Genomic DNA, 57,671 nt, shown 5'->3' with positions numbered 1-57,671 from the left:
GACTTCTAAGTTGTGGAATGAGTATTAGAGGAGGAAAAGAAGCATGAGTAAATATTTAATATGTAATGCAGTATCAGCATATAAAGAAGCACCAGTTTCAAATGATATTTTAAAGAATAGAACTTGTGAAGTTTTAGAATCTATAAATTCAAAAAAAGCAGAAACAAATTATATTATTTTAGATGAAAAAGAAAAAGAACTACAATCAAAATTACAAACAGAAGCTAAAAATTATCCAGGTATGAATTTAAAGATTATTTTAGTTAATAGCAATTTTAGGTTTGTATATAGAAATTCTAGTGCAATCTTAAAAGTTATTGAGGGTGAAAAACCAATACCTTCATCGAAAGAAGAAGACAAGTCAGTATATACTGTAGAAATGTTATTAGATGTGGAAACAAAGAATGTATATATAGATGGAAGAGTAAATAAAAAAGGAAAATATACTTTTAAAAAGAAGAGTTCAGGAAAAGAAATTTTAGAAGTAGCTGAGGTAAAAGGAAACTTTAAAGGAATGTATTTAGGTTATCCTATGGGAATATTTTTAGGAGAATCTGATTTGGAGAAGGAAATTGAACTTACTACAGATTATATTTCGATATTAGATGAGAATGATTGTATTTTAGACAAGTTAAAACACATTGCAGAAATATATACAAAGGAATCTTGTGGAAGATGTGTTTTTGGCTTTGAAGGTGTTACACAAATTAATATGATTCTATCAGATATTTCTCTTAAAAAAGGAAAAGCAAGCGATATTGCTTTATTGCTAGACCTTTGCAATGAAATGAAAGATCAAGTACTTTGTGAAGTTGATGGAACACTTTCTTCTACTATAATAAGTGCAATGAAAAATTTTAAGGTTGAAATAGAAGAGCATATTACTAAAAAATCTTGTAGAGCAGGAATTTGTAGTAAATTTGTAACTTATCATATTCTTGCAGATAAATGTATAGGTTGTACAGATTGTACAGATGAATGTGATGATGATGCAATTCTTGGAAAGAAAAAATTTATTCATGTAATTGATCAAGATGAATGTAGTCAGTGTGGAAAATGTATGGAAGCTTGTGATGAAGGCGCAATTGTTAAGGCAGGAGCAATAAAACCTAGATGTCCTCAAAAGCCTATACCATGCAAAAGATAAGGAAGAAAAGGGTGAATGAAAGTAAATGAATATTCTAGAACGTGTACAAAAAATACCTGGAGGAACCATGGTAATACCAATGGCTATTGCTGCAATTATCAATACCTTTATACCTAATGTTTTGCAGATAGGAAATCCACTAACAGCAACTTTTACAAGTAAGGGAACCATGTGTGTAGTTGGTATGATGCTTGTGTTTACTGGAATTCAAATTAAACCTAAACAAATACTTCTTTGCTTAAAAAGAGGTGGGATATTAAGTGGGTTAAAAGCCTTTATTGGGATTATATCAGGAATATTAATAATGAAAATCTTTGGAATGGATGGAGTAGCTGGTATATCCACACTAGCTTGGGTAGCGTGTCTAACAAGTTGTAATCCAGGGCTTTATATAGCACTTATGAATGACTATGGGGATGAAATAGATAGAGTTAATTATGTATTGCTTAATGTGATAGGTCTTCCATTTTTACCAGTTTGCATTTTAGGGTTTGCTAATGGAAATGGGATAGATTATAAAAGTATTGCAGCTACACTTTTACCTCTATTATTAGGAATGATTTTAGGTTGTTTAGATCCTAAGATAAGAGAGTTTTCAAAAGATGGAATCAAAGTATTAATACCATTTATGGGATTTTGTCTTGGGGTTAATATAAATTTACAATTAGCTATTCAATCAATTGGTAAAGGAATACTTTTATTTTTAGTATATATGATAATTAATTTTATTCCTCTATATCTAGTTGATACAAAGTTACTTAAACAACGTGGGCATTCTGCAACAGCAATAAGTTGTGTCGCTGGTTTAGCTATGACAGTACCTAGTTTAATGGTGGAAAGTGATAGTAGATATTTACAATATGTGAATGATGCAATTGCACAATTAGCATTTGTAGTTGTGATAAGTGCCATTGTAACACCATGGTTAATTAAAAAAGTAGTTATGGGTAGAAGAGCTAATAAAACTGCAATAGAAATAAATTCTTAAAAATTGAAAGGAGAACAATTAATATGGAGAATATGAAATATGTCCCTAATGGGGGACAAACATATATACCTTTTCAAGATAATATTAATGTAAAAACACTAAATTTCAAACCTTTAGATAAGCCTAAATCATTAATGTCTGCTTTAGAATTAAAAGATGAATTTAAAGAAAAAGGATATATTCCAATTAAGGAATGTCAGCATTTTATTCCAGGAGTTACAGCAGAAATGCTAGATTGGTTCTGGGTAAATATGGAGAAGTGCTATTATCTATGGGCACCAGGTGCACATAAGAGATTTAGTTGGGTAAAATCTCCTGCAGAATATGGTTTTTTAAATTCAGCACATATGATTTCAGAGGCAATGGTGCCAGGTAAACCTGTATTTGGAGGAAATGGAGTTGTTATTAATCGATTTAATCTTAGCTATTTTCCATTTAAAACAGCACTTGAGCATGTAATTGTCGAAGGAATATTTAATGATAAAAATGAAATTGTAGATATAAATGTTCACATGTGGGAAGATATTGAAGGTGGAGTTATTCATGTGACTTCTGGAGCTGTAAATACAAGAATTAGTGAGCCACCAGCATTTATTAAAGATTCTTTAGATGCTATGCCAACAAATGAAGATAGAGAAATTCATGGAGAATACGAAGCAGCTATGTGGCCAGTTTTTCTCCCAAAACTCTATAAATTATGGAAATTACATCCTGATTTATCCCAAAATGTACAATGTAATTTGCAAATTAGGAAGAAAGATAATGAGGAGTTTGAGTATTTATATGAAAATGGACCAGTGATAATATAAAATTTTAGTTTTTAATAAATAGCAATAAAAAATTATTTATTGCTATTTTTTTCCGTTTTTGCAACAATCAAGGCACAAGTTTAACCACTTAATACTAGATTCTTCTCTTATAATAGCTCCATTTAGAACAAGATAATCTCCAAAAGCATCACTATTAATAGGTGGAATACCATTATATGGATCAAGTTGTGTATATAAAAAGGTAAGTCTGTCTTGATGTTGTTCTAATTGTTGTTCTAATAAATGAATTCTGGTATCTAAATCTAAATTATTTGAAAAATACATTCTAAGGCGAAAAATATTTTTTGGTGTGGATTCCATAGGCTCATCTTTTTTTAGCCATTTTAAGAATTCTTGTTTCCCTTTTTCTGTAATAGTATAAACTTTTTTTTCTAATACATCTCCACTAATTTCGATATTATATACTATAAGTTTTTCGGTAACTAATTTTTTTAATTCTGGGTATATTTGGCTGTGCTTTGCACTCCAAAATTCGACTAATTGAAAATTAAATTCCTTTCCTATATCATAACCTGTCATAGGACTTCTGTTTAATAGGCCTAAAATTGCAAATTTAAGTGTTCTCACAAATGCACCTCTTTCGGTAATACTTTATTTATTATGAATTATGACAAATCTCATAAATACGACCACATTAAATATTATCATAATTATAAATGTAATGTTAAAAAATATATAAAGTTATTATGTATATTTAATTATATCATAGTAAATATGTTATAAAAAATAAACATATAAAATAAAATATATAAATATTTATATATTTATATTTACATGATGTTTGTATTGTGATATTATTAGCAGGAAATTGTGATATTATTAACAAAAGAAAGGTATGAAAGATATTTATGGAACTAACGAAAAAAAGATGGATTATTTTAATTGCAAGTTGTTTTATTAATTTGTGCATTGGTTCGATGTATGCTTGGAGTGTTTTTGCAGCGCCTATGGCAAGTTATTTGAGTGAAATCACTGGTGTTACATTGACTGCAGGAACTTTAGCGATTGTTTTCACTGTTACCAATTCTGTTGGACCTATAACAATGATATCAGGTGGAAGAATTAATGATGTTTTTGGTCCTAAAAAAGTTATCTTTTTTGGAGGAATACTTTTTGGTGGAGGTATGATTTTATCAGGTTTTGCAACAGGATTAGGAATGTTGGTAGTGGCATATGGAATTATTACTGGTCTTGGAATTGGAATGGTTTACGGATGTACAATTAGTAATTCAATAAAATTTTTTCCGGACAAGCGTGGATTTGTCGGAGGTATTACAACTGCTTGTTATGGATTTAGTTCAGTAATAGTACCACCAGTTGCAAATATATTGATTAATAATTTGGGGGTAACAATAGCATTTAAGATTATAGGTGCTATATTTTTAAGTGTTGTATGTGTTTGCTCATTCTTTATTGATAAATGTCCAGAAGGCTTTATTCCTGAAGGGTGGACACCATCAAATTCTCAAGGAAATAAATTGAGTCAGAATGAAAAAGATTGGAAAGGAATGTTAACAAGTCCTATTTTCTATGTAATGATCTTAGTATTATTATGTGGTGCATTCTATGGACTGATGTGTTCTGCTATGACATCTCCTTTAGCACAAGGAATGATTGGAATGCCAGTTGCAGCCGCGACCACTGTAGTCTCTGTTTTAGCATTATTTAATACAGGAGGACGTATTGCTGCAGGTTATGTTTCAGATAAAATAGGTAGAATTAATACTCTTGCAGTTGCATTTATTATTGCGATTGCTGGGCTCGGATGCTTATATTTTTCAGGACAAGGAGATGTAACAAAATTTTATATAGGCATTATAAGTATAGGTGTATCCTTTGGAGCATTTATGGGAGTTTTTCCTGGGTTTACTGCAGACCAATTTGGAACTAAACACAATAGTGTGAATTATGGAATAATGTTTATTGGGTTTGCAGTATCAGGTTATTTTGGACCAACAGTTATGAAAAATATATTTAATGTGGACCAGAGTTATCAAAGAGCATTTTTAATAGCTATAATTTTTTGTATTATAGGATTTGGGTTAACTTTTGTATATCGTTTTGTACATAAAGAGGAAAAAGATAATCTAAAGATAGATAAATAAAAACTACGTTTCTATAAAAAAGAGTTAATAGTTTAACAGAAAATAAGCATTATACATGAATACGGTTAATAATTTAACAAGTAGTATGTATATGAAGATAAATATAAATTAAGCACTAAAGGAGAATTATAATTATGGAAAGAAAATATCCAAACTTATGCAAATCAATTAAAATTGGAGGTGTAACTTTTAGAAATAGAATGTTTTCTGCACCAATGGGAGGAACAGATATTACAGCTGACTGCACTATTGGTCCAGCATCTACAGCTTTTTACGAGTTAAGGGCTAAAGGTGGAGCAGCTTCAGTTACTGTTAGTGAATGTGTAGTTCACCCACAAACAGAAGCATCGCATATGTATCATTTAGATTTAGAAACTGTAGGTTCACTTGCAAGTTTTACATATACTGCAGATGCTATTCGCCGTCATGGTGCAATTGCAAGTGTAGAATTGTCTCATTCAGGGCAATATGCTGGAACTTATTTAACTGATAAGAATAAAAAAGAAGGACTAGCTCAATGGGGGCCAAGTGCTGGAGTTCGTCCAGATGGTCGCGAAGTGAAAGAGCTTACTCAAGAATTAATAGATGACATAGTAGAAGCGTATGGAGATACTGCTGCATTAGCTAAAAGAGCAGGATTTGAAATGGTTATGATACATGGTGGACATGGGTGGCTTATAAATCAATTCCTATCACCTTATTTTAATAAGAGAACAGATAAGTATGGTGGTTCATTAGAAAATAGGGTTCGTTTGGCACAAGAAGTTCTTGATAGCGTTCGTAAAGCTGTTGGACCTGATTTCCCAATAGAATTTAGAATGAGTGGTTCTGAATTATTTGAAGGTGGATATGATCTTTCAGAAGGAGTTGAAATTGCTAAATTAATAGAATCAAGAGTTGATTTACTTCATGTATCTGCTGGAACTTATCAAAGAGGATTTGGTATAACACATCCTTCTATGTTTGTTGATCATGGTTGTAATGTTTATCTTGCAGCAGAAATTAAAAAGCATGTAAGTGTTCCAGTAGCAACAATTGGGGCATTAAATGATCCAGAGATGATGGAAGAAATTATAGCAAGTGGTAAGGCTGATGTTGTTGAAATGGCACGTGCGCTTTTAGCTGATCATAAACTTCCACAAAAAATTATGAGTAATCAAGATAAGGATATTATAAAATGTCTAAGATGCTTTACCTGTATGGCAGAACGTGCTGCAACATCTACAAGACGTTGTACAGTTAATCCATTAATTGGACGTGAATTAGATGGAACAGAAATTATTCCTGCAGCTACTTCCCATAAAGTTCTTGTAGCTGGTGGTGGACCAGGAGGATTACAAGCAGCTATTACTGCTGCAAAACGTGGACATAAAGTTATACTTTGTGAAAAATCTGATGAGCTAGGTGGAATACTAAAAGGAGAGCAAGGAATTCCATTTAAGTATGAAATGTACGAGTTAGGTGTTACTCTTGGTAAATTAGCAAAGGATGCAGGTGTAGATATACGTTTAAATACAACTGTTACTAAGAAATATGTAGAAAATGAAAATGTTGATGCATTAATTATAGCTGTTGGTTCAGAAGCCCTTGTTCCCCCAATTCCAGGTTTAAATGGCGATAATGTAGTAGTTGTTAATGATTACTATTTAGAAAAAGATAAGGTTGGTAATGAGGTAATAGTTCTTGGAGGAGGCCTTGCAGGATGTGAAGCAGCAATACATCTTGCACAAGAAGGTAAAAATGTACATTTAGTAGAAATGAGAGCTGAACTTGCTCCAGATGCTAACATTAGACACAGACCAATTCTATTAGCAGAAATAGAAAAGAGGAATATTCATGTCCATACAGAATATAAAGGGTTAAAAGTAACAGAAAAAGGAGTTCTTTGTGCTGATGTGGATGGAAAAGAATATCTTGTACCAGGTACTTCAGTAATTTGTGCACTTGGACAAAGAGCAAGAAGAAATGTAGTAGAAGAATTAATAGATTGTGCACCTTTTGTTAGAGAAATAGGAGATTGTGTACGTCCATCTACAATAACAACAGCAGTATATCAAGGACATCATGCAGGACTTGATATCTAATGTTGAAATTTTGATTAAAGTAGAAAGTTGTTTTTTATAAGTAAAGTTGAAGCCTCAAACTAATGTTTTTTCTATAGAAAAAAAGTTTGAGGCTCTTTTGTATTAAATTTATTTAAACTTAGAATTTTTTGAATTTAAATTTTGAGACCATAAGATAAGCAAGAAATATAATTAAAAGCATTGACAAAAATATAGAAAAATTATTACTAGGCACACTTAAAGCAAATAATGCAAGAAGTGAACCCGCAATAGTTATAGGGATTCCATTAAAAATACCATCAAAGTCATTCAAATTATACTTTGCTAATCTATAACAGCCACAAATAATATAGAATAGTAGAAAAACGATACCAGCTATTTTAAAATCAAAATTGGAAAAATTATATTTGACAAAAGTTAATAGAGCAGGTGCAACTCCAAATGAAACTAAATCTGCTAAAGAATCCAATTCTTTTCCTAATTCGCTAGATACATTTAATAATCTAGCAATTCTACCATCATATCTATCTATTAAAGCAGCAATAATTATAAATATAGCAGCCATAAAAAAATCTTTATTCATGATTTCTATTATTGAAAGAACTCCAAATGATAAATTAATAAATGTTAGTATATTGGGTATAAACTTTTTTATCATGTATTTACTCCTTATATTTATAAATTAATTTTTTTATCTTCTGAAAATTTACCTATAAGCTTGTCTTTATGAACTAGTCCAAATATAAAGGACACTAATGCAATAAGTGATATTATTATGGTTGATACATAATTACCATAACGAATATTGGAACCTATACTTACTGAAGCTAAAAGCCAAGGAAATCTGCTAATAAGTAAAATCCCAAAGAATTTTGAAGGCTTAATAGGTGTTAAACCTGCAACATATATTAAAAAATCTTTTGGTAATCCAGGAACTAGAAAAATAATGAATAAGATTATAGAGAACTTCTTACTATCCATAATATCTATAATCCATTGAAAGTTTTTCTTTTTTAGTAATTTTTCTATAAATGAAGCACCAATTAGTTTGGTGAAATAGAAAGCTATAAAAGCACCAAGCATCATTCCCAATATTGAATAAATCATTCCAAGTGGTACACCATAAATATATCCACCAGCAGCTTGAATTATTTCGCCTGGAATAGGTGCAATTATTGTTTGTAAAGTTTGAAAAAGAATCAATACAATTGAACCTAGATGACCTAATGAAAGTATATAATTACTAAATTTATCTAGTGATACGGTTATTTCAAGAAAATATGGTAAATATTTAAATGCTAATGCAAGCATCACTATCCCAAATAGTACTAGTGATAATTTTATAATTAATAATTTTTTTTGCTTTTCCACAATCATTTATTCCTTTCCACTAAGTTGTTTCTAAGTTAATAGTTTATTGATAACATCTTAAGATTCTCGTATATAGAATCTTAAGAATTCTTAAGTCAAACAAATGCTATAGATTTAAAAAATATCACATTATATACTAATAATAAATGAAAGGGGTTTAATGAATAGCATGATGAAGATTTTAATTGCAGATGATAATGAGGAGATAAGAGAAATAGTTTGTGTCTTATTAGAGAGTGAAGGTTATAAAGTAATCGAAGCTATAAATGGACAAGATGCTGTAAACAAAGTTGATGAAAGTATTGATTTAATAATTCTTGATGTAATGATGCCTGTAAAATCTGGATTTAAAGCATGTTTAGAAATAAGGGAAAAAACAAGTGCTCCAATCTTATTTTTAACAGCTAAATCTCAAGATTCAGATAAATGCATGGGATTTTCTGTAGGAAGTGATGACTTTCTATCAAAGCCGTTTTCATATGCAGAATTAGTATCAAGAGTTAAAGCGTTGCTTAGAAGATATTATATATATAAAGGGAAGGAAAAAAATGATTTAACAGGTTTGATTATTTTAGATGGATTGAAAATAAATACAACTTCAACTGAAGTTTATATAGATGAAAAAGAGGTTATACTAACTGAAATTGAATATAACATTCTTTTGTTAATGGCTAAAAATCGAAAAAAAATATTCTCAGCACAAAACTTATATGAAAGTGTTTGGAAAGAGCCTTATTTTTATTCTTGCAATAATACAGTTATGGTTCATATAAGAAACTTAAGAAGTAAAATAGAACCAGATCCACAAAACCCCAAATATATAAAAACATTTTGGGGAAAGGGGTATAGAATTGAATAGAAAATTCTTATCAACTAAATTGGAAGTTAAATTAATAGTAGTATTAATACTTTCATTTATTATTTCTGTTTGTATATTCTTCTTATTGCAAATGATAGGTGAAAGTTTATTAGATAAATATTTTGATAAAACGTCCTTTTTAGAAAATCAAAAAAGGCAAACTATATCAGCGTTTAAAACATATGTATCAGAAAATAATTTAGCAATAAATGATTATGATAAAATGGAGAGTTGGATTCGTAAATATAAGTATATAGATATTTATATTTATGAAGGCAATAATTTAGTTTATAATTCAGATAGAGATAATATTGCAACAAATTATGAAAAATATAAAGAAAGTCCAATTATTCCAAACAATACTTTGGAAGATATATCATTTTCAGATACAAATGCAAAAATGTATATGGAATGCTTTTTTGAATATAAATATTATTATATTGTAGCTTTTATTGGCGTTATAATATCATTGTTATGTTTTATAATTCTAATGTTATTTTTTATCAATAGAAAAATAACATATATTGGACAACTTGAAAAAGAAATACAAATATTGGAAGGTGGAGAGTTGGCTTATCAAATTACCATAGATGGTAACGACGAACTTTCTTCACTAGCACAAAGTATTAATGAAATGAGAAAATCCTTTATAGAAAGATTAGAAAATGAAGATAAAGCAAGATTAGCAAACAGTGAATTAATCACAGCAATGTCTCATGATTTAAGGACACCACTTACAGCATTAGTTGGATATTTAGACATTATAGAATATAAAAAATATAAAACAGAAGAAATACTTAAGCAATATATCCATAACAGTAGAGAAAAAGCTTATCAAATTAAACATCTATCAGATAAATTATTTGAGTATTTTATAGTTTTTAACACTAATGATGATATGAAATTAGAAATATTTAATGGAAATGAATTATTAGAACAAATAATGCAAGAGCAAATTTTTATGCTAGAGGAAAAAGGTTTTGTAATTAATGCAAATTTTTGTTATGAACCATTTTATTTAGATGTAAATTTAATTTCAATACAAAGGGTTTTTGATAATATTTTTTCTAATATTTACAAATATGCTGATAAATCTAAAGTAATTCAAGTAGAATATTACATCAAAAATGAAAAAGTATTCATTTCTATAGAAAATCAATTAAATAATTTGAAGTTAGCAGAAAGTACAGGAATAGGACTTAAAACATGTAAAAAGATTATTGAAATGCATAAAGGTGAATTTAATGCAGTAAAAACAGAAAATAAATTTGTAGTACAGATAACTTTAAAGATAAAACTAGATAAACTAAGAAAATTAAATGAATAATAACAAATAGTAGTAAATATGAAAAAATACATACCCTTACAAGAGAGTATGTATTTTTTTATATTTAAGTATTAGCACCTTTTGTTACTTGAACAGAAATTTTTGATAAATATTTATTGGGACTTTTTGTAATCATTTCATCTGATATGTTTTCTATATAAACAGCTCCATATACAGAAATGTTATTTTTTTGTATATAATCATCTATCCTCTGAAAAACCTTAAAGTCTTCAGCTAAATAACTATTATCATAAGTTGTGACATAAAGACCAGAAGGCTTGAAAGTTCTTTCTATTGATTTCATATTGGGAGATAGTTTATAAAAATAATTATATAAATGAGGTTTGCCAGAAAGTACATCACTATATTTACCGCATACACCTACAGGATAGCCATATAGAATTTTTTTACTATAACAATAATCAAGGAAATTACCAAAGTCTTCTTCAAGATCAATATCAGAAGTAGAAAAAGTAAAATCAGGGCTTAAGAACAAAGCTTCTTCTTCACAATTTTCTAAAAATACATCATTATAATTAACATTAGACATCATAGCTATATTTTTAGTTCTCTGTTCTATAATATAATTCATTTGATTTAACCTATTAAGTTCTTCAAATATTTTATCTCTTTGATGGCTAATTAATTGAATTAGATTATAGTGAGATATATTTTCTATATAACTTTTTATGTCTTTTAATGGAACATCTAAATCTTTTAAAAATAAGATTATACTCACCAGATCTAATTGACTATATGAATAATATCTATATCCATTTTCTTTTACTAATGCAGGTTTTAATAGGCCTATATCATCATAATAGATTAGATTTTTTCTGCTTATACCAGATAATTTAGAAAAATCACCTATAGATAAATACTTTTTCAAATTTATAAAACTACTCATAAACACTACCTTCTAAAAAGTTTTTCTTTTAACTATTTTATTTATAAAAAACTTGACTGTCAAGTTACTGGACAGTTTAAGATAAGTTTTATGAATAAAAATTATAGATAAAGGAGAATATGATGTTAAAGTTGTTCAAACATATTAAAGTTAATAAGATACTTTTAATTTCATTAATAGTAATTATAGTAATGAAAACTATAGGTATACTATATATTCCTACTTTAGTTGCAGACATAGTTAATAATGGAGTTATAAAAGGAGATATATCTTATGTATTAAAAACTGGAGGAATAATGATAGTTATTGCTTTATGTACAGGCATTCTTGCAATACTTTCCACTTATTTTTCAGCAGAAGTATCGACTTCAATTGCTAGAGATATTCGAAATAAATTATTTTCACATGCACAAAAATTATCTGTGCAGGATTTTAAGCATTTTTCAACTTCATCATTAATTACAAGGTGTACAAGTGATGCTAATCAAATTGAAAATACAATAAATATGGCATTAGAAATGATAATTCCAGTTCCATTTATAGTTGCAATAGGGATGTTTTTAGCATTTTCTAAAGATCCTTATATGGCGTTAATAATCATGATAACAGGAATATCAGTTTTAATATTTAGTGTGATTATAAGTAAAAAAGTTATAAATTTATCTTTAAATTTGCAGATACAGTTAGATAAAATTAATTCAAAAGTTAGGCAGTATATTTCAGGGATAAGGATAATACGTGCTTTTAATCGTGAAAATCATGAAAAGAAAATAATGAATCAAACATTCAAAAATTATGCAAACACTAACATAAAAATGAATAAAATATTTGCTATTGCAATGCCATTAATAATAGTTATGATGAATATTTCGGCAGTTAGCATTTTATGGTTTGGATCTATAAGAATAGAAAGTGGGCATATGTTAGTTGGAGACATTATGGCTATTGTTGAATATTCAATAATAATATTATTCTATCTAGTAATGGCTATGATGGTATTAATTAATATTCCACGTGCAAGTGCTTGTTCAAGACGTATTTTAGAAGTTATGGAATATGCTCCTGAAATAATAGATGAAATGGTTACAGTAATCAAACCTAATAGAATAGAATCTTTAGAATTTAAAAATGTTACTTTTTCATATAAGGATGCTCAAGAGTCTGTTCTTAAAAATCTTAGCTTTACATGTGAAAAAGGTAAAACTACTGCAATTATAGGGGCAACTGGCTCTGGCAAAAGCACATTAGCTAAATTAATATCAAGATTACATGAAGTACAAGAGGGAGAAATCTTAATTAATGGAGATATTAATATAAATGAGTTTTCACAAAATATCTTGAGAGATATGGTAAGTTTTTCTCCTCAAAAAGCTTTTCTATTTAGTGGGACTATAGCTGATAATTTAAGACAGGGAAAAAAGGATGCAACTATAGGGGAATTAATATATGCTGCTAAAATAGCACAGGCAGATGAGTTTGTTTGTTGTGAAAAATCAGGCTACAACACATTGGTAGCACAAGGTGGAAGTAATTTTTCAGGTGGACAAAAGCAAAGATTATGTATAGCTAGAGCCTTAGTTAAGGAAAGTGATATATATATTTTTGATGATAGTTTTTCTGCTTTGGATTACAAAACAGATTCTAAAGTAAGGACTGCTATGAAAGAAGGGTTAAAAGACTCAATTCTTATAATAATTGCCCAAAGAATTAGTACAATTATGGGTGCAGATCAAATTATAGTTCTAGATGAAGGTAATATAGTTGGAATAGGAACACATCAAGAACTTCTAAGAAGTTGTTCTATTTATATGAAAATAGCAGAAACTCAATTGAGTGAGGAGGAGTTATTATGATGCAAGAAGAAAATGCAAAAGACATGACATCTTTAAATAGTGAGATGTCAATAGAAAAAGCTAAGAATACAAAGAAAACAGTTAAGAGATTAATCAAATTACTCCTTAATCAAAAGCAGAAATTTATCATAGTAATATTTTTTGCTATCATAAGCTTAATATTTACAATGACTGCACCATTAATTTTTAGCAAAGCTATAAATACTATTGTTGAAGGAATAAAAAATATATCTACTAATGGTTATTTTTATATAGACTTTGATATTATAAAAAAACTTTCGTTGTTACTGCTTATTATATATGTAATATCTTCATTGTCTAATTATATTCAACAGTATGTAATGGCAACTGTATCTCAAACATTAGTATTAAATATAAGAGAGAAAATAAGTGATAAGCTCACAAAAGTTCCTTTAAGATATTATGATACTAATAAGAAGGGTGAGATTTTAAGTAGGGTATCAAATGATTTAGAAAAAGTAGCTGAATCTTTACAAACAGGATTAATGCAGTTTATTACAGCAGTATTTACAATTATAGGATCGGTTATACTTATGTTTTCTATAAGTTGGATGTTAGGACTTATTGCTATTGTAACTATTATTATGGGAGTTGTAGTTACTTTAATTGTTGGCAAAAAGAGCTTTAACTATTTTACAAACAGACAAGAATCATTAGGCGTATTTAATGGACAAATAGAAGAATATTTTACTGGGCAAATGGTTGTAAAGACATTTAATCTAGAAGATGAATTGATTAATACTATAGAAAAATCTAATAATAAATTATATTTAAATGAAAAAAAAGCTCAATTCATTACATATGCTATAAATCCATTAATTCGTCTTATGAATCAAATGGGATATGTTTTAATAGCAGCTCTTGGAGCCATATTTGTTATTCAAGGAAAATTATCAATAGGAATAATACAAGCTTTCTTTCAGTATTTAGACCAAGCATCAGAACCTTTAACTGAAGCTGCATACACAATAAATACAATGCAGGCTGCTATTGCTTCAGCTGAACGCGTATTTGAAATTTTAGATGAAGAAGAGGAAAAAGCAATTAATTTGGATTATAAAACAATATCAAATCCAAAGGGAAATATAAGTTTTGAAGATGTAAAGTTTGGATATGATGAAAATCTTTTAATTACAGGAATGAATTTAAATGTAAAGGCAGGTGAAAAAGTAGCTATAGTTGGCCCAACTGGAGCTGGAAAGACTACCTTAATAAATCTTCTTATGAGATTCTATGAATTAAGTAGTGGAAAAATTAAAATAGATGGCATTGATATAACAGAAATAGAAAGATCACATTTACGATCTTTATTTGGAATGGTGTTGCAAGATTCTTGGTTATTTGATGGTACCATTAAAGAAAATATTTCATATAGCAAAGATAAAACAAAATATTCAGAAGTGGAGAATGCTGCAAAGCTTGCTAAGATTGATCACTTTATTAAAGCTCTTCCTAATGGGTATGGGACAGTTTTAAATGATGAAGATTCTTCTGTGTCTCAAGGTCAAAAGCAACTTTTATGTATTGCTCGTGCAATTTTAGGTGAACCATCCATTTTAATACTTGATGAAGCAACTTCAAGTGTAGACACAAGAACAGAGATGGAAATACAGAATGCAATGGATAATTTAATGAAGGGTAGAACTAGTTTTATAATAGCTCATAGATTATCTACCATAAAAAATGCAGACAAGATATTAGTTATGGATAAAGGAAATATAGTGGAGCAAGGAAGTCATGATGAATTGCTTAAAAGAAATGGACTGTATAGTGATATATATAACAGTCAATTTGCTAAATAAAGTTTTATTAAAAGAAATATAGTTAGGAGTAGGTAAATATGCACGATTTTGAAAAAGCTTATGAAAAGTTTTTTGAAAAAAATAAAAAATATTCATATTTGAAGGATGAAGCAACTAAAAAAATTTATAAACAAGTTTTTAATCCAGAGAGTATTGCAAAGATGATCAATGCTATTGAATATAATAAACCTGCAGTTTTGGGAGTATTAGATTTGGTTGAAGAACACTTTGGAGAAAATAATATAGAAGATCAGTGGAAAAGAAGTTTTGGAGCATGGATTGCATTTGTGCTAAAACCATTTGGTTTTGTAAATAAATATCAAATGAAGCTAGGAAATAAAACATCAAAATTTTCTAGTGGGGCATGTTATCGTAAAGGTGAAAATTGTTATAAAAAGTTAGTAGTGAAATATGAAATTTTAGAATATTGATGATTTTTTTATGTTAAAAAATAGAATGATTTAGGTGTTTTATAAATGTAATTTGTTATATTTAGTTGGTGAATAACCTGTAATTTGTTTAAAAGTTCGAATGAAATTGGAATAATCATTAAATCCAGATAAGAAACAAGCTTCAGAAACATTTTTACCCTCAGACAATAGTTGTTTAGCTAAAGTAATCCTTTTTAAAAGAATTAAATTATAAATAGTACTTCCAGTTTCTTTTTTAAATAACCTTCCAAGGTATGATTTATTTAAAGAAAAATACTCACTAATAATATTTAAAGATAAATCTTCAGTTAAGTGATTATCTATAAACTTTAAAATATCCTGTAATTTTTCTGATAAAGGATATTGCTCTAATAAAATTTCATCATGTTTATAAATTTTATTAATGAAAATTAACATCTGTATTAAGTAAGTTGTAGCTAAAACATCATCTCCATAATTTTCATAATGAGAATTTTCTATCAGCTTCGTGGCAAGTGCTAAGTAAATATTCAATTGTTTCTTAGATAATAAAATAGCATTATTTTCGCCCTTTTTTCTATTCAAGAAACATGAAAGTAAATTAGTATGTTCAGTAGAAAAATCTTTTGCTATTTCAGGAGGAAAGGAAATAACAATGCGTTCATATGTTTTTGATGAAAGATTAGCAGCCATATGAATTTCGTTGTTAGTAAACATTAATAAAGTTCCTCTTGTTAAATGATATATGGATTTTTCTACAAAATAATTAACATCACCTTGAAGAAAAAGATAAAGTTCAAAAGAATTATGTAAATGAAAATGGTCAGGTTTAACAACGCTAGATAGGTTTCTTAATGCAAATATTTTTTCAGGCATGATACTCCTCCTAATAGTCGATATACGCAATATATAGGTCTAAATATGCAAAGAAATTCCAATAATGTTATTATATACTTTAAATAGAAAATAATCAATTATAAGTAAGTTGCTTAATTGCTATAAAGCTTAAAACTTGAAAAATTCTATTTAAAGGAGTAATTTAAATGAAATATCAAATCCAAAGAAGTCAGTCAAAAGTATATAATTTTAATTATGAATGGAAATTTAAATTAGCAAATGCTTTTCCATTAAAACTTGCATTGGATAATAACAAAGATTTAAATGGACATTATTTTTATGAGAAAGAATATGAAGAAAATGAATGGAAAGAAGTGAGCGTGCCTCATACATATAATGATGAAGATTTGTTTGTTAATCGTATTGAGGATGCTGGGAGTGGACAAAAAAGAACCTTTGCATTTTATAGAAAATGGTTCAAAATACCTAATGAACATTCAGGCAAAAAAGTGTTAATTGAGTTTGAAGGGATTCGACAATCTTGCTATTTATACATAAATGAAAAGATGGCAGGGTATTATGAAGCTGGAGTAGCTCCTTTTGCTTTTGATCTTACAAATTATGTTGAGTATGAAAGCGATAACTTAATCGCTATAGCAACAGATAATACAGCATCGAGAAATTTAAATATTTTTATGGCTGAAACACCAAATAAGCCAGATGTAATACCAGGTTCTTATATAGCGTCTCAAAAAAATTGGGATGAGATTCCAAAGGAGCAACAAGGGCTAGCCTATCAGTGGAATTGTAATGACTTTAATCCATCTGTTGGAGGCTTAACAAAAAATATTAGATTGCATATTAAACCAAAAGTTTATATAACATTACCTATTTATAGTAACTTACAAACAAAAGGTGTTTATATTTATGGGAAAAAATATAATATAGCAGAAAAAAGTGCAGAAATTCATGTTGAAGCAGAAATACGTAATGAAACAAACAAGAAGCAGTCAGTAGTTATAGAAACAGTTATAGTAAATCATAAGTGTGAGGTTGTAGGAACCATTAATTCTGAAGCATTAGTAGTAGATTCTATTACACTACCTAAAACTTTACCATTGTCAATTGTATCTGAAGATGCTTATATTAAGGAAAGTAACAGTAAACATTATGTACCAATAAATGATGAAATGGAAGTAGGTAAGATAAAAACAGAATCTCTTCTAGTTACTAAAGTAACAAGTTTTGATAAAATAGAAAATTTGCGCTTTTGGAGCACTGAAGATCCCTATTTATATAAAGTATATATAAATCTTTTAGTTGATGGAGAAATTTTAGACACAGTAAAAATTACAACTGGCTTTAGAAAAGTATCATATGATTCATCTAAAGGAATAATGATTAATGATATAAAAACATGGCTTACAGGATATGCTCAACGTTCAACAAATGAATGGGCTGCTATAGGAGTTGCTCCTAATTGGCTTAAAGATATGGATGCAAAGTTAATTCGTGAAAGTAATGCAAATCATATTAGATGGATGCATGTTGCAGCTTGTCCAGCAGATATTCAATCTTGTGATAGATATGGTATTGTATGCACACAACCAGCAGGAGATAAAGAACGTGAAAGTCATGGCAGACAATGGGATCAGCGTGTAGAGCTTATGAGAGATATTATTATATATTTTAGAAATAATCCATCTATATTTTTTTGGGAAGCTGGGAATAATGCAATAGGAAAAGAACATATGAAAGAGATGAGATTATTAAAGGAAGAGTTAGATCAAAATGGTGGTCGATATATGGGATGTAGAACTTTATCTACTGAAGATGTTGTTTCTGAAGCAGAATATGTAGGAACTATGCTTAATCGTCATGCAGCTCGTTTCCAATCAGAAAAAATGGCAATTACTGAAACAGAGTATCTTAGAGAAGAATCGCCAAGAAGGGTTTGGGATGATTTTTCTTTACCAGATTTTGATTATGATAATCGTTGGCTTGGAAGAAGTGGAAAAAAGCAAAATGGTGGAGATTGTCATGATTTAACAGCTGAAGATTTTGCTATTGTATCTGCAAAAGGATATAGTGAATTTTTTAATAATAGAATTGGTGGTGCTTCTAAGAAAAATTTATATTCATCAGCAGCAGCTCTTTGTTGGACCGACTCAGCACAACATGGTAGACAAGCAGGGAGCGAAAATGCACGTATGAGTGGACGAGTAGATCCTGTACGTATTAAAAAGCAAAGTTTTGATGTTTTTCAAACAATGCAGTCAGCTGAACCATTGGTGAAAATAATTGGTCATTGGAATTACCCTAAAGAAGATGGAATTAATTATCGATATAGTAAAAAGAAATTTAATGGAGTTATATGGAAGAAGTCAGGAGATTTTGGTTATAGAAATCCAAAGGATAAAACAGTGTATGTTGTAGGTAGTTATTCAGTTGGAAAAATTGAGTTATATATTAATAATAATTTAATAGGAAGTTGCGATAACCCATTAAACACATTTATTTTTCCATTTGATCATATTGATGTTACAAAGTCAGGATATATTTTAGCAAAAGGTTATGATTACAATGGTAAATTGGTAGCAGAGGATAGAATTGATACAGCCTTAAAACCTGCTTCAATTAAGTTAATGCCTCATACATGTAGTAAAGGGCTTATAGCAGATGGAGCAGATATTGCATATTTTGATGTAGAAGTACTTGATGAAAAAGGAGAAGTATGTCCTTTATGTTTTGAAAGAATTGATTTTGAAATTAGTGGAGAAGGCGAATTTCTAGGTGGATATAATAGTGGAAAGTATAATGGATATGGAAAAGAAGATAGTGTAATTCATAAAAGTCATGTTTATGCAGAGTGTGGAAATAATAGAGTATTTGTACGTTCTACATATAATGCAGGAGATATTGTTTTAAAAGCAAAAATGGAAGGCGTACCAGAATCTAAAGTTATAATTTCTAGTAAAAATGTAAATCTTGGTGCACTTGCAATAGAGGAACCACAAATACTTGATATAAAGTACTCAGACATGTCACCAGTAGTTATAGAAAAATTTAAATCTACTGATGAAGCTGATGATAAGAAATATAAGTTAGAGAATAAAATGATAGTTAAAGTAAATGTTAATGGAAATGAAGTAGATACTTTATCATATGGTATGCAAAATGTATATGAAAATGGTAGTGTTTGGGGACCAGTTCTTTTAATGTTAGAACGAATAAAAAATACACGTCCTGAAGCATTTGATTATACTTATGACAAAGAAAAAAATATTCTCACTTTAACAAGTGGTGGACATATAGTGAAAGCAGAAGTTGGAAGAACACATTTATTAGTTGATGGAGAAGAAAATTTGTTGAATGGAGAACCGGTGTTATATGCAGGAGAATTTTTGTGGATGGAGATAAATGCAATTGTTAGCTACATTGAGGGAGTACAAACCTATTATGATGATAAAATAAATGTATTTCATGTTAAGATTTAAGTTGAATAATAGTAATTAAGTTTTTATTGTTCTTCTCATTTTAATAAAATTGTCTTTTAGTGAGAAGAACAATATTTATATAAAGCAACATATTGGAAAATTATGAGGGGGATATTATGAAATTAAAAAAAGTTTTTTTAATTTGTATGATTATATTGCAATTAGTAGTCATACAAAAATCGAAAGAAAAATGTTTTGCTACTGAAAATGATAATGTAAACATTGAGGAGGTGTCTCTTAGTGTAGCAAATAATTATAATAAATCCTTTGAAAATAGTGCTTTAAAAAATAAATTACAAGGTACTAATCCAATTAAATTTCATTTAGATGTACCACCTGGTAATTATGATGTAACAGTAGAATTAGGTGACAAGTATACATCTGCTTCAACGTCTGTGGAAGGAGAAGCAAGAAGAGCAATGATAGGAGAAACATATACTAGGTCTGGTCACATTTTAAAGAGAAAATTCACAATAAATGTAAGAGAACCAGAAGCTCAACCAACAGGAGAAGGTGGAAATGGTATTCCTGGATTAGACATTACTTTTTTGGGGCAATCACCCAAAGTAAATGGAATTAAAGTTGCAGCAGCTAAGAAGTCACAAATGGTATATTTGGTAGGGGATTCTACTGTATGTGATAGATTAGCTGCTCCTTATGCAGGATGGGGAGAGATGATTCCACAATATTTCAAATCTCATACATGTATTGCTAATTATGCTGATTGTGGAGAAAGCTCAAGTACATTTCTGAATACAGCAACTCTTTTTCCATATATAAAACAAATATTAAAGCCTAATGATTATGTACTTATTCAATTTGGACATAATGATAAAACTAGCACTGCAGATGAGTATAGTAATAATTTAAACACATATGTTTCAGAGTGTAGAAAAGTTGGAGCTATCCCTGTATTAGTAACTCCACCTGTTCGTAGAAATTTCAATAGTGATAATAAAACACTATCAGATACTTCTCTTCATGTTAATAGTTTTGGTGTTAATCTTCCAGGGATAATGAAAGAAGTGGCTATTAAAAATAATGTCCCTTTAATTGACTTAACATCAAAAAGTAAAGAACTTGTAGAATCTTTAGGGATAGATGGATGTAAAAAGCTATATCTAACAATGGAGGATGATGGAATTGAAGATCACACTCATTTTTCAGAATATGGTGCAAATGAAATGGCTAAACTTGTTGTTCAAGAAATTAAAGAATTGAAAATTCCTATAACTTCAAAGCTTAGGTAACATAAGTCGTAATAATTGATAACGAGAAGAAATATATAATGCGAAATTAGAATTTATAAAAAAATGTATTTGGGAGGAAATTATATGAAAAGTTTAATTAAAAAATTGTATTTCTGTGTTATTGTAATTTTGTTTGGTGTGTCAATAATAGCGGGAAAAACAGCATCCGCATATACTACTGGTACAGAATCATTTAACTGTTTTCATAAATGTTATTACATAGAAACAGATGGCAGTGATGATAATCCAGGAACTATAAAAAAACCATTTGCAAGTATTGCAAAAGCACAAGAGGTAGCAACATCTGGAGACACTGTATTTATACGTGGTGGTATCTATAAAAAATTTAGTATAGCTGATACAAATTCACTTTATAATTATGTTAATGAAATTAATAAAAGTGGAATAACATATAGAGGATATGATTCAGAAGTTCCAGTTTTTGATTTTTCAAATATAACAACTGAAAAACGTGTATGTGCATTTTATATAACATCAAATGCAAAAGATGTTAAATTTCAATCAATTAAGGTAACAGGTGTTCCTATAGGTTTGCAAAAACAATCAGAGTGCTTTAGAATTGAGGGAAAAAATATAACGTTTGAGAAGTTGACTTGTTCTGATAATCAAGCAATTGGTTTCTATTTTACAGGATATGCTACAGGAACATGCTATAGATGTGATGCTTGCAACAATATTGGAGTTGAAGGTATATCAATTGGAAATATAGATGGTTTTGGAGCTCATGGAGATGGTGTGAAATTTAAAGAATGTCGCTCATGGAACAATAGTGATGATGGTTATGATTGTATTAATTCAAAAGGTGCTAATACCTTTGATTCATGTTGGGCATTTAATATGAATCAAGGTGGCGATTCTAATGGATTTAAAGTTGGGGGATGGGGGAAAAAACCAATAGATTTTACACCTCCAGTTCATAACGTTAAAAATTGTATTGCTGCTAATAATGATGCACATGGATTTTATTCAAATCATCAACCAGGACAAGCAGCAACATGGATTCACAATACTGCATATGACAATAAGAAAGGAAATTTCTATATGCTTGAATGTGCAACAATAAGTGATCCTACAGATATTCCAGGAACAAGAGAAGTTTTAAAATATAATCTTTCATATAAAAATAATACATTAGATTTAGCAAATATTTCATCAGAAAATAATAAAAATAATTCTTGGAATTTAGCTGAAGATGATATTTCTGCGGATAATTTTAAAAGTTTAGATGTTAATCAACTTTCTAAAGATAGGGGATCAGATGGTGCTCTTCCTAAAATAACATTTATGAAAGTAACTTGTAAGAGTAAATTTAAAGGATTAGGTTGTTTCTAGAGAGAGAAAGAGTATTAGAATATTACTAGGAAGTTTAGTTCCTAGTAATATTTTTTATATAAAAAAATAAAAAACTGATTATTGAAATTGAAAGATTTATATGAGGTCAATATACGCAATATATAAGTCTAAATACGCAAAGAAAATGCAATAATTTTACTATATAATTAATTTAAGGATAAAAATATTGTATTTTTGTAAACGTTAACTTGATTTTGTTTTATCTATAAATTTGCTTTGCGCTATAAAAATAAAGGAGGAAATTAATATGTTATCATCAAGAAATACTAATAAAAAGCTTAAATTGATTAATAAAATTGGATATACAAGTTATCAATTTACAGTTGCTACTGGGGGATTAGAAACTGCCTGGAGAATGTATTTTTATACAACTTTCTGTGGTATATCCATAGTTTTAGCTACAACATTACTTACTATAAGCAAAGTAATAACAACTATAATGACTCCAATAGTTGGATATATCAGTGATAATTTATATAAAACAAAGTTTGGCAAGCGCTTTGGAAGAAGAAAAGGACTTCTTTTAATAGGCATGCCATTAAGGATAATTACAGCTCCATTATATTGGATACCTAATATGCCAGTAGCATATTATTGCATAATAATGATTTCTATGGCATTTATAGGACCTTTAATGTCTGTTTCTCAAACAACTTTTGCCACTGAAATGTCAAGTAATTCAGCTGAGCGTGCCCAATTAGCAGGACTTAATCAAGCATCAGGTGCAATAGTAGGTATAGCAGGATCATTGTTTTTAGTAAAATTATTCAGTATGTTTGGACAGAATAATTCTAGTACATTTTTTATAGCAGCTATTATATATGATTGTGTACAAGTCTTGGCTTGTGTATTCTTCTATTTATCAGTGTTTGAACGTCCAGTGGATGAATCTACAGTTGTAGTTACTAGGGAGAAACCTTCATTAATTAAAGGGTTTATAAAAGTAGTTGTTAATTTTAAATCAGCAATACAATTAAAAGCATATAGACAATATCTTGCAATGTATATGTCTGAGCAGATGTTTAGATCTATGGATGGAAAGATAAATACCTATTTTATAGTTTTTGTATTACTTTTAGAGCCTAAATCAGTATCTCTTTCCAAAAGTGTGGGGTTTGTATTTGGAATAATGTTTTTAACATTTTTTATATGGTTAACAGCAAAAACCAAAGGTACATTTACTTATAGAATAGGTGGGTATGCTTCAATAGTAATTCTTTTAGCATTTGGATATCTTGGGGTATTTAGGCCTGAACATACACAATTATATCTATTAATTTTAACTGTTGCTATGAATTTTGGAAAAACTGGACTTGTTAATTCAATACAATTCATATACACATTTATACCAGATTTAGATGAAATAGTAACAGGTAAAAGAAGAGAAGGATCATATGCTGGAGTTAATGCATTTATAGATGAATTATTTACTACAGTTGAAGGAATTCTAATTGGAGTAATTTTACAATTTACTGGATTTGTATCCAATGCTACTACTCAACCACAATCTACTATTAATTCATTAATGGTTTTATATGTAATAGTTCCAATAATATTAATTACAATAGGAATAGTAATATCTTTCAAATTCAAATTAACTGTAGAGAATCATCAAATATTAGAAGCAGAAGTTGATAGATTAAAGAGTGGTGGGTCTAAAGCTGATGTAAAAGAAGAAGTTAAGGTATTGGTTAAAGAACTAACAGGATTTGATTATGAAAGATGTTGGGGAAATAATACTTTGATAAATAGTAATAAAGAGAAGCAATATGTTTAAGATTTATTCTTAAATATGAATTATATTATCATATATAAGAAAGGATAAGAATAAATAAAATGGATAGTAAGTATCATATAGAAAATAAAAAAAATCAAAATAGAACTATAGATTTAGCTATATTTATGGGACAAAGTAATATGGCTGGAAGAGGAGATTCATTTGAAGCACCAATGGTATCTAAAGGACATGGATATGAATTTAGAGCTATTAGTGATCCAACAAAACTATATGATATTGTTGAGCCATTTGGAGTAAATGAAAATAATGATTATGGGATTAGTGAACCTGAAATGAAAACAGGTTCATTAATCTCTTCTTTTGTAATCTCTTATTATAAGGTTACAGATATTCCATTAGTGTGTATATCAGCATCTAAAGGGGGATCATCTATAAGTAAATGGAAACCTAATGGAAATTACTTAAATGACTCTGTGAATAGATTAAAGGAAGCAAAAAAATATTTAATCAACAATGGATATATAATAAGAAGAAAATTTATGGTTTGGTGTCAAGGTGAAACTGATGGTGATCATAATATGTCTGAATTAGAATATAAGGAAAAATTTAAGGCAATAGTTGAAGAAATGATTGGTAATGGAATTGAAAAGTGTTTTCTAATTTGCATAGGGAACCATAGAGATTTACCAAAACAATATATGAGTATCATAAAAGCACAAATAGATTTTTGTAAAGAGTCTGAAAATGTAGTGTTAGTATCAACGCAATTTAAGAAAATGGCTGAATTGGGATTGATGAAAGATTCTTTTCATTATAAACAAATTGCATATAATATGGTAGGTACAGAGGCAGGAAATAATGTTGGGTTATATAATAAATGATTAATAACCTATTATATATTGAATAGCAAGTGGAAAGGAAGTGAGGGTTTAGAAGTTCATAATATAAAAAATATGAACTTGCTAAACAGAATAATGAAATTTCATAAAACAAAAATGTTGTTTCCAGAAGGAAAAATTAAGGCACTTACAATGAGTTATGATGATGGTGTAACTCAAGATAAAAGGCTTATACAAATATTTAACAGACATGGGATAAAAGGAACTTTTAATCTTAACTCAGGCTCATTTGGACAACAGGATGAAAAAATAATAAAAGGAGTAAGAGTAAATCATTCTCACATACCTATTAAAGAAATAAAGGAAGTGTATGCTAACCATGAGGTAGCAATACACACATTAACTCATGCAAACCTAGGAGAATTACCTAAAGACACTGTAATATATGAAATAATAGAAGATAAGAAGAATTTAGAGGAGCTTGTTGGTTATCCTGTGCGTGGAATGGCTTATCCTTTTGGCTCTTATAATAATGATGTTTTAGATGCTCTAAAACAGTTAAATATAGAATATTCAAGAACGGTAAAAATACATGAAAAATTTCATTTACCAAATGATTTTATTGAATGGGAAACCACATGTCATCATGGAAATAAAGAAATTTTTAATTTGGCCAAAAAGTTTGTAGAAAGCAATGAGTTAAGTCTATTTTATATATGGGGGCATAGTTATGAATTTGATATAAATGATAATTGGAAATTTATTGAGAAATTCTGTGAAGTTATTGGGAATAATGATAAAATATGGTATGCCACTAATATTGAAATTGTTGACTATGTTAATGCGGTAAAATCCTTGAAGTTTTCAACTACAGGTTCAAGTGTTTATAATCCATCTGGACAAGATGTTTGGATTAGTATTAATAGTAATCCCTATAAAATTAGTAAGGGAAGAATTGAAAAAATAGATATAGTTAGTTTATGATGCATGGAAAATAAGAGGGGGAAATTAACTTGAAAAATGAGACATTAGGAAAAAGTGATAATGAGGAAGATATGAATAAAGAAATAACTATATGGATTGTTGGAGATTCAACAGTTAGTTGTTTTGAAGATAATTATTACTATGTAAGATATGGATGGGGAACTCAGATTGAAAATTATCTTGATAAAACAGTATCTGTAAAAAATATTGCTTTATCTGGAAGGAGTTCTAAAAGTTTTATAGTTGAGGCAGAATATAATTTACTTCTAAATGGAATGAAAAAAGGGGATTATTTACTTGTAGGGTTTGGACATAATGATGAGAAATTAGAAATAGAGAGATATACAAATCCAAATGGAACATATTTAGAAGAGGACACATTTGCAAATTCTTTATATAAAAATTATATTAAACCAGCTGAATTTGTAGGATGTAAAGTAATACTATGTACACCTATAGTTAGAAGAACAAAGACAGGCGAGTGGGAAAATTTAAATCTTCATATTACAAAAACTTCAGAGGAATTTGAAGGTGGAGATTATTCAGAGGTTATTAGAAAGTTAGGAAAAACATTTAATGTACCAGTGATTGATATGACTTTGTTAACTAAAGGTCTGTATGATAAATTAGGAATAGATGAAACTATATATTTACATGCATGGTTATCATCAAAATCAGTAAGTGTGGACAATACACATACAAATATTTGGGGAGCAAAATATAATGCATATTTAATAACAGAAAGAATTAAAGAATTAGGAATAAAGGGGATTGCAGAACATGTAATCAACTCAAAAGCACCAATTAAGAATGAAGTTTTATTCCCAAATCCAACCTACAGAACATCAATATATACATCCAATCTTAGAAGGAGATAACATAAATCTTTCTATTGAAGGAAATTCAGATGGATATGTTTGTAGATTTGGATGTGAAGCTACAATAACTGGAGAGTTTGATTTTAAGCTTACAAGTATTGATCCTGAATATATTTATATTGGAATGTTTGTGGCAAGAAATGCAGATGTTACATTTAGAGATATTAAGTTAATAGTTGATGGAATTGAAATAGTTCCTTAAATTAAGAGAATAGTTTAATAATTTAAACCCTAGTCATGTTATTAATCATAGCTAGGGTATTTATATAAGTATATAATTTTTTTATTAACTAAATTTACGTGAGAAAATTAAAGCTATGATACTAGCACCTAAAAGAAAAAGTGTAATATTAAGGCTTTTTGTATCTCCTGTTTTAGGACTATCAGTAGTTTCTTTTGCTTCTGTTGAATTCTCTAAATTAGTTTTTCCAGCTGTATTATTTTCAACTATATCTGAATTTGTATTTGTATTTTTATTTATTTCAGTTTTAGATGTTGTTTCTTTTGCTGTATTAAAAGTATCTTCATTAGATTTAGATTCTGCTTTTTTAGGGGTAGTAACATTTTTGGTTATATTATCTGAAGATTGTTCTTTATTTGAATTTTTTTCACTTGATGTAGTGGTTGTCTTACTTTTGTCATCAGTTGAAATTGAACCATTAAAAGGATGATTATGTACTTCAAATCCTGAATTGTAATTATAGAAATTATTTAACACAATGGTACCTTCTATATTTCCAGATCCCTTAGCATCAAATGTAGCATATGGAGCCAAAATACTTCCTTTTACTGAAATACTATATAAATTTAATGTCTCAGTTTGCGGAAAATTCCATAACCATCTCTTATAAATATTTTCAGATGGAATATTCATTTTGTAAAAAATAGATAAGTTTCCTATTTCTGTATTTTTACCTATTATATTTATAATTACTGTTGCACTTTCAGGAACATCAAGATTTATCCCATTTATTCCTTTTAGGTTGTCACTTGTTATGTTAAAGACGATTAAAGTTTCATTAGACCCTTTTAAATTTAATTGACCATAATTATTGGAAACGCTTCCATTAGGAGTCAATGAATTCAATTCTTTTGTTTTTGTATAAAGATAATTTTTTTCTTGATTAAAATCAATAATATTTTCTTTTTTTGGTTGATTTGAAATATTGTTGTTATTTGTCATTGTATAATTAATAACTTTGCCTTTAGAACCAATTGAGGTATTTCCGTTAAAATTATTTCCGCCAATTGCGGTTAATGTATTTCCTACAATAAGATCACTTCTACTATTAGACATATCTAAAGAATTCCCTATACTATAATTTTCATAAGTTGCATTATTGCCAACCGCAACCCTTCCAGTTGTGTCAGAATTCTTGTGGATATGGTCATTAAGAACAAATATGCTGAAGTCAGACGCTGTCCCTAATGCATTAGAGCTAGTACTACCGTACACATACATTGATTTGTAAGAAAACAAAGAAATACAAATAGAAGTAAGAATTAAAATTATTTTTTTTACTTTTGGTTTCATTATTACACTCCTCTATAAAATATGTTAATTTATTGATTGAACAACAAATAAATCAAATACAAGAAAAACAATACTACAAATGTATAAGCATGTCAATATGTAATATTTTATGGCGAAAAGTGTTTGATAATAAGTTTGCATGTTGTGAAAAAAAGAATAAAAATGTAGAATTTTATATTTTCTTTTGGTGATTTTTAGATAAAAGATTAATATAAGAAGTTAGAATATGAGAGTTAAATATATATTTATAATTGTAAATATCAGAATAAACCCCACAGCAATTTTACTGTGAGGCATTTTAAGATTATCAATATATTATTTAACCAAACAAGGTGTTCCATTTAACATGAAGTTTGTTGGTTTTGTATTTGAACCAATATAATTTATATTATATACAAGAGTTTGAGTTCCGCCATTAGCAGCTATATAATTATGATAATTATCACTTGTAACATTTATAGTTGAACCACTTTTTGTATAAGTACCATTCCACATATCAGTGATAGATTGGTTATTAGGTAAAGTCCATGATAATTTCCAACCATTTATAGGAGTAGAACTATTATTTTTTATAGTTAAATGAATAGTTGCTCCAGACCCCCAATCAGGGGATACTTCATATGTAATATCTTGAGCAGAAACATTAGAAGCAGAATTAGCAGTTCTTAATGTAAAATTTCTTGGTTGAGTATTTGAACCACTATAGTTTATATTATATACAAGAGTTTGAGTTCCACCATTAGCAGCAATATAACTATGAGAACTATCACTTGTAACATTTATATTTGACTTATTTTGCGTATAAGTACCATTCCACATAGCAGTAATAGATTGATTGTTAGGTAAAGCCCATGATAACGTCCAACCATTTATTGGAGTAGAGTTATTATTCTTTATAGTTAATTGAACAGTTGCTCCAGTCCCCCAATCAGTTGTAATTGCAGATGTTACATCTACATTAGAAACTATTTTTCCTGTTGGTTCTTGAACAGGTGTATCAGTAACTGGTGTTGTTGATGAAACACCACTAATATTTTTCTTTACAAATAGGCCCGAAGTTGTAAGATCAGAATCACTCCAACCACCATTTGTATTTGCATTAGATTTTAATGCTGAAGATGATTGAGTAGTATTAGATAAAGACCAGTTAATCCAGCTTATTTTTTTTGAATTCATAAAGTCAATCCATTGCTGAGATTTATCTAAATATGGACCACCATCTCCAGAAGCATCAGAAGTTCCCCACTCAGATACAAAAACAGCTGAGCCTTTTGACATAGCAGTATTTATTTTATCTCTAAGCTCTTGCCCATGTGATCCAGCATAGAAATGACAAGCATACATTATATTAGAGTATGATAAAGGATTGCTTGCAGCAACATCCACATCTTGGCTCCAATTGCTTGTACCAACAATGATTATATTATCAGGATCTATAGCTCTTATAGCAGGAATTATATAGTCAGCATAAGGTTTTATATCATTTGACCAATTAACTCCATTTGGTTCATTACAAATTTCATATATTACATTTGGAGTATTTCCATATGTTTTAGCCATTTCTTGAAAGAATGATTTTGCTTGTTCCTTATAAGTATTAGGATTGTTATCACTCAGTATGTGCCAGTCAATAACTACATACATCTTTAAATCAATAGCAGCTTGAACTATTTCTTTAACTCTTGCTTTTGTTGTTGTTGGGTTTGAGATGTATCCATTTTCGCCAGTATACATTGCAGCACGCACAACATTAACACCCCAGTTGTCTCTTAAAAATTTCATGCTATCATAATTCATGTAGTTTCCAACAGACCATTGAAGTCCATGTGAACTCATTCCTTTTAACTGAATAGCATTACCATTAGCATCACACAATTGACTTCTGCTTACTTTAAGTTGGCTAACAGAAGTTGTAGCAGCCTCTACCTTATAAGGTTTTGAGCTTACCATTGCAAATAACATCATTATACCAGCAATGGCTAGTGTGAATCCTCTTTTAAAAAATCTAGTCTTTTTCATATCAAAAAACAAATTAATCCCCCCAGTGTAAATGATTTATCATGTGTTTAATAATATTTTAGTTTTCTGTTTTATCATTTATATTTCCAAAAACTTAGCCAAAGGCGACTATTCATCACTCCTTTCGTAATTATTTTTAAATACAAAATAGATAAAAATGTAGTTATTTGTAATAAAATAACATATGAAGTAAAATATTATAAAGGCATTATAACATAAAATTACAAAATGTCCTAAATAATCTGAGGAGTATTTATGCAAATTATTATAAAAACATAAATTCATAGAAAAATATAGTATACTATTAAAAAGTGAATATGTTTGTAGGGAGAGTGTTTAATTTGGAGATAAAAGAATTAAGAATTGGAAATATAGTGCTACCATCAAATGTTCTTATGGCGCCTCTTGCTAGTTATACTTGTTATCCTTTTAGAATTATGTGTAGTGAACTAGGTGCAGGATTGTGCTTTACAGAGATGGTAAACTGTAATGCTCTTAGATATCAAGATAAAGAGACTAGAAAATTACTTTTTACAACTGAAAAAGAAAAGATAAAAGCAGCTCAATTAATAGGTTCTGATCCAAGGATAATAGAGAAAATGGCAATAAGTGATTATCTCCAAGAGTTTGACATAATAGATATAAATATGGGGTGTCCAGTACCAAATGTATTTAAAAGTGGGCAAGGAAGTGCTCTTCTTGCAGATTTAAAAAAATCATCAGAAATTATTAAAGGTTGCAAAAAGAGTGGTAAAGTAGTTACTGTAAAATTTCGTGTGGGAATTCTAGAGGATAAAATGATTGCAGCAGAATTTGCAAAGGTGTGCGAAGATTCAGGGGCAGATATGATTACTGTTCATGGAAGAAGTAGAAATATGATGTATTATGGGGATCCATATTTTGACCAAATAGAGGAGGCAAAATCAGTTGTTAAAATACCTGTAATTGCAAATGGAGGTGTTTTTTCTGCAGAGGATGCAAAAAAGATGATGGATCTTACAGGAGCAGATGGGGTGATGATTGCAAGATATGCTATTGAAAATCCATTTATATTTAGTGAACTTACCCATAAAGAAATTAAAAAAAGTAAATATACATTTTTAATTGAACAGGTTGATTTAACAGCAAAATATTATGATGAAACCTTCACAATTGCATATATTAAAAAAATTGCAGCATATTGGGTGAGAGCACAAAAGGAAACTAGACAGTATAAAGATGAATTATATAAATGTGGTAATATAGAGGAACTAAAATATACTATAAAAAAAATATTTGATGAAGGAAAGAGGCTGGATTAATGGAAGCAGGATTTATTATAAAGAATGGAATTTTAGAAAGATATACACTTAGAGAGGCTAAAGTTATTGTTCCAGAGAAAGTTAAAGTAATAGGCAAAGGAGCATTTAAAGGGTGTGCATCTATAGAAGAAATAATTCTTCCTGAAACTATAACAGATATTATGGATACTGCCTTTAAAGGATGTAGAAAATTAAAAAAAATCAACTTTCCTTCAAATCTTAAATTTATAGGAGAATATGCTTTTCATCGTTGCCATTCTTTAGAAAGAGTAGAATTACCCTTATCAATAAAAAGTCTCAGTAACTGTGTGTTTCTATATTGTGATAATCTTGAATATGTTTCTATGCTAGGGATAAAACATCTAGGTAAACAAGTGTTTTCAAATGATGTGAATCTAAAAAATGTAGAAGTCTCATGTGATTTGGATATATCATCCATATGTGATGTGTTTACAGGATGCGGGAAAATTTCTAAAATAACTTTAAGTGATGGAGCTATTTTTAATATGGAAAGTGCAATTGAAATAATATCATCAAATTCAGATGTTCATCCTGTAATTAAAGCAATTGCTAAAGATATATATAGAATGATGGAAATAGAAAACGGAATTTTATCAAGATTTCTTATAAATGTGAAAGATATAGATGTTCCAAAGGGAATAACTGCTATTGGGAAAAGTTGTTTCTTTGATAAAAAGGGTGTGATTTCTATAAAACTTCCTAAAACTCTAACTGAAATTGGGAGTAGGGCATTTAGAAATTGCATAAATTTAGAGAGAATAGAGTTTGCTAATGATAAAGTTAATATAAGTTCTGATGCTTTTAAAAACTGTACAACATTAAAATTTATTACATTGTCAGATGGAAGTACATATGAAATTAAAGGGCATTTGAATACATATGATGAGAATATTCATCCAATAGTACATATAATTCATTCACAACTACTAAATAACTTTTTTATTAGTGGCACTACATTGATTAAATACAGAGGAAATGAGGAGAGAGTAGCTGTTCCAGAAGGAATAACAGTAATTGGAGAAAAAGCTTTTGCAGGAAATGAAGCAATTGGGAGAGTAATTTTACCAAGGTCTATAAAAGAAATTCATGAAGGAGCATTTATGGATTGTTTGCTTTTACAAACAATAAATCTTCAAGAAGGATTGGAGAAGCTAGGTGAATCTGCTTTTGAAAATTGTGTAAAAATTAAATCGATAGAATTACCTGAAACACTGACTTTGATAGAAAAATCCACATTTAATAGATGCAAAAATTTAAGTGATGTTAGGTTTGGAAATCAATTAAGAGAAATTAGCAATCAAGCTTTTTATGGTTGTAACTCATTAAAGAATATACAATTCCCAGAAAAGTTGAAGAGTATAGGAGATTTGGCTTTCTATAAATGTAGCTGTATAAAAGAAATATATTTACCAAAGTCATTGAATAGGCTTGGAAATAATGTGTTTACAAAATCAGGTATAAGACAGGCAATTATTGATTGTGATTCAAAGGAATGTGGTACTGATATACTTTCAGAATGTAATAAATTGAACAAGTTAACTTTTTGTGATGGAGTAAAATCTATTGGAGATAAATTTGCATTTAGATGTACATCGCTAAAATATGTTAACCTTCCAAAATCTATTGAGTATATTGGTAGAAATGCTTTTGAAGATAGTATTTATATAAAGAATAATATAGAAGATAGCAACATTTTTATGGATGGGAAAAGCCTTTCTGGAGATGTTGTAATTCCAGAGGGAACAACTATTATTGCAGGAGGAGCTTTTTATGGAAATACAAAAATTACATCTATAAAATTACCTAAATCGCTTAAAAGAATTGGAGCAAGGTGTTTTTGTGGGTGTACCTCTATTAAAGAAGTTATACTACCTAACAGTATAGCAAAGCTTGAAGAAGGAGTTTTTTCATATTGCACATCATTAGAAAAGGTTATAGCAGAAGGTGAAATTACATATATACATGATAATGCATTTTATGGATGTAGTGAAATATTAAAAGTTCCATCAAGAGATGCTTTATATATAGGTGAAAATGCTTTTAGTGGTTGCAAAAGACTTGAAAATATTATGGTAAACTGTGTAGATATACAGGCAGATGCTTTTAGAAATACTGCTTTTTTAGAGAAATTAAAAAGTAATTCAAAGCTTGTCATAATATCAAATACAGTTGTTGATGGCAAAGAGTTTGTAGGGGAGATAATAATTCCAGAAGGTGTAGTAAATATTTTGCCATATGCTTTTTCAAGAAATGATAATATAACTAGTGTCGTATTTCCACAAAGTCTTATAAATATAGGTGAAGGTGCTTTTTCTGGATGTAGAAACATAAAAAAAGTTGATTTTCCAGCATCATTAAGAAATATTGCCAAGAGAGCATTTGAAAAATGTGTGTCATTAATAGAGGTAGGTGGATATGTTCAAGAAATAGGAACTGGGACATTTTCGTATTGTACAAATCTTAAGTATATTACATTTAAAGGCACAACAACTTTTGGAAAAGAAGCATTTTGTGGATGTAGATCTCTTGAGGTATGCAAATGTAAAGAGTTAGAACATATAGGTAAAGGTTGCTTTTATGAATGTAAATCATTAAAAAATTTTGAGTTTAAAAATATAAAGCAGATAGAAGAAGAAGCTTTTTATGGTTGTATTTCATTAAAATGTATTTGTTTAAATAGTACAACATATATTTCAGCTCATTGTTTTGAGGATTGTAGTGGTTTAGAAAAAATTCGATTAACATCTGAAGCGTTTATATTTGGAAGTTATGCTTTTGCAGGATGTACTGCAATTAAAGAAATAGGAATTGAAGATATTTATTATTCTACAGAAGATTATTTAGTAATATTAAAAAAAGAAATTCCTGACATAATAAAAGAGATATATAGTAATGCTATGAGTTGTTTTGATATAGATGAAAATTTGTCTATATTAAGGTATATAAATAAAGGAGTATGTATACACATTCCAAATGGCATCAAAAGAATTGAAAATGAAGTCTTTAAAGATGCCATGACACTTGAGGAAATATATATTCCTGAAAGTGTAGAATATATTGGAGAAAGAGCTTTTTACAATACAACATGGTTAGAGAATAAAAGAATAGAAAATGATATGGTAATTATAAATAACATATTAATTGATGCATCTTTTTGTAAAGGAGATGTAATAATACCTGACTATGTAAAGTTGGTTTCAGGATGGGCTTTTGTGAATTGTTATGACTTGACAGGAGTAACTTTTTCTTCTTCAAAAACAATTATAGAACAATATGCATTTAGAAATTGTATTAATCTAAAAAAGGTAGTTACTGCTGATGGAAAAGAATATAAATTAGAAAATATTTCAGATAGAGATAATGAAGCGTTACATAAAAGTGTAAAGCAAATATTTATGGACTGTTTAAATTGTTTTAAAACAAATGAAAGCAATAAGTTAGTTGAATGTACAGGAAATATTAAAAAATTAAATCTGATAGATGGAATAACTGATATTGGAGATAATGTGTTTAAAAGCAGTCATTTACTCACATATATAAATTTGACAAAAGATACTGAAATAATTGGTAAAAGTGCTTTTGAGCAATGTAAATCTCTTGTGTCAGTAAAAAATGCAGAGAGTGTGAAAAGAATAGAAAAGTTTGCTTTTCAAGCTTGCTATTCATTAGAAAGTATAGAGCTTTCAGATAAACTTGAATATATAGGATTGAGAGCTTTTGATAATTGTTCATCCTTAAAAAATATTATTATACCAGAAGGTATTACTGAAATTCCAGAAAAAACATTTTACAGATGCAAAAGTTTGGAAAGAGTGGTGTTACCATCAACATTAAAGAATATAAGAAAAGAAGCCTTTGCATTTTGTTATAGTTTGAAGGAAATAAATTTTCCAATAGGACTTGAAAGTATTGAATCAAGAACTTTTGCATGGTGTTCAAATCTTAATTCAAAAAAATTATTAGAAAATACTTTAGTAGAAGATGATTCTTTTAGTTTTGGTGGGGAGCTATGAGGTATAGATATTTAGGAAAAACAGGGGTAAAAGTATCTGAAATTTCATTTGGTACCATTCCTATACTTAGTGGTAATGTACCTGTTTTACCAGATTACTATAGTCCAGATGAAGAAACGGCAATAGATATAATGAAACATGCATTTAATTTAGGTTGTAACTTTTATGATACAGCAATAGTACCTGAGTATGGAGATGCAGAAATAAAATTAGGAAAGTTTGCTGGTAAGATAGGAAGAGAGAAGATTATCATATCAGATAAGGCAAGATTTTTTACTGGAGATGAGATGTATGAAGCTGTAAATAAATCCTGCGAGAATCTAGGAACATATTCAGATATATATTTTGTGCATCAAGTAGATGAAGGTAATGAAGATGTTACATTTGGAAAATATGGGGCAATAGATGCTTTAAATGAATTGAAGGCAGAAGGTAAAATAAGATTTATAGGGGTAGCGACACACTATTATGACATATTATTAAGAGGTGCAAAAGACAATAGGGTAGATGTGCTTCAAGGAAGTGGGAATATTTTTGAAAGAGGCATGCTAGATAGAATAGAAGGAGAAACACTGTTTAGAGAAAAGGGATTTATTCTAAATAAAGTTTATGCAGCAGGAATACTACCATCATTCTTCTCAGTGGAGAAACTAATATCTGGAGTGCTTTCATATCCTATTTCAAGTGCATTAATAGGAATTGGAACAAAGGAACAAGCAAATGAAGGATTAATAGAACCTGAAAATTATAATAGACCAAGTTTTTTAGAGGTAATATCAGAGCTTGAAAAGAGTTTTAAGCCAATTTTTTGCGATAGGTGTCAAAGGTGTAGATGTGTATATGGAACTGAAATACATATACTTTTTAGGCAGTATAATTATTATTTCATGGGGAAAGATTATTGGGCTCTTAGAAAACTTGATATGAGTATAAATGAAAGTGCATATAGGTGTAAAAAGTGTACAAATATGACATGTATGAAAGAGTGCCCATATGAAATAGATATACCTAAAACTGTGGATATGGTAAGAGAATTAATATATATTCATGTTAGAAATTCGTATATATAACTAAAGCTAACAAATAAGGAGGAAAGTAATGATTTATTTTACATCAGACACACATTTTTATCATAGTAATATTGTTAATTTTATTCCATTATCCAATTTTAGAATGGCAAGGATATTTTGGTGATGCAATTCATCTTTATGGACATGTACATAATTGTAGTAAAAATGAGGAGCAGAGAAAAAGATTAGATGATTTAAAAAACAATGAAAATAGGATGTATTTCCAGTTTGAGCTTACAAAAATCTAAATTGATATTTGTGAGTTTTTTTGTTGTGTTAAAAAATGGAATGGAATGTGTTAATATAAGTTTATAAAAAAAATATGAATTCATTTATTTTAGACAGTCTTATAAACTTAAGGTTTCTTAAGAAATTTTTATCAATGTTGTAAACTCTCTCTCCTATAATGAATTGGAAAGGGAGGGAATAATGTGAAGAATAAATTGAAAAAGATTATATTAATTATTATGATAAGTTGGACATTTTGTTATATCAAAGGTTGCACAAGCTTAAATGGAGGTGCAAGTTCAAATGATAAAGACAGACAAGTATCAGGAAATGTAAATTCAGAATTATTATTAGTAAATGAAAAGCATGGATTAAGCAAAGATTATGAGCCTCCAAATTTAACTATTCCCAAAATAGAATTTGCAGATGGAATAAGTTTTGAAGAAAAACATATAGCAGGAATTATAGCAAAGCCTTTAGAAGAATTGATAAAAAAGGCTAAAGATGAAGGAATAATATTACTTGGAAACTCAGGTTATAGATCATATAAATCTCAAGAAGAAATTTTTGAAAATAGAGTAAAAGTAGAAGGTAAAAAACTTGCAGTAGCATATGTAGCAAAACCAGGATTTAGCGAGCATCAAACAGGCTTATGTATTGATGTTACTAATAAAGATAAATATTTTGTGAATGGAACAAAAGAAGCAAAGTGGCTTACAAAAAATTGTTATAAATTCGGCTTTATTATAAGGTATCCAGCAGGTAAAAAAAACATTACTGGTATAGAATATGAACCTTGGCATATTAGGTATGTGGGAAAAACTGCTGCTAAGTATATTTATGATAATGAAATAACCTTGGAGGAGTATTTAGAAAAATAGATATATGATTGGGGGATAAGATGAATAATAATATTCTTGTAGTAGATGATGAAAAAGAAATAAGAGATTTGTTAGAAATAAATCTTAGAAATGATGGGTTTACTGTTTTTAAGGCAAGTTGTGGAGAAGAAGCTTTAAAAATATTAGAAATTGAAAAAATACATTTAATAGTTTTAGATATAATGATGCCAGTGATGGATGGATTAGAAGTTTGCAGAAATGTAAGAGAAAAATATGGCATACCAATTCTTATGCTAAGTGCAAAAGCAGAAGATATGGACAAGATACAGGGAATTATGACAGGTGCAGATGATTATTTATGTAAGCCTTTTAATAATTTGGAACTTATGGTTAGGATAAGAGCATTATTAAGAAGAACGTATTTCTTAAATACTAAAATACAGGTTTTAGACAACATAATAAGAATTGAATCAATGGTTATAGATAAGATTAAGCATAAGGTTATGATAGAAGATAGTGAAGTAGCTTTAACAGCAAGAGAATTTGAAATTTTATATTTATTAGCTACAAATAGAGGAAGGGTTTTTAGTGCAGAAGAAATTTTTGAAAGAGTGTGGAAAGAGAGCTATTACCAATCTAATAATACAGTTATGGTGCATATGAGTAGAATTAGAGATAAGATAGAAAAATACATGGAAGGTAATGAGATAATTCATACTGTTTGGGGAGTAGGTTATAAAATTGAAAAATAGAAGGTTGTATAAGTTTTGGTTATCAACACTAGGTGATTTTACAGGAGCTTTGCTGTTAACATGTATTACAATAAGTATAAGTTCTGTAATCTTAGATTATTTATATAGAAACACTAATATAATATTTGTTTATTACTTCTGGGAATATTGGAGGATTATTAAGTATGAAATATTGGGAGATTTCACATATCTAATTTTAGGTGTAATATTATTTTCTATATTTTACATTTTAATAACATATAAAAAAACAAAGAGCTTGATGGATATTATAAATCAAACTGAAATAATGGCCAGTGGTGATTTAGATAGATTTATAGATGATAAGTCAAAAGGAGATATTAAAGAGCTAGCTAAAAATATAAATAGTATATCAACACAGCTTAAAGAAATAACTGAAGAAGAGAGGAAAGCACAAAAAACTAAAAATGAACTAATAACTAATGTTTCACATGATTTAAGAACTCCATTAACCTCTATAATGGGATATTTAGAAATTATCGATGGAGATAAATATAAAGATGAAGTTGAACTGAGATATTATGCTAATATAGCATATGAAAAATCCAAGAGTTTAAGTTTGCTTATAAATGATTTATTTGAGCTTACTAAAATGCAGAATAATAGTATTAAACTAAATAAAAGTGATATTAATTTAGTGGAACTATTAGGCCAAGTAGTTGCTTATTTTGAATATCAATTTAAGCATGCTAATATGAAATCAAGAATTAAATTTTCAGATGATAAGCTAATTGTAAATGCAGATTCAGAAAAATTAGTGAGAGCGTTTGAAAATTTATTAACTAATGCAATTAAATATGGGCATGATGGTTACTATATTGATGTAATAGCAAGGCTTCAGGAGAATATGGCAGTAGTTCAAGTTATAAATTATGGAGAAGTAATATCATCAATTGATTTACCATGTATATTTGATAGATTTTATAGAATAGAAAAATCAAGAAATAGTAATATAGGTGGATCTGGATTAGGGCTAGCCATAACAAAAAATATTATAGAATTGCATAATGGAGAGATAGAAGCTTATAGTGATAATGATAGAACTATATTCGAATTTAGATTACCAGTAAATTAAAATGATATAGTAGATAGAATGTTAAATTTATAAAATATAATGGAGGTACCTTATGATAATTAGAGAAATTCAGAAGAAAGATAATAGTCAAGTAGAGCTACTTATTAGGACATGCCTGATAGAATTTGGGGCAAACAAACCAGGTTGTGCATGGGAAGATGAAAATTTAGGAAGGTTTTATGAAGTTTATCAAAATGAAAAATCTAAATATTGGGTTGTTGAAGATAATGGTAAAATAGTGGCTGGTTGTGGTATTGGGCCTTTAAATAATACAGAAGATATATGTGAATTACAGAAGATGTATTCGTTTAAAGAGGTGAGAGGTACTGGGATATCTAATGAATTATTAGAAATTGCTTTAGAATTTGCAAAAAAATACTATAAGAAATGCTATCTTGAAACATTTTCCAATATGATTGCAGCTATTAAATTTTATGAAAGGCATGGCTTTGCTAAGTTAGAAAAGCCAGTAGTTGAAACAGAGCATTATGCTTGTGATGTATGGTGCATAAGAACATTATAATAAAAAAATATGCAGTTTGCTAATAATGTTCATGAAGGTCACTTCATGAACATTATACTATGTTTTAAAACTATTCTATTATTCTTTATAAATTCATATATTTACTTAATGTAAAAGAAATACCATATTCTTCATTAGATATAGTTTTTAAATAATTAACCTTTTAATCTTCAGTTACAGAACCATCTCCAGAGACAGTACCAGTTCCCATAGAATCATCTTTTCCATTAACAATAGCATGGTAGTCTTTAAGATTATATTTATATGAGTTATTGGATTCATCGTATGATTCTAGTATTATAATTAATCCAGTTTTGGTACTATCATTTAATTCTTTAGAATCACAGAAAAATGTGTTATCATTATCTTCTGCTTTTGCAACTTGTCCATTTAACGCAATAGGAATTATGTGTTGAGATTTAACTTCATCTTCATCAACAAAGTGTTTAAGTATACTTATAACTGCATCTTTACCAGATAACTTGCTATTAGTTGTAACTTCTTGGGTGTTAGAGTTATTTGATTGATCAGTAGTTTTATCACTATTAGATGCATCAACTTTTGATTCTGATGTAGCAGAACTGTCTTCAGTGTTTGAATCTTTATTAGAATTATTAACTGAATCAGTAGTAGTTTCACTAATTTCTGACTCCTCATTTAAATTGTCATTTGAAGAAACTTTCCAAAAAACAATTCCCAAAACTAATAAAACTGCTAGTGTAAAACACACTATGATTTTTTTTGACTTCATTAAAAAAACCTTCTTTCTTAAAACTATTCTCTAGTTTTAGCTATTAATATAATTTCACTAATAAATATTACATATAATACAATTTTATTATATTCCATATATGGTAAAAAATAAATATATAAATTTAAAATATGATATAAAGTGAGAAATTAAAAGAACTTTTTTCATATTTATACAATATTAATGAAAAATATGTAAATATAAAAATATTGTTCTTTATTTTTTAAATTATCAAATAATATCTTGATAATAAATTAATTGATAAAAAAATGTACATTTTAATTATGCATGTGTTAAAATATATCATATGTGTTTTAAAATAATAAAAAATGGAAGAAAGGAGTGAAGAATGTGCAAAACATATTTCAAAATAATTATTCAAGCATTACTCCAGAAGTAGTTGAATTAAAAGATATTTGTATAAGAAACAGTTCGATTGACTCTAGTTTATATACAAAATATGAGGTTAATCAAGGTCTTCGTGATCTAAATGGAAATGGAGTTCTTACAGGATTAACAGAAATATCAGATATACAATCTAAAACTATTGTAGATGGCAAAAAAGTTCCGTGTGATGGGAAATTATTTTATCGAGGGATAGATATTGAAAAGATAGTAGAGGGTTTTGTAAAAGAAAAACGCTTTGGATTTGAGGAGACAACATACCTTTTAATTTTAGGAGAAATGCCTACCAAAACTCAATTAAGTGATTTTACCCAAATAATATCTAAATATAGAACTCTTCCAACATCATTTGTTAGAGATATTATAATGAAGGCTCCTAGTTTTGATATGATGAATACTTTAGCAAGAAGTGTACTTACATTATATTCATATGATGAAAATGCTAATGATACAAGCATTGCTAATGTTTTAAGGCAATGCCTTCAGTTAATTGCTCTTTTTCCACTTTTATCTGTTTATGGATATCAAGCATATGTTCATTATTATAATGATAAAAGTCTTATAATTCATACTCCTAAAGAGGAATTATCTACAGCAGAGAATATTTTATATATGCTACGTCCAAATAGTAAATATACTGAGCTAGAAGCAAGAATTTTAGATATAGCATTAGTACTTCATGCAGAACATGGTGGAGGAAACAATTCAACATTTACAACTCATGTAGTATCGTCTTCAGGAACAGACACTTATTCAACTATAGCAGCCGCCCTTGGATCATTAAAGGGACCGAAGCATGGTGGAGCAAATATTAAAGTTGTACAGATGTTTGAGAATATGAAAGAGAAGATTTCTAATTGGGAAGATGAAGAGGAGGTTTCTGAGTATTTAAGAGCATTACTTCATAAAGAAGCTTTTGATAAATCAGGATTGATTTATGGAATGGGACATGCTATTTATTCACTATCAGATCCACGAGCAAACATATTTAAAAAATTTGTTAAGAGTTTATCTGAAGAGAAAGGATTAACAAAGGAATATAATCTATATTCTCTTGTTGAAAAGCTAGCTCCTAAAGTAATAGAAGAAGAGAGAAAAACTTATAAAGGTGTAAGTGCAAATATTGATTTTTATAGTGGATTTGTATATAGTATGCTTGATTTACCATTAGAGTTATATACACCTATATTTGCTATTGCACGTATTTCAGGATGGACAGCTCATAGAATTGAAGAGTTAATAAATACAAATAAGATAATACGTCCTGCATATATGAATGTACAAGAAAGACGTGAATATGTAAATATGGATGAACGATAGGTTTGTTTTCAGTCCTAATAGTGATGAAAGGCCAGTAGTACTGGTCTTTTTTAACTTATAATAATAAATATACAAATAGTAAAAGAAATTATGAATTTGGTTTAAATTATGACTAAGAAAAAACAATAAGGATGTCATTTATAAATCAGAGCATCCTTATTAAAAATTAGTGTTTTAATGTCTGTATTTGAGATTGTGTCATTCCAAAGACAGCATTTAAAAAATCGTCATCGTTTGTGATTAGAGTCCATTTATTGTTCTCTTTTTTTAGGTTTAATTGACCTACACGATCTTGAAGTTCTGCATTTTTTATTTTTGTAATTAAAATTTCAGAAATTTTTCTGGATAAATCATCTTTGCTTAAGTTATGTAATTCAGATGAATTTTGAATTTCTTCAAGTAAGCTATCCATTACTGATGACAGGGATATACCTTTTATATTTACAGAAACTGTAGCAGTATTAGAATCTATAGTTTCTTTTTGTGTTTCTACCTCAAGTTTTGATAAAACTTCACTTAAAGTATCTTTTGCTTCTTGGGTTACAGATTCATCATCATTAGTAAAAACGGATGAAATAACGCTATTCACCACATCAGAATTAGCTTTTGATTTTAAATCAGAAAAATAGTTGTTTACAATAGTTGTTGGTTTATCTGTTTTTCCACAGCCAATTAGCAGAAATAGTGAAAGTGAAAAAATTAAAATCAATGATAAGGACTTTCTCATAATAATTCCTCCCTAAATTTATATAGTTTTCCTAATAATAGTATACAATAATATGTTATATATGTAAATAAATGATGAAAAAAATCAAATATACATATATTTAGGTAAAATAATATTAGAAATATTATTTGAAACATATGGAAATTGATATGAGTATAGGGAAAATGGTAAGAGAATTTATGGAAAGTGTTTACTAAAGTATGTAAAAAATATGGAATTAATTATGAAATGAAGGATATAATAGATGGATATAGGAATAATTATAAAGAAGAACAATTGTGTTGGTATTAGCAAGTAATATTAAATTGAAGGAGAAATAGAAGTGAATAGTTGTATTAATGAATGTATCTTTTATCATATTTATCCATTAGGTTTTTGTAAGGCACCAAAGTTTAATAATGAAGAAAAAACTGTTAATAGAATTAAAAAAGTTTTGGAATGGATACCACACTTAAAAAGCCTTTCAGTAAATGCTATTTATTTTGGTCCGATATTTGAGTCGTATGAGCATGGTTATGATACAAAAGATTTCTTAAAAATAGACAGAAGGCTTGGAACTAATGAAGATTTTAAAGAAGTATGTAATGAACTTCACAAAAATGATATTAAAATTGTTTTAGATGGAGTTTTTAATCATGTTGGTAGAGAGTTTTGGGCATTTGAAGATGTCAAGAAAAACAGAGAAAAATCAATATATTGTAGCTGGTTTAAGAATTTAAACTTCTATGGAAAAAGTCCATTAGGCGATAATTTTTCTTATGAAGGATGGAATGGTCATTATAATTTAGTTAAATTAGATATTAGGAATAATGATGTTATTGAACATATTTTTAAGGCTATAGGATATTGGATTGATGAATTTAATATTGATGGATTAAGATTAGATGCAGCTGACTATATGGATAGAAACTTTTTTAAAGATTTAAATAGTTATTGTAAAAAAAAGAAGAAAGAATTTTGGCTTATGGGAGAAGTTATTCATGGAGATTATAAATTATGGGCCAATGGAGAAATGCTTGATTCTGTAACGAATTATGAGTGTTATAAAGGAATATATTCCTCTCATAATGAAAAAAATTATTTTGAAATAGCCTATTCAATGAATAGGCAGCATGGAAGATATGGAATATATAAAGACTTATGTCTTTATAATTTTGTTGATAATCATGATGTAAATAGAATTGCTAGTATATTAAAAAATAAGAAACATTTATATAATGTATATACTTTGCTATATTCTATGCCAGGGATTCCTTCAATTTATTATGGTAGCGAGTGGGGAATTGAAGGGGTTAAGCATAATGGAACAGATGATGATCTTAGGCCTAGTCTTGATATAAAAAACATAGTTAATGAAAACAGAGAACTATATTTGCATATAAAAAAATTAGGTGAAATAAGACAGAAATCAGCGCCCTTAAAATATGGAGATTTTTCTGAAGTAGTTACGAAAAATCAGCAATTGATTTTTTGTAGAGTTTATAAAGATGAAAAAACATATATAGTATTAAATCTTTCAGATAGAGAAGAATTTTTGGAATTTAAAATAGATGATAATAGTGAATTAATTGATAAGCTAAACAATAGAATCATTGAAGTTAAAAATGGTAAAGTAGAGATATCAATAGCTCCTTATAGTGGGCAAATACTAGAAAAGGTATAGAAAATGTTAAAATTTTAGAAGGTAATTAGTATAGTACCTTCTAAAATTTTTATGTAAGCTTGTTATTTATAATATAATTTGATAGATTTCTTAAGATTTAATTCTTGATTGTTAATTAAAATATATAGTTAAATATACAAGAGGGGGAGGGGTTAATATGAAGTATGATATATTGAGAGAAATGTGGTGGAATTCATCAAGTATACAAAGTTTTCAAATAGAGAAAGTAAGTTTGCTTGATAAAAAGAAAAATGAAAAAAAGTTTGGCATTATTATAGATAAATTAAGTAAGTATATGGAATCTATGCCTAAGAAGAAAGAAGAATTAGAAAGGTGGAGTGAAGAAGGAGAAATAATTTTACGTAAGTATATGAAAAATGATTCTGTATTTAAACTTAATTTTATGGATAAACATATTAGAGAAGGAATGATAGAAAGTACAAAAAAATTTATAAGTGAAGCAAAAAAGTTTGATAAAGACATGCCATTAGAGGATGTTGGTCAAGCTATGAGAAATGTGTGGATTGTGAATATACTTCAAGCTATATTTTATAATGAGGTTAAGTTTTCTAATGCCATATTTGGATATAGTATGCTATATCCATACACAGATAATTATTTAGATGATATTAATGTAAGTATGAAAGATAAAATTGAATTTAATGATAAATTGCTAGGAAGATTGAAAGGAAATATGAGAATTCTTTTCGAAACAGAATATGAGAAAAAAATAGATAGATTAGTTGAAAATATTGAAAAAGTTTTTTTGAGAGATAAACATATAAAAGTTTATGATAGTTTACTAACAATACAAGAAGGGCAAATCAGGAGTTTAATGCAACAGGAAAATAGAACAATTCCTTATGAGAACGATATATTAGGAATTTCTATAGAAAAAGGTAGTTCTTCAGTATTAGTAGATGGATATTTAATAAATGGAGATTTAACACAAGAACAGGAGAACTTTTGCTTAGGTTATGGATTTTTGCTTCAAATAGGTGATGACCTTCAAGATGTTAGAAAAGATTTAGAAAATAATCATATGACTATAATGTCACAATTAGCCGGTAGGTATGATTTGGACCAATTAGCAAATAAATTATTGAATTTTACGATTGAATTTATAGAAAAGCACATTATTTTAAAGAATAAAGAAAATTTAAAAATATTAGTAAGAAATAATTGTGTCATGCTAATTTTATTTTCAATAGTTTTATCTAAAAAGTTTTTTAGTAAGGAATATATTGATGAAATTGAAGGATACTTGCCATTTAGTATAGATTATATAGAAGAATTAAAGGGAAAATTAGAAGAAAAATTTAAAGAGAAGCAAAAGGAGTTAAGTATATGAAAAAAAGAAGAATAGTTAAAGATGGACATATACATTCACCATATTGTCCACATGGTACCAGTGATAAATTAAAAGAATATGTGGATAAAGCTTTAGAAATGAGACTTGAAGAAATTTCATTCACAGAGCATATGCCTTTACCTAAAGGGTTTGTAGATGAAAAAATAATATTAGAAAGTTCTCCAACAGAAGAGGAATTTGAAAAATATTTAATTGAGTTAGAAGAAATTAAAAGGAGTTATGAAGGTAAGATTAAAATAAATATAGGTACAGAGGTAGATTATATAGATGGACTAGAAAAGAAAACTAGAGCTTTACTATACAAATATGGGATAGACATTGAGGATAGTATACTTTCTGTACATTTTATAAGAATTGATGAAAAATATTATTGTATAGATTATAGTAAGGAAACATTTAAGGAAATTGCAGATATATTAGGAGGTATAGAAAAGTTATATGATAGATATTTTGAAACACTATTAAAGTCTATAAAAGCAGATATTGGAATATTTAAACCAAGGCGAATAGGGCATTCAACTTTGGTAAGAAGATTTAATAAGGAATATCCTTTTGAATATAAAAATGAAGCTCTTCTTGAAGAAATAGTAAAAGAAATGAAAGAGAAAAATTATGAAATAGATCACAATACATCAGGACTTAGAAAAGAGTATTGTGAAGAAGAGTACCCATCAGGAATTCTTATGGAATTAATAAAAAAATATAATATTCCTGAAGTTTATGGTTCTGATGCACATACTGCCAAGGATGTAGGAGCATCATTTAATTATAAAGAATAGTATTCAATTCTTTATATAAAATGATATAATATTATTTAATAAAAAGTATAATGTATATTAAATAATTTATAATTTTCGTAATATAAAGGGAGGTATAGTATGCTGAAATACGAAGAAATTGCATTGGATATACAACATAAGATTAACAATGGTGAATATTTGCCAAATGATCAACTTCCTTTGGAAAAAGAGATGTGTGTACAATATGGTGTGAGTAGAATAACTATAAAAAAAGCTATGGATAAACTTGTTATGAGCGGTTCGGTAGTAAAGAGAAGGGGATCAGGAACATTTGTTAAAGATGTTGATTATAATGAGATATCAGATGTAAGTACTTCAAGTCAATTTACTGGATTTTCAGGAACTTTTACAAATAAAGAAGTATTTTCAAAGATTATTGAGTTTCAAGTTGTTAATCCAACAGAAGAAATTGCTAATAAGTTAAAAATGGAAAAAGATGAATTTGTTTATTACATATGCCGTGCAAGATATGCTGATGGATTACCATATGTGGTAGAATATACATACATGCCCATTGATGTGATTCCGGGACTGAAAAGGGATATAGTTAAAGAGTCTATTTATAAGTATATAGAAGAAAACCTTAAACTTAAGATAAAAAGTGCCCATAGAACTGTAAGAGCAATATTGCCTAGTAAATTAGAACAGGAGTATTTAGAAGTAAAAGATAATTTTCCAATATTAGAAGTTGAACAAATAGCATTTTTAGATAATGGTCAACCTTTTGAATATTCTAAATCACATCATAGAAGTGATAGATTTGAGTTCAAAAGTATAAGTGTAAGATAGCAATATGTGAGTAATTTATAAATTACTCACATATTGTTATCTTTTTTTTGATAAAAGATATGTTTAATTCTTTACAAAAGACATATCTTTTTGTATAATTGATGTAATTGGTTTCAAAAGAAAAATTAATTGTAAAGGGGTAGGATAGCATGTCAAAATTTAATGAGTTTCTAGAAAAATATTTATTACCTATTGCAGGAAAGTTAAGTACATTTACAATATTAACTGTGCTGCGTGATGCATTTATGTTAAGTTTTCCGCTTACTATTGTTGGCTCTATTGCTTGTGTTATTACAAATTTACCTTATTTAAATAACTTGATAGGGGATGATGGGGTAAAATCATTAAATAACACATTAAGTATATTACCTTCAACTACTATGAGTATTGCTACATTATTTGTTGTTATGGGGATTGGATATTATTTTGCTAAAAGTTATGAGGTTGATGCAATTTTTGCTTCAGCTATATCAGTTTCAGCCTTTTTAGTTTTAACTCCTCTTGTGGCAACTAATGCTGATGGAACTATAGTAAGTGATGTTATTCCAATAGTTAGACTTGGTGCTAAAGGAATGTTTGTAGGTATTATAGGTGCATTTCTATTTACAAGGATTTATGTTTGGGCAATCAAGAAAAATTGGACAATCAAAATGCCAGAAGGAGTACCTCCAACAGTAGCTAAATCCTTTGCTGCATTGATACCAGGATGTTTAGTATTTATAGTAGCTCTAATAGTTAGAATTATATTTACTTATACACCATGGGGAAATGTTCATGATTTTATATATGAAATAATTCAAATGCCATTAACATCATTAGGGAGTGGATTAGGAGCAACTTTAGTAGCTATATTTGCTATTCAAGTTTTATGGTTCTTTGGATTACATGGACAAATTATAGTAAATTCTGTATTGGATCCTATATGGAATACACTTTCATTAGAAAATTATGAAGCGTTTAATTCAGGTACACACATACCTAATATAATAACAAAACAATTTATGGAAACATTCACAGTAGGCATGGGAGGGACGGGAATGACTTTAGCTGTTTTAGTTGCCATTTTTGTTGTGGCCAAAAGCAGTCAGATGCGAGAAGTTGCAAAACTTGCAACTCCTTCTGGAATTTTTAATGTGAATGAGCCAGTTATTTTTGGACTTCCAATAGTGATGAATCCAACGATATTGATTCCATGGATAATATCACCAATTGTTGTAGTTACAATTACTTATATTGCAATGAAAGTTGGAATAGTTCCGTTAACCACAGGAGTAACAGTTCCATGGACAGTTCCTATATTCTTTAGTGGCATGCTTGCAACTAATTCAGTTGCAGGTGGATTGATGCAATTATTTAACCTAGTAATAGTATTTTTAATTTGGTTACCATTTATAAAAGGTTATGATAAGCAATTGCTTAGGATAGAAAAAAGTATAGAAGTAAAAGAAGAGATGTTTGTATAAATAATGTAATTATTACAAATGCATACAATAAAAAGACTCAAGAGAGGGTATATTACTTATAAAAGTATATATCTTCTTATTTTTTTGTAAAAAAAAACTTCACTAATTTTTATTAAATATAATTTTGTAAAATGATTACAATGAAGTATATAATAAAAATATTTTGTTAAAGAAAGTAAAATTATAAATAACTTTTCAATATTCATTAATATTCGCTTAGTCCGCAGTGTAAATACATATGTCCTTGCAAAAAAGATAATTAAAGTGTATAATTTACAAGTAACGACAGTGCTTGAATATTAAATCGTTGGATAAAAAGTATTTATATCGAATATTTTTTTGAAATTATTATATTTTATTGCGTTATTATTAAAAATATGAATAAACACTGGGAGTTAAAAAAAACAACAACACGAATATTTAAAGAAAAAGGGGAGGAAATTAATCGTGAAAAGAAAAGTTTCATTGCTTATAACATTTGCTATGTCAACTGTATTGATATTAAGTGGATGTTCTTCAAAAGCAGAGGCACCAGCATATGATGAGCGCGATGTTATTAAGATTGGGGTATTTGAGCCAATGACTGGAGCAAATGCAGCTGGAGGAGAACTGGAAGTAGAAGGTGTTAAACTTGCTAATAAGCTCTATCCAACAGTGCTTGGTAAGAAAATTGAATTAGTTTTTACAGATAATAAGTCAGATAAAGTTGAAGCAGCTAGTGCAGCTTCAAATCTTATAGAACAAGAAAAAGTCAATGCTATTATAGGAAGTTGGGGAAGCGGAAATTCTATGGCAGCAGGAGATGCGGTGATGGATGCTAAAATCCCAGCTGTTGCAGCATCAGCTACAAATCCATTAGTAACAGCAGGAAATGATTATTATTTTAGAGTTTGCTTTATAGATCCTTTCCAAGGTAAGGTTATGGCAAAATATACAGCCGAAAAGTTGAAAGCTAAAAAGGTTGCATTTTTGCAAGAAGTTTCAAGTGACTATTCAGTTGGTATTTGTAAATTCTTTAGTGATGAATTTACAAAACTTACAGGAGATAAGGATGCTATTGTAGCAAAATCTAACTATAATACAGGCGATCAAGATTTTACAGCACAACTTACTAATATAAAGAGTAAAAATCCTGATGTAATATTTGCTCCAGGAAACTTTACGGAAGGTTCGTTAATAATAAAACAAGCAAGACAACTTGGAATCACGACGCCTATAATTGGGGGAGATACTTGGGAGACACCTGAATTTGTAGATATAGGTGGAGAAGCAGTAGAAGGTACAGTTTTCTCAACATTCTTTGCTAGTGAAACCCCTATAACGGAGGAATCAAAAATTTTTCTAGATGCGTATAGAAAAGAATATAACAAAGAGCCAGCAGCAGTTTCAGCATTATCTTATGATGCATATTTAGTAATCATAGATTCAATAAAGAGGGCAAATTCAGCTGATCCTGTAAAAATTAGAGATGAAATTGCAAAAACTAAAGATTTTCCTGGGGCAGCAGGTGTTATTACAATAGATGAAAATAATAATGCAGTAAAAGATGCAGTTTTAAAAGTTGTTAAAGATGGTAAATTTACTTATCTTGACACTGTTAAAGCAAGTGAATAAGGTATTGGGGGTAAAAATATGACATTAGATATATTCTTGCAACATTTAGCAAATGGAATTTCATTAGGAAGTTTATATGCACTTATTGCAATTGGTTATACTATGGTTTATGGAATTTTAAAACTTATAAATTTTGCTCATGGTGATATATTTATGATGGCTGCTTACTTTGCATTCTTTGCAGTAGCAACATTTGGATTACCTTGGTATTTTGCATTTATAATAGCAATAATTTTGACAGGAATACTTGGTGTGACAATTGAGTTTGCAGCTTATAGACCTCTTAGAAGTGCTCCAAAGATATCTATTTTAATATCTGCAATAGGTGTATCATTCTTGCTTGAAAATTTAGCAGTTGTTCTATTTGGAGGAAGACCAAAGGCTTTTCCAACACCAAGCATATTCACAGATGTAGTAGTTATAGGTGGGGTGTCTATTCAAAATCTTACATTTATAATTCCTATAGTTACAATAATACTATTATTTTCCCTATTACATTTAGTTAATAAGACTAATGTAGGAATGGCTATGAGAGCAGTATCTAAAGATGTAGAAACAGCAAGACTTATGGGAATAAAGGTAAATAGAATAATTTCATTTACTTTTGCAATAGGATCAATGTTAGCTGCTGTTGGAGCTATGATGTGGTCAGCTAAATATCCACAAATTGTTGCTCTCATGGGAATGATTCCAGGACTTAAGTGTTTTATAGCGGCTGTTATAGGTGGAATTGGAGATATTAAGGGTGCTGTTATAGGTGGTTTTATTCTTGGGATTGGTGAAATTATGATAGTTGCATTTCTTCCAGGATTAACTGGATATAGGGATGCATTTGCATTTGTACTTTTAATAGTGATATTACTATTTAAGCCTACAGGAATAATGGGCAAAAATTTAACAGAGAAGGTGTAAATATGAAGAAGAGAAATACATATTTAAATATAGCTCTTATTGCACTTGTATTTTTACTCTTATTAGCTGCAAATAATAGCTTAGACTCTTATAAAATTAGAATTTTAAATCTATGTGCAATATATACAATACTTGGACTTAGTATGAATATAATAAATGGATTTACAGGTTTATTTTCATTGGGACATGCTGGATTTATAGCAATAGGAGCATATACTACAGCACTTTTAACTATGAGTGAAAAAGTAAAAACTCAAAATTTCTTTATGGAAGAATTAATCTACCCATTAAACCATTTACAAATTCCATTTCCAATAGTATTGATAGTTGCTGGACTTATTTCTGCTTTTATAGCATTTTTAATAGGTGCTCCTGCTTTAAGACTTAAAGGAGATTATCTAGCTATTGCGACATTAGGTTTTGCAGAAATTATAAGAATAATTCTTAATAATGCTCAGGTGGTAACTAATGGGGCTCTAGGGCTTAGGGGGATACCTCGAACAACTAATCTTTATTGGAGTTTTGGAGTAGCAATTCTAACTATAATAATTTTAAGTTCTCTTATTAATAGTTCCTTTGGAAGGGCTTTAAAATCAATAAGAGAAGATGAAATTGCGGCTGAAAGTATGGGAATTAGTTTATTTAAGCATAAAACGATAGCATTTGTTACAGGAGCATTCTTTGCTGGTGTTGGTGGAGGACTTCTTGGAAATTTAATGGGTACAATAGATCCTAATATGTTTAAGTTTGTTCTTACATTTAATATACTTCTTATAATAGTTATTGGTGGTATGGGTAGTATTACTGGTACAGTGATTTCAGCTTTTGTAGTAACTATTTTGCAAGAAGCATTGAGATTTTTAGATATGGAAAAGCAATTTGATTTAGGTATATTTAGTTTTACAGGAATACCAGGACTTAGAATGGTTGTTTTCTCAGTTCTACTTATGATTATAGTATTGTTCTTTAGAAATGGAATTATGGGAACAAAAGAATTAACATGGAAATCAATATTTAGATTTTCAAATAAAAAACCTCTAAAAGAAGGAGGAAAATAGGTAATGGCATTATTAAAAGTTGAAAATGCAACTATGCAGTTTGGAGGACTTACTGCAGTAAAAGACTTTAATCTTGAAATTAATGAAGGTGAAATAGTTTCATTAATTGGACCTAATGGAGCTGGAAAAACTACAGCATTTAATATGATAACTAATGTTTACACACCTACAAAAGGCAAAGTAATCTTTAATGATAAAGATATTACTGGTATGAGGCAAGATGTTATAACCCAAACAGGAATAGCAAGAACTTTCCAAAATATAAGACTTTTTAAGGATTTAAGTGTACTTGACAATGTATTAATTGCAAATCATGTTCATATAAAATCAAATGTTATAGAAGCTATGTTGAAATTTCCTAAATATAGAAGAGAAGAAAAAGAGATGGTTAAAAAGTCTATTTCCCTTTTGGAAGAGGTAGGACTTGAAGATTTAATGAATGAAAAAGCTAGTTCACTTCCTTATGGAAAACAAAGAAAACTTGAAATAGCAAGGGCTCTTGCAACCAATCCAAAGCTTTTATTGCTTGATGAACCAGCTGCAGGTATGAATCCTACAGAAACTGATGAACTTACAACTTTTGTTAGAGAAATTAAAGATAAGTTTAATTTATCTATATTTATGATAGAGCATCATATGAATATGGTTATGGGATTATCAGATAAAATACAAGTTTTTGAATATGGGATTACTATAGCTAAAGGAACACCTACTGAAATACAAAATGATGCAAAGGTTATAGAAGCATATTTGGGGGTATCTGAAGATGATTAAAATAGATAATTTAGTAGTAGCATATGGTGGTATAGAAGCTTTAAAGGGAATAAGCTTAGAAGTGCCAAGTGGAAAGATAGTAACTTTAGTTGGAGCTAATGGAGCTGGTAAAAGTACTACATTAAAGTCTATAGTGGGACTTGTTAAACCTAAAAGTGGAAGTATAAGCTATGGAGGTGAAGATTTAACAAAACTTGATACTGAAGTTATGGTTAAAAAAGGTATAGCTTTAGTTCCAGAAGGTAGAAAAGTTTTTGCTGATCTTACAGTATTGGAAAATCTAAAAATAGGAGCATATACAAGAAAAGATAAAAAAGGTATTCAAAAGGATTTAGAAAAGGTATATTCTCTTTTTCCAAGGCTTAAGGAAAGAACTTGGCAAGCAGCAGGAACTCTTTCGGGTGGAGAACAACAGATGCTTGCAATAGCAAGAGCACTTATGTCTAATCCTAAATTAATAATGATGGATGAACCTTCTCTGGGACTTGCACCTATAGTTGTTAAAGAATTATTTGGTATAATAAAGAAAATAAATGAAGAAGGTATGACAGTACTTTTAATAGAACAAAATGCTAATGCAGCTTTAAAAATAGCTGATTTGGGATATATTATGGAAACTGGTACAATAACATTAAAGGGAACAGGAAAAGAACTTCTTAGTAATGACGACATTAAGAAAGCTTATCTTGGAGAAACGTTATAATAAGGAAATTTCATCAGTAGTATAATATTAAATTATTATACTACTGAAAAAAATATAATGAGTGTGGCAATGGAGCTTTTTATGGTAGGACTGTAAGAAGCTCCTTTTTTATAAAAATAAACATAAATTTAACTTAGTAGAAATACAAATTTTACATAAAATGAAGGAAATCCTAAACCTGATACAGTTATTAAGGGTGATGATTCAAATAAAACAGATAAAAATGTATGGATTTCAAATATAGTACAAAGAAACTCAAAAATAAGGGATGATTTTCCTGTATTGTTAATAATATCGATAATGCTAGTATCTTCAATTTCTATTATTTCATCTAGGAGAAAAAAATCATGTTAATTTAATAAATAAATTTAATTAAATTAATTAATAAAATAAATTTTGACGACAAAAATAAATAAATTGTTGACTAGTAAAAAAATGTATAATAGAATTATAATGATATATGTTGAAAGAGCTTTTTATAATATTATAGAAAGCTCTTTATATTCATAAATATAATTATATTTTTAATAGGAGGGCTATAAATGAAAAAGAAATCATATATTGCGTTAATAGTAGCTTCAGTAATGTCAGTGGGATTGTTAATGGGTTGTGGAGCTAAGAATGAAGATAAAAATAAAAAATATTTAATAGCAACTGATGCTAAATTTGCACCTTTTTCTTTTGAAGAAAATGGCTCATATAAAGGTATTGATGTAGAAGTTTTAGATGCTATAGCAAAAGAGGAAGGATTTGAGTATGAATTAAAGCCAATGGATTTTAATGGAATAATACCAGGTCTTACATCTAATCAAATAGATGGAGCAATAGCAGGTATGAGCATTACAGATGAAAGAAAAAAAGCTTTAGATTTTTCAGATTCATATTTTGAATCAGGTTTATCTATAGTTACAAAGAAAGATAATACTTCCATTAACGGAGAAAGTGACTTAAAAGGTAAAAAGGTTTCTGTTAAAAAAGGAACTGCAGGAGCTAAGTTTGCAGAAGATAATAAGGATAAGTATTCATTAGAATTAAATTACTTTGAAGATTCTCCATCTGTGTTCCAAGCGGTAGAAAATGGGAATTCGGATTTTGCATTGGAAGATTACCCAGTTATAGGATATAAGCTAAAAATTGATGGAAGTTCTAAATTGAAGATGGCTGGGGATAAAGTTGAAACAGCTAACTATGGATTTTCTGTTAATAAAGGACAAAATGCAGATTTATTAAAGAAATTTAATGAAGGACTTAAAAAGTTAAAAGATAATGGGAAATATGATGAGATAGTTAATAAGTATATTTCAAAACAGTAAGGGGAGTAATATGGATTTTTTAGAATTAGTGAAAGATAGTATGCCAAGTTTACTAGACGGATTGCTAGTAACAGTTAAAATTTCAGTAATATCACTAATAATTGCAGTATTTATAGGATTGATATTTGGTATATTTACTATAAGTAAATCAAAGATATTAAAAGCAATCTCTACAGTGTACATATTTATAATTAGAGGGACTCCTTTAATTGTTCAAGCATTATTTTTATTTTTTGGAGTTGGGCAGTTATTAGGAATAAGATTTGATCCAGAAGTAGCAGGTATAATAGTATTAAGTTTAAATGCAGGTGCCTACATGGCAGAAATATTTAGAGGTGGTATCTTAGCAGTTGATCCAGGACAAATGGAGGCAGCAAGAAGCTTAGGGTTTAATTATTTTAAGTCAATGAAAAAGATCATACTACCTCAAGCTATTAAAGTAATGATTCCATCAATCATTAATCAATTTATAGTAACAATAAAAGATACATCAATTTTAACAGTAATAAGTATAAGAGAGCTTACACAAAGTGGTCAAATTATTATAGCTCAAAATTTTAAGCCATTCCAAATGTATGCAATAATAGCTGTAATGTACTTTATATTAATAACATTACTAACTGTTGTTTCAAAGTATGTAGAAAGGAAGTTGAGTTATGGTAATAGAAGCTAGAAATCTTAGAAAACATTATGGAAAATTAGAAGTTCTTAAGGATATTTCTGTGGATGTAAAAGAGGGCGAAGTTGTTTGTATCATAGGACCATCTGGGTCAGGTAAGAGTACGTTTTTAAGATGTTTAAATGCTTTAGAAATAATTGATGGTGGATCAATAAATATATTAGGTCAAAATATATCAGATCCTAAGTGTAATATAAATAAAGCTAGAGAAAATATAGGAATGGTGTTTCAATCATTTAACTTATTTCCCCATTTAACAGTAATGGAGAATATAACACTTGCGCCTATGGATTTGAAAAAAATGTCTAAAAAACAATCAGAAGAAATGGCACTTTCTCTTTTAAAAAAGGTAGGGATAGATCACAAACAAAATGAATATCCTAATATGTTATCTGGTGGACAAAAACAAAGGGTTGCAATAGCAAGAGCACTTGCTATGAATCCTAAAATAATGTTATTTGATGAACCTACTTCAGCATTAGATCCTGAAATGGTAGGAGAAGTATTAAAAGTAATGAAAGATTTAGCAAAGGAAGGAATGACAATGGTAGTTGTTACTCATGAAATGGGATTTGCTAAAGAAGTTGCTGATAGAGTTATATTTATGGATCAAGGATATATCATGGAGGAAGGAACTCCAAAAGAAGTTTTTGAATCACCAAAAAATGATAGATGTAAAGAATTTTTAAATAAAGTTATAGGTTAAATATAATAGGGTTAATTGTTTGAGAGAAGGGGCTGTATCAAAATAAATTTGATACTATCCGATAAAAAAAGAGAATTCAAAATTGAATTCTCTTTTTTAGCGCATAATATTAATATGAAAAAAAACAATATTATACCTATTCATCA

49 protein-coding genes (1 of these 49 running past the window's edge) are annotated in these 57,671 nt (G+C 28.7%); 40 read left to right on the top strand and 9 right to left on the bottom strand.

From position 1 onward, the window contains the following. The 4 genes in view from NNC19_RS11585 to NNC19_RS11570 are tightly spaced (at most 25 nt apart) and all read left to right on the top strand, a layout consistent with a single transcriptional unit that may run on beyond the window. Positions 1-28: the 3' portion of an FAD-dependent oxidoreductase gene (locus NNC19_RS11585; protein ID WP_310938814.1), read on the top strand. The gene continues 2,063 nt to the left of window position 1, outside the view; only the last 28 of its 2,091 coding nucleotides appear in the window; the start codon falls outside the window, past its left edge; its stop codon occupies positions 26-28. Between the two features lie 15 nt (positions 29-43). Then, positions 44-1,147 carry an NADH-ubiquinone oxidoreductase-F iron-sulfur binding region domain-containing protein gene (locus NNC19_RS11580; RefSeq protein ID WP_310938813.1) on the top strand — a complete coding sequence of 368 codons (1,104 nt, stop codon included), beginning with the start codon at positions 44-46 and terminating at the stop codon, positions 1,145-1,147. Positions 1,148-1,172: 25 nt separating this feature from the next. After that, the gene (locus tag NNC19_RS11575; RefSeq protein ID WP_310938812.1) at positions 1,173-2,135 is read left to right on the top strand and encodes a 2-keto-3-deoxygluconate permease; all 963 of its coding nucleotides are present in this window, start codon (positions 1,173-1,175) and stop codon (positions 2,133-2,135) included. A gap of 23 nt (positions 2,136-2,158) precedes the next feature. Further along, entirely contained in the window at positions 2,159-2,944 is a 786-nt protein-coding gene (locus NNC19_RS11570) for a DAPG hydrolase family protein (protein ID WP_310938811.1), read from the top strand. A gap of 42 nt (positions 2,945-2,986) precedes the next feature. Here the strand turns inward: NNC19_RS11570 and NNC19_RS11565 are convergent, their stop codons facing one another. After that, a complete protein-coding gene (locus tag NNC19_RS11565; RefSeq protein ID WP_310938810.1) occupies positions 2,987-3,532 on the bottom strand; it encodes a PadR family transcriptional regulator in 546 nt (181 codons plus the stop codon). A 281-nt stretch (positions 3,533-3,813) separates the two neighbouring features. Here NNC19_RS11565 and NNC19_RS11560 point away from each other — a divergent pair, with 281 nt between their 5' ends. Further along, positions 3,814-5,070 carry an OFA family MFS transporter gene (locus tag NNC19_RS11560; RefSeq protein ID WP_310938809.1) on the top strand — a complete coding sequence of 419 codons (1,257 nt, stop codon included), beginning with the start codon at positions 3,814-3,816 and terminating at the stop codon, positions 5,068-5,070. A 134-nt stretch (positions 5,071-5,204) separates the two neighbouring features. Further along, on the top strand, positions 5,205-7,154 hold the full coding sequence (locus NNC19_RS11555) for an FAD-dependent oxidoreductase (protein WP_310938808.1): 1,950 nt from the start codon (positions 5,205-5,207) through the stop codon (positions 7,152-7,154). Positions 7,155-7,272: 118 nt separating this feature from the next. On the opposite strand, the gene pssA is transcribed toward NNC19_RS11555, so the two are convergent. Beyond that, positions 7,273-7,791 (bottom strand): CDP-diacylglycerol--serine O-phosphatidyltransferase, encoded by a 519-nt coding sequence (gene pssA, locus NNC19_RS11550; protein WP_310938807.1) that lies wholly within the window; start codon positions 7,789-7,791, stop codon positions 7,273-7,275. A gap of 17 nt (positions 7,792-7,808) precedes the next feature. Then, a complete protein-coding gene (locus NNC19_RS11545) occupies positions 7,809-8,504 on the bottom strand; it encodes a VTT domain-containing protein (protein ID WP_310938806.1) in 696 nt (231 codons plus the stop codon). Positions 8,505-8,673: 169 nt separating this feature from the next. On the opposite strand from NNC19_RS11545, the gene NNC19_RS11540 reads away from it, so the two are divergent. Next, the gene (locus tag NNC19_RS11540; protein ID WP_310938805.1) at positions 8,674-9,363 is read left to right on the top strand and encodes a response regulator transcription factor; all 690 of its coding nucleotides are present in this window, start codon (positions 8,674-8,676) and stop codon (positions 9,361-9,363) included. After that, positions 9,356-10,690: a HAMP domain-containing sensor histidine kinase gene (locus NNC19_RS11535; protein WP_310938804.1), complete on the top strand. Its 1,335-nt coding sequence runs from the start codon at positions 9,356-9,358 to the stop codon at positions 10,688-10,690. The genes NNC19_RS11540 and NNC19_RS11535 overlap by 8 nt, the downstream gene beginning before the upstream one ends. A 64-nt stretch (positions 10,691-10,754) precedes the next feature. Here the strand turns inward: NNC19_RS11535 and NNC19_RS11530 are convergent, their stop codons facing one another. Further along, positions 10,755-11,597 (bottom strand): MerR family transcriptional regulator, encoded by an 843-nt coding sequence (locus tag NNC19_RS11530; protein ID WP_310938803.1) that lies wholly within the window; start codon positions 11,595-11,597, stop codon positions 10,755-10,757. Positions 11,598-11,719: 122 nt separating this feature from the next. Here NNC19_RS11530 and NNC19_RS11525 point away from each other — a divergent pair, with 122 nt between their 5' ends. Genes NNC19_RS11525 through NNC19_RS11515 form a run of 3 tightly spaced genes read left to right on the top strand, consistent with a single transcriptional unit; the run spans position 11,720 to position 15,704 of the window. Next, entirely contained in the window at positions 11,720-13,450 is a 1,731-nt protein-coding gene (locus tag NNC19_RS11525) for an ABC transporter ATP-binding protein (protein WP_310938802.1), read from the top strand. Next, a complete protein-coding gene (locus NNC19_RS11520) occupies positions 13,450-15,273 on the top strand; it encodes an ABC transporter ATP-binding protein (protein ID WP_310938835.1) in 1,824 nt (607 codons plus the stop codon). Before NNC19_RS11525 ends, NNC19_RS11520 begins: the two co-directional genes overlap by 1 nt. Positions 15,274-15,311: 38 nt before the next feature. Then, positions 15,312-15,704 (top strand): hypothetical protein, encoded by a 393-nt coding sequence (locus NNC19_RS11515; RefSeq protein ID WP_310938801.1) that lies wholly within the window; start codon positions 15,312-15,314, stop codon positions 15,702-15,704. Between the two features lie 39 nt (positions 15,705-15,743). Here the strand turns inward: NNC19_RS11515 and NNC19_RS11510 are convergent, their stop codons facing one another. Further along, positions 15,744-16,559: an AraC family transcriptional regulator gene (locus NNC19_RS11510; protein WP_310938800.1), complete on the bottom strand. Its 816-nt coding sequence runs from the start codon at positions 16,557-16,559 to the stop codon at positions 15,744-15,746. A 167-nt stretch (positions 16,560-16,726) separates the two neighbouring features. On the opposite strand from NNC19_RS11510, the gene NNC19_RS11505 reads away from it, so the two are divergent. The 8 genes from NNC19_RS11505 to NNC19_RS11470 all read left to right on the top strand — a co-directional run bounded on the left by NNC19_RS11505 (position 16,727) and on the right by NNC19_RS11470 (position 27,282). Next, positions 16,727-20,017 (top strand): sugar-binding domain-containing protein, encoded by a 3,291-nt coding sequence (locus NNC19_RS11505; protein ID WP_310938799.1) that lies wholly within the window; start codon positions 16,727-16,729, stop codon positions 20,015-20,017. A 116-nt stretch (positions 20,018-20,133) separates the two neighbouring features. Further along, a complete protein-coding gene (locus NNC19_RS11500) occupies positions 20,134-21,267 on the top strand; it encodes a rhamnogalacturonan acetylesterase (protein WP_310938798.1) in 1,134 nt (377 codons plus the stop codon). Between the two features lie 84 nt (positions 21,268-21,351). Then, entirely contained in the window at positions 21,352-22,620 is a 1,269-nt protein-coding gene (locus NNC19_RS11495; RefSeq protein WP_310938797.1) for a right-handed parallel beta-helix repeat-containing protein, read from the top strand. 268 nt (positions 22,621-22,888) lie between these two features. Then, positions 22,889-24,418, top strand: coding sequence for an MFS transporter (locus NNC19_RS11490; RefSeq protein WP_310938796.1), 1,530 nt, complete (start codon positions 22,889-22,891; stop codon positions 24,416-24,418). A gap of 59 nt (positions 24,419-24,477) precedes the next feature. Then, entirely contained in the window at positions 24,478-25,260 is a 783-nt protein-coding gene (locus tag NNC19_RS11485; RefSeq protein ID WP_310938795.1) for a sialate O-acetylesterase, read from the top strand. 72 nt (positions 25,261-25,332) lie between these two features. Then, positions 25,333-26,202: a polysaccharide deacetylase family protein gene (locus NNC19_RS11480; RefSeq protein WP_310938794.1), complete on the top strand. Its 870-nt coding sequence runs from the start codon at positions 25,333-25,335 to the stop codon at positions 26,200-26,202. 29 nt (positions 26,203-26,231) lie between these two features. After that, on the top strand, positions 26,232-27,080 hold the full coding sequence (locus NNC19_RS11475) for an SGNH/GDSL hydrolase family protein (RefSeq protein WP_310938793.1): 849 nt from the start codon (positions 26,232-26,234) through the stop codon (positions 27,078-27,080). Continuing rightward, positions 27,013-27,282: a hypothetical protein gene (locus tag NNC19_RS11470; protein ID WP_310938792.1), complete on the top strand. Its 270-nt coding sequence runs from the start codon at positions 27,013-27,015 to the stop codon at positions 27,280-27,282. Before NNC19_RS11475 ends, NNC19_RS11470 begins: the two co-directional genes overlap by 68 nt. 84 nt (positions 27,283-27,366) lie before the next feature. Here the strand turns inward: NNC19_RS11470 and NNC19_RS11465 are convergent, their stop codons facing one another. Then, the gene (locus NNC19_RS11465; RefSeq protein ID WP_310938791.1) at positions 27,367-28,614 is read right to left on the bottom strand and encodes a choice-of-anchor A family protein; all 1,248 of its coding nucleotides are present in this window, start codon (positions 28,612-28,614) and stop codon (positions 27,367-27,369) included. Between the two features lie 315 nt (positions 28,615-28,929). Beyond that, the gene (locus tag NNC19_RS11460) at positions 28,930-30,633 is read right to left on the bottom strand and encodes a cellulase family glycosylhydrolase (RefSeq protein WP_310938790.1); all 1,704 of its coding nucleotides are present in this window, start codon (positions 30,631-30,633) and stop codon (positions 28,930-28,932) included. Between the two features lie 341 nt (positions 30,634-30,974). Here NNC19_RS11460 and NNC19_RS11455 point away from each other — a divergent pair, with 341 nt between their 5' ends. The 7 genes from NNC19_RS11455 to NNC19_RS11425 all read left to right on the top strand — a co-directional run bounded on the left by NNC19_RS11455 (position 30,975) and on the right by NNC19_RS11425 (position 40,476). Beyond that, positions 30,975-31,934 carry a tRNA dihydrouridine synthase gene (locus NNC19_RS11455; RefSeq protein WP_396136413.1) on the top strand — a complete coding sequence of 320 codons (960 nt, stop codon included), beginning with the start codon at positions 30,975-30,977 and terminating at the stop codon, positions 31,932-31,934. Then, entirely contained in the window at positions 31,934-35,968 is a 4,035-nt protein-coding gene (locus tag NNC19_RS11450) for a leucine-rich repeat domain-containing protein (protein ID WP_310938788.1), read from the top strand. The genes NNC19_RS11455 and NNC19_RS11450 overlap by 1 nt, the downstream gene beginning before the upstream one ends. Then, on the top strand, positions 35,965-37,038 hold the full coding sequence (locus NNC19_RS11445) for an aldo/keto reductase (protein ID WP_310938787.1): 1,074 nt from the start codon (positions 35,965-35,967) through the stop codon (positions 37,036-37,038). The genes NNC19_RS11450 and NNC19_RS11445 overlap by 4 nt, the downstream gene beginning before the upstream one ends. Before the next feature lie 467 nt (positions 37,039-37,505). After that, on the top strand, positions 37,506-38,147 hold the full coding sequence (locus NNC19_RS11440; protein ID WP_396136414.1) for a M15 family metallopeptidase: 642 nt from the start codon (positions 37,506-37,508) through the stop codon (positions 38,145-38,147). A gap of 20 nt (positions 38,148-38,167) precedes the next feature. Next, on the top strand, positions 38,168-38,860 hold the full coding sequence (locus tag NNC19_RS11435) for a response regulator transcription factor (protein WP_310938785.1): 693 nt from the start codon (positions 38,168-38,170) through the stop codon (positions 38,858-38,860). Further along, positions 38,850-39,953 (top strand): HAMP domain-containing sensor histidine kinase, encoded by a 1,104-nt coding sequence (locus NNC19_RS11430; protein ID WP_310938784.1) that lies wholly within the window; start codon positions 38,850-38,852, stop codon positions 39,951-39,953. The genes NNC19_RS11435 and NNC19_RS11430 overlap by 11 nt, the downstream gene beginning before the upstream one ends. A gap of 52 nt (positions 39,954-40,005) precedes the next feature. Beyond that, positions 40,006-40,476, top strand: a complete 471-nt coding sequence (locus tag NNC19_RS11425) for a GNAT family N-acetyltransferase (protein ID WP_310938783.1) — start codon at positions 40,006-40,008, stop codon at positions 40,474-40,476. A gap of 163 nt (positions 40,477-40,639) precedes the next feature. On the opposite strand, the gene NNC19_RS11420 is transcribed toward NNC19_RS11425, so the two are convergent. Next, complete coding sequence (locus tag NNC19_RS11420) at positions 40,640-41,227, bottom strand: hypothetical protein (protein WP_310938782.1); 588 nt, start codon at positions 41,225-41,227, stop codon at positions 40,640-40,642. A 360-nt stretch (positions 41,228-41,587) separates the two neighbouring features. On the opposite strand from NNC19_RS11420, the gene NNC19_RS11415 reads away from it, so the two are divergent. Further along, positions 41,588-42,952 (top strand): citrate/2-methylcitrate synthase, encoded by a 1,365-nt coding sequence (locus NNC19_RS11415; RefSeq protein WP_310938834.1) that lies wholly within the window; start codon positions 41,588-41,590, stop codon positions 42,950-42,952. Between the two features lie 166 nt (positions 42,953-43,118). On the opposite strand, the gene NNC19_RS11410 is transcribed toward NNC19_RS11415, so the two are convergent. After that, positions 43,119-43,679 carry a DUF5105 domain-containing protein gene (locus tag NNC19_RS11410; RefSeq protein ID WP_310938781.1) on the bottom strand — a complete coding sequence of 187 codons (561 nt, stop codon included), beginning with the start codon at positions 43,677-43,679 and terminating at the stop codon, positions 43,119-43,121. A gap of 322 nt (positions 43,680-44,001) precedes the next feature. Here NNC19_RS11410 and NNC19_RS11405 point away from each other — a divergent pair, with 322 nt between their 5' ends. The 13 genes from NNC19_RS11405 (at position 44,002) to NNC19_RS11345 (ending at position 57,525) form a co-directional block, all read left to right on the top strand. Further along, the gene (locus NNC19_RS11405; protein WP_310938780.1) at positions 44,002-45,342 is read left to right on the top strand and encodes an alpha-amylase family glycosyl hydrolase; all 1,341 of its coding nucleotides are present in this window, start codon (positions 44,002-44,004) and stop codon (positions 45,340-45,342) included. Positions 45,343-45,499: 157 nt separating this feature from the next. Further along, positions 45,500-46,693 carry a hypothetical protein gene (locus NNC19_RS11400; RefSeq protein WP_310938779.1) on the top strand — a complete coding sequence of 398 codons (1,194 nt, stop codon included), beginning with the start codon at positions 45,500-45,502 and terminating at the stop codon, positions 46,691-46,693. Beyond that, positions 46,690-47,493: a histidinol-phosphatase HisJ gene (gene hisJ, locus NNC19_RS11395; RefSeq protein WP_310938778.1), complete on the top strand. Its 804-nt coding sequence runs from the start codon at positions 46,690-46,692 to the stop codon at positions 47,491-47,493. Before NNC19_RS11400 ends, hisJ begins: the two co-directional genes overlap by 4 nt. A 99-nt stretch (positions 47,494-47,592) precedes the next feature. Then, complete coding sequence (locus tag NNC19_RS11390; protein WP_310938777.1) at positions 47,593-48,303, top strand: GntR family transcriptional regulator; 711 nt, start codon at positions 47,593-47,595, stop codon at positions 48,301-48,303. 149 nt (positions 48,304-48,452) lie between these two features. After that, entirely contained in the window at positions 48,453-49,766 is a 1,314-nt protein-coding gene (gene celB / locus NNC19_RS11385) for a PTS cellobiose transporter subunit IIC (RefSeq protein WP_310938776.1), read from the top strand. 447 nt (positions 49,767-50,213) lie between these two features. Next, on the top strand, positions 50,214-51,380 hold the full coding sequence (locus tag NNC19_RS11380) for an ABC transporter substrate-binding protein (RefSeq protein WP_310938775.1): 1,167 nt from the start codon (positions 50,214-50,216) through the stop codon (positions 51,378-51,380). Between the two features lie 18 nt (positions 51,381-51,398). Next, positions 51,399-52,292 (top strand): branched-chain amino acid ABC transporter permease, encoded by an 894-nt coding sequence (locus NNC19_RS11375; protein WP_310938774.1) that lies wholly within the window; start codon positions 51,399-51,401, stop codon positions 52,290-52,292. Between the two features lie 2 nt (positions 52,293-52,294). Further along, the gene (locus tag NNC19_RS11370; protein ID WP_310938773.1) at positions 52,295-53,350 is read left to right on the top strand and encodes a branched-chain amino acid ABC transporter permease; all 1,056 of its coding nucleotides are present in this window, start codon (positions 52,295-52,297) and stop codon (positions 53,348-53,350) included. A gap of 3 nt (positions 53,351-53,353) precedes the next feature. Then, on the top strand, positions 53,354-54,124 hold the full coding sequence (locus NNC19_RS11365) for an ABC transporter ATP-binding protein (RefSeq protein WP_310938772.1): 771 nt from the start codon (positions 53,354-53,356) through the stop codon (positions 54,122-54,124). Further along, positions 54,117-54,827: an ABC transporter ATP-binding protein gene (locus NNC19_RS11360; protein ID WP_310938771.1), complete on the top strand. Its 711-nt coding sequence runs from the start codon at positions 54,117-54,119 to the stop codon at positions 54,825-54,827. Before NNC19_RS11365 ends, NNC19_RS11360 begins: the two co-directional genes overlap by 8 nt. A 542-nt stretch (positions 54,828-55,369) precedes the next feature. After that, positions 55,370-56,140: a transporter substrate-binding domain-containing protein gene (locus tag NNC19_RS11355; RefSeq protein ID WP_310938770.1), complete on the top strand. Its 771-nt coding sequence runs from the start codon at positions 55,370-55,372 to the stop codon at positions 56,138-56,140. Between the two features lie 10 nt (positions 56,141-56,150). Then, on the top strand, positions 56,151-56,813 hold the full coding sequence (locus NNC19_RS11350; RefSeq protein WP_310938769.1) for an amino acid ABC transporter permease: 663 nt from the start codon (positions 56,151-56,153) through the stop codon (positions 56,811-56,813). After that, entirely contained in the window at positions 56,797-57,525 is a 729-nt protein-coding gene (locus NNC19_RS11345) for an amino acid ABC transporter ATP-binding protein (RefSeq protein ID WP_310938768.1), read from the top strand. Before NNC19_RS11350 ends, NNC19_RS11345 begins: the two co-directional genes overlap by 17 nt. The last annotated feature ends 146 nt before the right edge of the window (positions 57,526-57,671 follow it).

It is taken from the genome of Clostridium sp. SHJSY1 (assembly GCF_031626875.1).
GTDB lineage: Bacteria > Bacillota > Clostridia > Clostridiales > Clostridiaceae > Clostridium.
Note: the sequence above shows the minus strand (reverse complement) of the source record. Positions and strands in the feature narration are given on the sequence as shown.

What these genes read in the sequence shown, in the direction of transcription:
- NNC19_RS11580 (WP_310938813.1), top strand. Translation starts at nt 44, where the DNA reads ATGAGTAAATATTTAATATGTAATGCAGTATCAGCATATAAAGAAGCA.
- NNC19_RS11575 (WP_310938812.1), top strand. Translation starts at nt 1,173, where the DNA reads ATGAATATTCTAGAACGTGTACAAAAAATACCTGGAGGAACCATGGTA.
- NNC19_RS11570 (WP_310938811.1), top strand. Translation starts at nt 2,159, where the DNA reads ATGGAGAATATGAAATATGTCCCTAATGGGGGACAAACATATATACCT.
- NNC19_RS11560 (WP_310938809.1), top strand. Translation starts at nt 3,814, where the DNA reads ATGGAACTAACGAAAAAAAGATGGATTATTTTAATTGCAAGTTGTTTT.
- NNC19_RS11555 (WP_310938808.1), top strand. Translation starts at nt 5,205, where the DNA reads ATGGAAAGAAAATATCCAAACTTATGCAAATCAATTAAAATTGGAGGT.
- pssA (WP_310938807.1), bottom strand. Translation starts at nt 7,791, where the DNA reads ATGATAAAAAAGTTTATACCCAATATACTAACATTTATTAATTTATCA.
- NNC19_RS11540 (WP_310938805.1), top strand. Translation starts at nt 8,674, where the DNA reads ATGATGAAGATTTTAATTGCAGATGATAATGAGGAGATAAGAGAAATA.
- NNC19_RS11530 (WP_310938803.1), bottom strand. Translation starts at nt 11,597, where the DNA reads ATGAGTAGTTTTATAAATTTGAAAAAGTATTTATCTATAGGTGATTTT.
- NNC19_RS11525 (WP_310938802.1), top strand. Translation starts at nt 11,720, where the DNA reads ATGTTAAAGTTGTTCAAACATATTAAAGTTAATAAGATACTTTTAATT.
- NNC19_RS11520 (WP_310938835.1), top strand. Translation starts at nt 13,450, where the DNA reads ATGCAAGAAGAAAATGCAAAAGACATGACATCTTTAAATAGTGAGATG.
- NNC19_RS11515 (WP_310938801.1), top strand. Translation starts at nt 15,312, where the DNA reads ATGCACGATTTTGAAAAAGCTTATGAAAAGTTTTTTGAAAAAAATAAA.
- NNC19_RS11510 (WP_310938800.1), bottom strand. Translation starts at nt 16,559, where the DNA reads ATGCCTGAAAAAATATTTGCATTAAGAAACCTATCTAGCGTTGTTAAA.
- NNC19_RS11505 (WP_310938799.1), top strand. Translation starts at nt 16,727, where the DNA reads ATGAAATATCAAATCCAAAGAAGTCAGTCAAAAGTATATAATTTTAAT.
- NNC19_RS11500 (WP_310938798.1), top strand. Translation starts at nt 20,134, where the DNA reads ATGAAATTAAAAAAAGTTTTTTTAATTTGTATGATTATATTGCAATTA.
- NNC19_RS11495 (WP_310938797.1), top strand. Translation starts at nt 21,352, where the DNA reads ATGAAAAGTTTAATTAAAAAATTGTATTTCTGTGTTATTGTAATTTTG.
- NNC19_RS11490 (WP_310938796.1), top strand. Translation starts at nt 22,889, where the DNA reads ATGTTATCATCAAGAAATACTAATAAAAAGCTTAAATTGATTAATAAA.
- NNC19_RS11485 (WP_310938795.1), top strand. Translation starts at nt 24,478, where the DNA reads ATGGATAGTAAGTATCATATAGAAAATAAAAAAAATCAAAATAGAACT.
- NNC19_RS11480 (WP_310938794.1), top strand. Translation starts at nt 25,333, where the DNA reads ATGAACTTGCTAAACAGAATAATGAAATTTCATAAAACAAAAATGTTG.
- NNC19_RS11470 (WP_310938792.1), top strand. Translation starts at nt 27,013, where the DNA reads ATGAAGTTTTATTCCCAAATCCAACCTACAGAACATCAATATATACAT.
- NNC19_RS11465 (WP_310938791.1), bottom strand. Translation starts at nt 28,614, where the DNA reads ATGAAACCAAAAGTAAAAAAAATAATTTTAATTCTTACTTCTATTTGT.
- NNC19_RS11460 (WP_310938790.1), bottom strand. Translation starts at nt 30,633, where the DNA reads ATGAAAAAGACTAGATTTTTTAAAAGAGGATTCACACTAGCCATTGCT.
- NNC19_RS11450 (WP_310938788.1), top strand. Translation starts at nt 31,934, where the DNA reads ATGGAAGCAGGATTTATTATAAAGAATGGAATTTTAGAAAGATATACA.
- NNC19_RS11445 (WP_310938787.1), top strand. Translation starts at nt 35,965, where the DNA reads ATGAGGTATAGATATTTAGGAAAAACAGGGGTAAAAGTATCTGAAATT.
- NNC19_RS11440 (WP_396136414.1), top strand. Translation starts at nt 37,506, where the DNA reads ATGATAAGTTGGACATTTTGTTATATCAAAGGTTGCACAAGCTTAAAT.
- NNC19_RS11435 (WP_310938785.1), top strand. Translation starts at nt 38,168, where the DNA reads ATGAATAATAATATTCTTGTAGTAGATGATGAAAAAGAAATAAGAGAT.
- NNC19_RS11425 (WP_310938783.1), top strand. Translation starts at nt 40,006, where the DNA reads ATGATAATTAGAGAAATTCAGAAGAAAGATAATAGTCAAGTAGAGCTA.
- NNC19_RS11420 (WP_310938782.1), bottom strand. Translation starts at nt 41,227, where the DNA reads ATGAAGTCAAAAAAAATCATAGTGTGTTTTACACTAGCAGTTTTATTA.
- NNC19_RS11410 (WP_310938781.1), bottom strand. Translation starts at nt 43,679, where the DNA reads ATGAGAAAGTCCTTATCATTGATTTTAATTTTTTCACTTTCACTATTT.
- NNC19_RS11400 (WP_310938779.1), top strand. Translation starts at nt 45,500, where the DNA reads ATGAAGTATGATATATTGAGAGAAATGTGGTGGAATTCATCAAGTATA.
- hisJ (WP_310938778.1), top strand. Translation starts at nt 46,690, where the DNA reads ATGAAAAAAAGAAGAATAGTTAAAGATGGACATATACATTCACCATAT.
- NNC19_RS11390 (WP_310938777.1), top strand. Translation starts at nt 47,593, where the DNA reads ATGCTGAAATACGAAGAAATTGCATTGGATATACAACATAAGATTAAC.
- celB (WP_310938776.1), top strand. Translation starts at nt 48,453, where the DNA reads ATGTCAAAATTTAATGAGTTTCTAGAAAAATATTTATTACCTATTGCA.
- NNC19_RS11375 (WP_310938774.1), top strand. Translation starts at nt 51,399, where the DNA reads ATGACATTAGATATATTCTTGCAACATTTAGCAAATGGAATTTCATTA.
- NNC19_RS11370 (WP_310938773.1), top strand. Translation starts at nt 52,295, where the DNA reads ATGAAGAAGAGAAATACATATTTAAATATAGCTCTTATTGCACTTGTA.
- NNC19_RS11365 (WP_310938772.1), top strand. Translation starts at nt 53,354, where the DNA reads ATGGCATTATTAAAAGTTGAAAATGCAACTATGCAGTTTGGAGGACTT.
- NNC19_RS11360 (WP_310938771.1), top strand. Translation starts at nt 54,117, where the DNA reads ATGATTAAAATAGATAATTTAGTAGTAGCATATGGTGGTATAGAAGCT.
- NNC19_RS11355 (WP_310938770.1), top strand. Translation starts at nt 55,370, where the DNA reads ATGAAAAAGAAATCATATATTGCGTTAATAGTAGCTTCAGTAATGTCA.
- NNC19_RS11350 (WP_310938769.1), top strand. Translation starts at nt 56,151, where the DNA reads ATGGATTTTTTAGAATTAGTGAAAGATAGTATGCCAAGTTTACTAGAC.
- NNC19_RS11345 (WP_310938768.1), top strand. Translation starts at nt 56,797, where the DNA reads ATGGTAATAGAAGCTAGAAATCTTAGAAAACATTATGGAAAATTAGAA.